A 57,399-nucleotide genomic window follows, 5' to 3' on the forward strand; every position below is an offset into this window, starting at 1 on the left:
GCTACGGCACCGAGGTACACGTAACAACGCTGCACCAACGGTATGAAGATGGCCGAATGGACGTGAAAACCAAAGGGCTGCGTATATTTCGGCTGGTCGATTTTCTGAATCCAGTTCCGGATAAACTGTATGCAGGTGGCCGGGTACAATTGCTCGACCCGGAAGAACCAAGCACATCAGGTACGTTCCTGACACCCCTTCTCGACCGGCTGGGCCGACTCTACGACCTGCTTCAAATCGAGACGGACTATGACCCGACCAAATCGCCCCTGTTTTCGTACAAGATCGCTCACAAGGTCGGCTTGTCCATCGAACAGGAGTATGAACTGTTGACGATGGGAACCGAGGCCGAACGGCAACAATTCCTGATTCGTCACCTCGACAAAGTCATCCCGGTAGTCGCTGATATGGAGCGAACCAAAGATCGTATCAAGATGAACGGGCATTTCAAGAACCTGGATCCGCTGAGCTTTTAACTGCGTACCACGGACTTTAGTCCGTATTTTGGCTACGGCGAAATGCGGACTAAAGTCCGTGGTAGGTAAGCTTTGTTACTCCTTCTCTTCAACTTTGCCCACTTTCTTGACGCGTTTGGGCAGTTGATCGGTGAGGTCCTGTAGGTTTTTGATAGGCGGGCGGGGTTTTTCGGCTTCTCCGATTAGAAATCCGTAGGGCGTTAGTCCGTCGATGGAGTCGAAAATAACTTTCAGGATCGCCGTTAGCGGCAGTGCCAGAATCAGGCCGGGCAAGCCCCAGAGTGTTTCCCAGAGCAATAGCGCCACGATCGCTGCCAGCGGATTGATGCTCACTTTCGAGCCCACGATATAGGGCGTGATGAAGTTGCCTTCCAATGCCTGCACGAACAGGAAAACGCCAATAACTCCCAGGGCTTTCAACGGGTTGTCCTGCGTAACCAGCGTATAGGCTGCGGGTAGCAATGACCCCAGCGAGATACCAAAATAGGGGATCAGCACGAGGCTGGCCCCAAAAAATCCGAAGAAGATAGCGTAGTCAACGCCCAGAATCATCAGGCCTACGGTCATTAACGTACCTGTAACCAGGATCACCAGCACCAGCCCGGCCAGGTAATCTTTCACAACGTCGTAGATTTTGCTCAGTACCAGATCGACTTTGGTGCGGCGGGTATGGCCAAACACTTTGTAAAAAAACGACCGGAAAAAATCGCGGTAGAGCAGGAAGAAGAAGACAAACAGCAGCACAATAAACACGTCGGTGAGGGTACTGGTGGTGGCCAGGAGGGTGGATGTCAGCAGCGTTCCGCCCGTTTCCAGGGCCGTGCTCATGTATTTACCCGCTTCTGTCAACTGCCGCTTCTTATCGATCTTGAAATGCTCATCGGCGTAGATTTGCAGGTTGTTGAAAAGGACGTTCGCCTTCTTGACAAGCTGGGGCAACACTTCGGCAAAGCTGCTGATCTGCGTAGTGACGGCATATAGAATACCCACAATAACGGCCAGCATCAGAATAAGGCAGAGCAAAACGGCTGGAATGCGGGGGACGTGCCATTTTTCGAGGCGCGAGCAAAGGGGGAAAAGGAGAACGGAAAACAGAATGGCAAAGACAAGCGGAATCAGCAATTCTTTAAGTTCATAGAGTGCATACACCATGATCAGCATGGAAGTGAGTGTAGCGGCCAAACGAACCGGAAACGATTGTTGAACTTCGGTAGCGCGATTAATCATATTTATCAATGAACACTTATCAGTGAACGGTTATCTGGTAGTGAGCGGTGCGTTAATTAGTTGGTAGTTTAGCGAAGCGTATCCAGTCGCGCACAGCACCAACCGTGTTGTTAATCTTTTTTTACCCAACTGCATGGCTGGTGCTGTGTGCGACTTTAACTTGTTACCTGAAAATGCTTCCCTGGCTCATTAACGTTTTAATTGGCATAAAGGTCGGATTTTGTTCTTGTGCGCCCGAAATTCGGCGGCTGGGTGCGGCAACTGAGCGACCACGCCAGGAACTCCGGGTACGTTCGCAATACCGCGTTGAGCGGATGGGTACCAAACCGACGTACCGGCTGCCGCCGGTTGTCAATGAAAGTTCGGGGCTGGCCCGCCGAACGGCTACCTCCGTCTGGACACTCAATGACGGTGGCGGACGGCCAACCCTCTACGGTGTTTCGCTGACTGATCCAGGTACGTTGCTCGACTCCATAGCGTTGCCTCAACTTCGGAATATAGACTGGGAAGACCTGGCCCAGCAGGATTCATCCAACCAAAGCCCAGCGCGGCTGTTCATCGCCGATTTGGGCAACAACAGTAACATAAGGCAGGACCTGGTTATCCACGAAGTGAAGGAACGAGCCGTAGCAAACTCGTTCCAGATTAGCTACGCCGACCAGAACGCTTTTCCGCCCGCTAGGCGGAACTTCGATTGCGAAGCCGTTTTCTACCGGACCGACAGCCTGTTTCTGCTCTCGAAAAACAGGTCGGGGCATCTCGTACGCCTGTACGGGTTGCCTGCCAGCGGGGGCAGGCATGTGCTGGCTCCGCTGGATTCTGTCTTCATAAAATCGATGGTAACAGGTGCGGCTCTAAGCCCGGACCGGGATGGCAAACCAGGCAAAACGCTGGCGGTGCTGACCTACGGCAAGGTATTGTTCTTCGATCTGTCGGGACCCGCCGGCACGCGCCTGAATCGGTTTGTCGGTTGCCTGCGATTGCCGCGTGGACAGACGGAGGCCATCACCTTTTTGTCCGATAACGAGTTGCTTATTACCAACGAGCGCGGACGGATGTATCGGGTTGTTCGGCGTTGAAAAATGGCGTAAGTGGTGGGGGCGGGTACGTTATCTTTGTGTTAACTGTTTGATCGGACGCATAACTTGCTGACAATGCCCGCTAACTTTCAGGCCAAAGCATTTTTGTTGCTACACACATGAGTACAGAAAAAGCCCATCGCGTACTGGTGGTTGATGATGATCCAGACATTGTTGAACTCCTGGATTATAACCTCCAGAAAGAAGGCTACGAGGTACGTACTGCCCCCGACGGTCGTAAAGCCATTGAAATTGCCCGGACGTTTCAACCCGAGCTAGTCCTGCTCGACATTATGATGCCACATATGGACGGGATTGAAGCGGGGCGGCAATTGCGCTCCCTGCCCGACCTGCGGCAGACATACATTCTTTACCTCACCGCCCGCTCAGAAGAATATTCGGAAGTAGCGGCGTTCGACGTGGGGGCCGACGATTACATCACCAAACCAATCAAGCCCCGCGCGTTGATGAGCCGCATTAACGCCCTCTTCCGCCGGGAAGCGCAGAAAGCCGACACGGGCGACCTGATCCAGATCGCCGACCTGACCATCAACCGGAAAAACTACTCCGTGAACCGGGGTGATCAGAGTATTATTCTGCCCAAAAAAGAGTTTGAACTCTTTTTTCACCTGGCCCAGACACCCAACAAGGTTTTCAGCCGGGAAGAATTGTTACAGAAGATTTGGGGTGCCGATATTTACGTCCTCGAACGCACCGTCGATGTGCATATCCGCAAACTTCGCGAGAAGATCGGTGAAGGCTATATCCGTACACTGAAAGGTGTTGGGTATATGTTCGAGGTAGCTTAAACGAAGGAGTGAAAGAATGAATGAGTGAACGAGTGATAGGCTTCGCCGCACATACAAGATCGTCATGTGGCTAGGTTTGTCACTCGTTCACTCATTTGCTCTTTCACTCTTTAATCATATGTCTCTTTCTCCCCGGTTTATTGCCCTGATTTTGGCTTCGCTTATTGCGGGACTTACCATGGCGTTTTTGGCGTTTGTGCCGGGCACCAACGGGAACATGCTGTTTGTAGCAGGTACGTCGTCGTTCCTGCTGTCGTTTTTCCTGGTACTCTACACCATTGATATTCTGGTGTACCGCGAGATCACCAAGCTATACGAAGCCATTCGGAAACTGAAAGTGCGCGACTTCTCTATCTCGCGAAAATCCATTCTTAAAACCGGTAATCCGTTTAAAAAACTCAACGACGAAATCTTCGTTTACGTCGCCCGCAAGCAGAAAGAGATTGATGAGTTGAAAAAGATGGAGCAGTTTCGGCGCGAATTTCTGGCCGACGTGTCGCACGAGCTGAAGACGCCCATTTTTGCCGCACAGGGCTTTATTCATACCCTGATCGACGGGGCGGTAGACGATGAGTTTGTGCGGGATAAATTTCTGGCCAAAGCCGCCCGTTCCCTCGATGGGCTCGATGCCCTGGTGCAGGATCTGGTGGCCCTCTCGCAACTGGAAACCGGTGAGCTGAAGATGCACTTCGACCGGGTCGATATTCGCCAGATCATCGACGATATTTTCGAGCAACTGGAAAGCGTTGCCAATGCGCGTCAGACAACGCTTAAAATCAAGACGTTGTACCTTGGCTCTGTTTGGGTAAAGGCTGATAAACAGCGCATTACGCAGGTGATGACCAACCTGATCCAGAATGCGGTAAAGTATGGCAACGACAAGGGGAAAGTGATTGTTATGCTGGAGGAAGACGGGAAAAAGCATATTCAGATCACCGTAAAAGACGATGGCCCCGGTATTCCCCCCGAACACCTGAGCCGGATTTTCGAGCGCTTTTACCGGGTCGAAAAAAGCCGCTCGAAAGAGCAGGGCGGAACCGGCCTTGGCCTCGCCATTGTGAAGCATATTCTGAACGCTCACAAAACAAAGATTACCGTAACCAGCCGCCTCGAAAAAGGCACCGAATTCAGGTTCAAGCTGGATAAGGAACTGTAGGGACCCACCCATAACGTAACGCGGACTTCAGTCCGCATTTGCACACAAAAAATGCAGACTGAAGTCCGCGTTACGTTATGTGTACCTTTGTAGTATGAAACTGAATTTCTCAGACCTCATCCTGTTTGAGGACAACGATTATATAGTCATCAACAAACCGCCTTACGTAGCAGCGTTGGATGAACGTACCCCTGATCGGTCGGGGCAGAGCATCCTACGCCTGGCGAAAGCCTACAGCGACGATGCGCAACTGGCGCATCGGCTCGACAAGGAAACGTCGGGGGCACTGGCCATTGCCAAGAACCCGGAGGCGTATCGGCACCTGGCCATGCAGTTTGAACACCGTGAAGTGACCAAGCGCTACCATGCCGTAACGAATGGAGTGCATAATCTGGAAGGCATTTCGGTGTTTCTGCCCATTGCGCCCAGCCGCGACGGAACCTACGTGAAGATTGACCGGGAGAAAGGCAAAGTGGCCGAAACGATTTTCAACACGCTACGCGCCTACCGAAACACAACGCTGGTCGAATGCATGCCTATTACGGGTCGGATGCACCAGATTCGCGTTCACCTGCAATGCCTGAAAGCGCCCATCGTCAGCGACGCTACCTACGGCGGCAAACCCGTCTACCTCTCGCAGATCAAGCGTGATTTCAACCTGAAAATGGATACCGACGAGCAACCGCTGATTCAGCGCGTAGCCCTGCACGCCCATTCGCTGACCTTCACCCAACTGAACGGCGAACCACTCACCGTTGAAGCGCCCTATCCGAAAGATTTCGGCGCGCTGGTGAAACAACTGGAGAAAAATCTTTAAAACAATGATCAATTAACCGTTATCAATGGTGCTGCCAAGTCGCCAAATTGCTGATTAGCACCACTGATACTTGATAACTGATCATTGATAACTGAAAAATTATGTTCATTCACTCCGTTTATTTCTGGCTGGCGAGCCCTGAATCCGATGCCGACCGGGCTGCACTGAAGGCTGGTCTGGAAACCCTGCGTGGGGTTGAAACCATTCACGACGTGTCGATTGGGACGCCCGCGCCAACGCGCCGCCCCGTTATTGACCACACCTACGACTTCGCCCTTCTGCTGACGTTTGCCGACGAAGCGGCCCACGACGTGTATCAGACGCACGCCATCCACCTGGCCTTCGTGGATACCTGCAAACACCTCTGGTCGCGGGTGCAGATTTATGATGTAGCAACGAAACAGTAAACTGGAAAAGCCATGACCGCACACGCCATTGTTTCAACCTATTACGCGGCGTTCAACGCGAAAGACTGGACGAAGATGCTTTCGCTGTTGAGTGACGATATCCGGCACGACAGCAACCAGGGCGACACCCAGATTGGCAAGGAAGCGTTTACGAAGTTCCTGCACCATATGGACGATTGCTACGACGAAACGCTCACCGATATGGTGATCCTGACCGAGACAACCGGCACGCGCGTGGCCTGTGAGTTTGTCGTAAATGGAACCTACAAAAAGACCGATGGTGATTTGCCTGCTGCCAAAGGTCAAACCTATGTGTTGCCCGCCGGTTCCTTTCTGGAAGTAGCCAATGGCAAGATCACCCGCGTCACAACCTATTACAACCTGCCTCTCTGGGAATCGCTGGTACTGGGATAATGGTACACAGATTGGGCGAATGAAACGGATTCACGCAGATATTGATGGGTACGCGGATTTAAAGGGGTTAAACGGATATACGCCGATTTTTGGACTTAAGCGGATTCGTAGCCTTAAGCAGAGCAAATTTGTTTTGATCTAAAAATCTGCGGGAATCCGTTTCATCCGCCCAATCTGTGTACCTATTTTAACAGCCTATGACGTTCCGGCACTATATCGGCACAGAAATTCGCGCGGCTTTCGATGGGCTGGCGCAACTGCGGATCGCCGTTTTTCGTGAGTTTCCGTATCTGTATGAAGGCTCTCTGGACTACGAGAAGACGTACCTGAATACCTACGCCGAGTCGGCGCGGGCTATGCTGTTTGCCGTGTATGACGGTGACCGGATGGTGGGTGGCACCACCTGTCTGCCGCTGCCCGATGAAACTGCCGAGGTGCGGGCTCCATTTATCCGGCAAGGCTATGATCTGAGTACGGTCTTCTATTTTGGCGAAAGCTTACTGTTACCCGCGTATCGGGGGCACGGCCTGGGCCATCGCTTTTTCGACGAACGGGAAGCGCATGTCCGTACCTTCGAAACGTACCTGACCACGACGTTCTGCGCTGTACAACGTCCGCTTGACCATCCGCTACGCCCTGCCCAATATCGACCGCTCGATGCTTTCTGGCAGCAGCGCGGCTACCACCTCGATCCGGCTTTACAAACCACGTTCAACTGGCCCGACCTGGGCGAAACGGACGATTCCGCGAAAGTGATGCAGTTCTGGACGCGGAAGCTTTAAAAGAGGCTATACCGTCGGCTTATTTCCGTTCAAAAATCACGTATCCGTTTTCTTCGTTTACTACCCGCAGGTTTGGGTTGGCCCGGTAGTCGTTGGCGCTGGTGATTTTGGTGATCAGGTACGTTGGTTTGTCAACGGGACCATTGATCAGGTACGTTTCCTGCTTGGTCAAGGGGTTCACCGGAGGCTGTTTTCGGAAGTAGAACAGTTGAGCGTAACTCTTGTAGCCAATCGGTTCGGCATATGCGTTTTTCCCCTGCTTCGACTCATAAAAACGAACGACTGTTCCCTGAACATATTCCTCGATCTTTGGAACAACGACGCTCAGGTAGAGCCATAAACAAACGGCGGTCGACATGAATAATGCCCAAACGGAGCCGGGAAGGCCGTTTGCGGGTAGGAGCCGTCGCCGTTGTATCACACCGGCCAGCACTACGATAGCCGTGACCAGTACCGCCAGGTACGTTGCCCCGATGATCCACTCCCAGCCACCCCACGTAACATTGGCCTGCAAGTTAGCAACGGCAAACGGGTCGTTGATGTACGGAATAAGTGTGGTCTTGAACTGCCCAACAACGGGCAGCAGCGTGAGCAACGTACCCAGCATCCCACCGATAAACAGCAGACCGACCGTCAGCCAGCGTGGCCAGGTGACACGACCCGTCAGCAGGTCATGCAGGTGGCGGGCGGCCAGATACGAAACCGGGAACCAAGCCATGCTGGAGTAATGCACGATTTTGGTTTTCACAATGGAAAACAGGATCATAACAACCCAAAACAGCACCACCATCCACAGCCGGAAATCGCGCGGGTCACGGTCGGAAATCAGGTAGCGAATGGCGAAGATGGAGAGTGGAAAACAGCCAACGAGCACCACCACGAAATGGTAATAAAATGGCTGTCCGTGACCAGCGTCGGGCGTGCTGAAGAGGCGGATCTGATACGTGATAAACTCTTCCAGAAACCACGGTCCGTTGCGGATGATCTCTAGCCCAAACCAGAGCGACGCTACGCCCAGCGCTACAGCTACGGCCAGTAGTGCGTGCGACAGGCGCAAAACTGGCCTAAACCGGTTTGCGGACCAAACGATAACAAACGTCAGCCCCGCCAGCAACGCACCCACGGGTCCTTTGGTGAGCACGGCAAGCCCGACAAACAAGCCTGCAACCGCTATTTTCTGCACCGCGCCAATCTTGCCATATCGCTGAACGGCTTCGTAGGTATAGCAAACGCCCAGAAAGATGAACAGGTTAAACGTGGGGTCGATAATGCCCGTTTTGAAATACAGATGCGGCGTGAGCGCACCGAGGTAACCCAGCGCCCACAACAACCCGAACTGGGAACCATGCAAGCGTTTTCCGACGAAAAAGAAGGTCAGTAGCGTTACGATGCCAATCAATGCGTTGGGAAGCCGGGCGGCGTATTCGCCCACACCCAGCCAGTTCATGGCTGTGGCCTGGAGCCAGAAAAAGAGCGGCGGTTTTTCCCAGAACGGCTCAAAATTGATCTGCACGCGGGCATAGTTACCCGTCACCAGCATCTCCCGCGCCGACTCGGCGAAATTGATCTCGTCCCAGTCGAACAGATGAACGCGCCCCAGGAACGGCAGGAAGAAAAAGGCACCCAGGGCCAGAATCAGAAGGGGATAGTAGCGCGGAGCAGGCATAGGGGTTTGCTGCCCTCACCCCCGGCCCCTTCCAACGTGGGCGGTCCGCCGCTGCGGGAGGGGCCGGAGGTGAGGGGTTTTATGATTTCAGGGCAAAAATATCTTTCGTGTTGCGGCCAAGGCCGTCATAATCGAGGCCGTAGCCGACAACGAACTGGTTTTCTATTTCGAAGCCTACGTAGGCCAGGTCGACCTTCGTTTTCAGGGCGGCGGGCTTGAACAGCAGCGTGGCGATGGCGATGGAAGCAGGTTCTTTTTCGGCCAGTTGCTGGCATACGTGCGCAATGGTAACGCCCGTATCCACGATGTCTTCCACCACAATCAGGTCGCGGCCGGTGATGGCTTCGGTCAGGCCCAGAATCTCCCTGACTTTGCCTGTCGAGGCAGTTTTTTCGTAAGAGGCCACGCGGATAAACGTAATCTCACAGTCGATGGTCAGGTTCTTAAGCAGGTCGGCGGTGAAGAGAACGGCACCGTTCAGTACACCGACGATCAGGGGGCAGCGACCGGCATAATCGTGGTTAATCTGGTCGGCCAGTTCAGAAATGCGTTCCTGAAGCGTGTCACGGCCAATGAAAGGAACGAACGTTTTATCGAGTACAGTCAGCATGCGATCAAAGGTACGGCAGAAAATGAACGTCTGTTAAACGGATATGTTCGTACATACGTTGTATAGGCGCAACCCGCAGTGACCACCCTCGGTGCTACTGCTAAAGGCTCTGCCAGAGACTATTTACACTATGTTGGTACGCATTCAGTTATTCTTCGTTTCGCTCCTTTTGCTGGCAGCCACCACCGCCAGGGCGCAACTTTATTCATCGGCCGACTTCGATAAAAAATACGACGGACTGTTGCATCATCCGGGCGTGCAGATCGAGTCGGCGGAGGCGATCAATAACATGTATAACTACAAGTTTGCGCTGGCCGACAAGGAATTTCGCTGGTTGCGGCTTCGGTACCCCAGCCACCCAATGCCCTATTTTCTGATGGGTATGGCCGAGTGGTGGAAAATTGTGCCCAACACCGATGTAGAAGACTACGACAACCGCTGCCTGGCCCTGATGGATACGACCGTTACGCTGGCGGAAGAACTGTATGATAAGAGCGAAAACAAGAGCGAGCCTGCCTTTTTTCTGGCGGCAGCTTACTCGTTTAAAGCCCGCATTTATTCGGAACGGAAAAAGTGGACCAAGGCTACATTTGCGGGTAAAAACGCGCTGAAATACTTCGAGCAGTGCAAGGGCAAAGGCGATCTGATGCCCGAACTCATGTTTGGCGATGGCCTGTATAACTACTATGCCAAGTGGATTCCCGAAAACTATGCGTTGCTCAAACCGATTCTGATGTTCTTTCCGAAAGGAAATAAAGAGCAGGGAATCAAGGAGTTGGAGAAGACAGCCAACAATGCGTTCTACACGCGGGTGGAGGCCCGGTATTTCCTGTTGCAGATCTACAGCATGGAAAATCAGTACGACAAGGCCTATGACATGTCAAAATTCATGACCGAGCAATACCCCGACAATCCGTTTTTCGAGCGGTACTATGCCCGGTCGGCGTTTGTGAAAGGCCGACTGAATGAAGCCGAGAGCGCGTCGAAAGATATATTGTCGAAAATTGCGGCGGGTAAAGATGGCTACGAGGGCGTCAGTGGCCGGACAGCGGCGTATATTCTGGCCTACATCAACCAGAATTTTTACCGGAATACGGCGGAAGCCAAGAAGTACTACCAGCAGTCGATCGATTTTGCGCTGGCAACAAACTCAAAGAATGCGGGTTACTACTGGTCGTCGCTACTGGGGTTGGGCCGCATTGCCGATGCGGAGAAAAACTACGATCAGGCCCGGGCGTATTATACCGAAGTTATGAACAGTGCCGAGCATAAATCGGCGCAGTATATTGAGGCCAAAAAGGCAGTAAAAGACGGCAAAGAGTCGCGCCGCGAAGAACGCCGGAAACGCCGTGAATAGGGAAACGTTAGTAGCTTCGCGGCAATTGGCTGTGCCGCCATTCGTAGTCAGTAGTTTCGTGTCATTCGTCGCTGCAATCAATGACCACAAATGACGGTGCAGCCAACTGACGCGAAGCTACTTGACAGTTCATTATGAAAAACCTCCGTATAAACGGCCGAATCTGGCTTGAGGCTACGTCTGAAGGCGAAACGGAGCGATTTCTGGGCATCGGCCGGATGGAATTGCTGGGCCATATTCAACAGACGGGGTCTATCAACAAAGCCGCCAAAGCCATGCGCATGTCGTATAAGCGGGCCTGGGAACTGGTGCAATCCATGAACAAACTGGCCGACACGCCACTGGTTATTACCCAAACGGGTGGCGAAAAAGGTGGCGGTGCCGTAGTTACGCCGGCAGGTGTAAAATACCTCGCCCAGTACCAGGCACTTCAGGTACGTTTCCAGCAATTCCTGACCGACGAACTGGCGAAGTTTTCGGCGGTATAGCCGTCAGGTACGTTACTCAGTCCTGCAACGGAACCTGAGCTTCTGGTCGTATTACCATCAGCTAGTCAACATAACGTGCATGACAAATACGCAGGTGCAGGCGCAAATCTTTCTGGCCGATCAACGAGGCAGCTCAGAAACTGACTTCTTTCGCAGTTATCACACGGTTAATTTCGATTCATATGTGGCTGAAGGCCGGGAGCCATTTGGTGCGTTATGGCTGCTAAACGACGATACGTTGCGGCCCGGTGCCAGCCTGACGATGCAGGCAGAGCAGCCCGTGCAGGTGGTGCTGATGCCCATCATAGGCGGGCTGGAGTATGCCGTTGATGGAGCCACGCACTTTCTGAAGCCGGGGCAGGTGGGAGTATTGTCGCTGGCGTCGGGGATGAACTACAGCGTCATCAACCCATATCCGTCTGAACTGATCAACTGCCTGCAACTCTGGCTGACTATGCCTGAAATTGGTTCGTTCCCTACAGTTAGCCAGATCAACTTCGACCTGTCCACGCCAAATACGTTACAGCCCTTCCTAAGCAACGTACCTGGCCCAGATCCTGCCGGGTTCATCGGCCGATTTGCCGGGCGGGAAGAAGGAACGTACCCAATCGGCCCATTAGCGGAAGGGGAGGTCAAGCGCATGTTCGTTTTCGTATTACAAGGCGCATTTGAAGTCGCCAACCGGCTGCTCCACGAAAAAGACGGCCTTGCCCTGACCTATCAGCAAGAAGCGGTGCTCGAGTTTGAAGCCCTTTCCAATGAGGCAATACTCATAGTGTTAAGCTGCTGATGTGTTAGTGTGTGTTGCCTAAGCCATGCACAGCGTCAGCAACGTACCCAGCGGCAACATGTGCCTTTACCAGAAATACGTATAGTTCAGTCGGGCGAAGAAGGGCGTGCCGGGGGTAAAATGAATTTCGGTGACGGGAGCGGCTTCCCCTTTCAGGCGGCTTTCGGTGGCAAACTGCGTTTCTTTCCAGCGCACGTCGAACAGGTTCTGCACCGACAGCCCCAGCGTGTAGTGCTTCTTGCCATAATTGAGTTGAAGATCGTTCACGAAATACCCGTTCGCTACGATCGAGTTGTCTTCATTGGCTGGTCGGTCGGCCATGTAGCGGTAACGTAGCGAGCCACTCAGGCCCGAATTAGTTTGCAGCGACAAACCACCCGTCGACGTGAAAACGGGAGCCAGTGGCAGGTAGTTCTGGCCTGTTTCAGCGTCAATCGCGCGGGGGCGGGCGGTGTTCAAGTCCAGATCGGCGTAGAGGTGTGGCGTGAGCTGATACCGCGCCGACAGGTCGATGCCTATCCGGCGCGACCGGCCGCTGGGTTCCACAACGCCTTCGTCGCCCACATACACAAACTCCTGCTGGAGCCACAGGTACCAGGCTGCCGCGTTGATCAGCAGCTTTGGAAAAGGCTTCATCATAACGCCCAAATCAGAGCCGTAAGCGGTCGGCAGAATCTCACGTCCCTGCTGCGCCACCACCACCCGGGCGTCGTTGGAATGGAATCCCCGGCCCGTGTTCAGGTAAAATTGCCACATCGGGCTGGCCGTGTAATACAGGTTCAGTTTGGGCGACAGAATGCCCTGCATGGCCTGTCTGGTAATTGGCGCGGCTGTCAGGCGGTCGGTGTATTGGCTTCGGAAAAAATCATAACGTACCCCCGCATTGACCGTGAACCGGCTCGATAGCTGCACCAGTTCGTCGGTATAGAGTGCGGCGTTGAGTTCGTTTACATCGCCGAATTGAATGCGGTTGATCGTTTCGGTTCGGTTTACGGTATGCGATAGCTCCGTCCCATTCGTGATGTCTTGCCGGTACTGGGCGCCCAGCGTAGTGGTCCATTCGCTTTTGCCCAGCGTGGTCTGGGTGGAATAACTGCCGTTGTAGCCAAACAGATTCCGACGTTCCCTTTGCCGTATCTGGTCGCCATTTACGGTGTCTTCCTTGAAAAAAGTGAAGTTGGAATACAACTCGAAGTTATAGTTGCTGTAGAACAACTGTTGCTTGATGACGTGGTTGCGCGGCGTAACCGTTACCAACTGGACATTGGCGTTGGTACGGCCGGTTTCGCCGCCTTCGGTGGGGTCAACCGAGCCGAAAAAGTCGGTTAGCCCCGAAGCCACGGCCCGGTCGGGAATTTGGCCCGAGTGGTTCCATTTGCTCCAGAACGTTGATCCTGTGATGGTTAACTGCGTGTTCGGTGCTACGTGACCGTGGTACTTTCCCGTCAGGTTGAACCGGTTGAACCGCTGCGGATTATCGAAGTACGAATCGGTGTACGAATATTCCGACGCGATATAGGCCGACTGATTGTTGGTCTTCCCCCGGTTGCCCAGCAAGTCCACGCCCGCTACCGCCCGATAGGTGCCGTACTGCCCAACTTCGAGCTTGGCAAATGAGCGGTCAAGTACGGTGCGGGTCCGAAAATCGACCCAGCCAGCCGTTGCCAGATTGCCTTTATCGGTCTGGTAAGGTCCCTTCTTGAAGTCGACGCCTTCGACTAGCTCCGGGATTACGAAATGCAGGTCGGCGTACCCCTGTCCGTGCGCGTGCGACACCATATTGACGGGCATACCGTCTACCGTCAGGCGAATGTCGGTGCCGTGGTCGAGGTCGAAACCGCGCAGGAAAATCTGCTCGGCCTTGCCACCACCCGCATGTTGCCCAATAAACAGGCCCGGAACAAGGCGTAGGATTTCCTGCGAGTTGGTAATCGGCCGGAGCTTGATATCCAGGCTGCTGATCAGTTGCTGGTCGTGCGCCCGGCTGGCCGACACGGTTACTTCCCCGAGTTGAACAGAAGCCACCAGCAAGTGAGTCTGAACAGCCGTAACATGGTCATTCTGAACAACCGCCGTGACACTCTGGGGAGCATAGCCAAGGTGCGACAGTTCGATCCGATACGGGGCGGCGGGCAAGTTGGCAAACCGGTATTGCCCCAGTTCATTCGTCACAGCGGCCCTGCCCATGCCCCACAACCGAACATTGACACCCTTGATCGGCAAGCCCGTTGCATGGTCAGAAACGGTACCGACAAGGCTTCCCTGGTGGGCCAATGCAGACTGGCTAATCAGGAACAAGCCAAAAAGAAGTAATAGATAACGCATAAATCGCCGTGCTGGATACCAAATATACGGGGCTGACCTGTTTTAGAGCTACAAATGGTATGCTGTCCATTTACGCTTCTGACATGGGTGTGGTCAAGTCAGGGTTGCCGCTTCTTTGTTCCGTGGCCAGATACGTCCTCCTGGGAACAGGCCGCAACCGAGCGGCCCGCGCTACGCCGATGCGTAACATTTTTCGCGAATCACCAGGTCGTTATTTTTGCCGGAACATAACGACCGTTATATTTCGTCAGAAATAACGATGGCGTATGAAACAGCTTTTCATGCTGATGTTTTTAACGGGGCAAGTTGCGTTGGCAGGTACGTTGCCCGATAGTACAATTACTCCTAAGGATTCACTCCGTAAAATTCAACTGAACGATCTGGTTGTTACGGCTTCCCGCGTGTCTGAAAGCCTGCTGAAATCGCCGGTGAGCATCGACTTGCTCGATGCCCGGCAGATCAGACTGTCGGCGCAACCGTCGTATTTTGATGCTATCGAAAACATGAAGGGGGTTCAGTTGCTCACCTCCAGCCTGGGCTTCAAGGTTTACAACACCCGTGGATTTGCTAACCCCACCAACGTTCGGTTTGTGCAACTGGTAGATGGCATGGACAACCAGGCACCGCATATTGGCGCACCCATCGCCAATGCACTCGCCCCGTCGGACCTTGATATTCAGCGTGTTGAACTTGTGCCCGGTGCATCGTCGGCGTTATATGGCTTAAACGCGCTTAACGGGCTAGTGCAACTGATTACCAAAGATCCGTTCACCTCGCAGGGGTTGAGTTTCAGCCAGAAAACGGGGGTAAACCACGTGAATGACCCCCTGATTTCGGCTAAAGCTTACAGCGAAACCAGCCTGCGCTACGCCCATGCGTTTGGAACCCGGTTTGCCATAAAAGTGAACCTGACCTACCAGCGCGGGTATGACTGGATCGCCAACGACAGAACAGACCTGAACCCCAACGCCAACACCTCGCTTGGACTAACGGGCGGCGATAATCCGGGTCGTGATCTGGTGAACAACTACGGTGACGAATCGGCCAACCGACGAACGCTGACGCTCGGCAGTAAGAAATACGTGGTGGCGCGTACGGGCTACACCGAGTTTGAAACCGCCGACCTCACGTTGAACAACCTGCGCGGCGACGCGGCTATTTCCTGGCGGCCAAAACCGAACCTGACTATTTCATACAACTACAAAGCCGCTACACTCGACAACGTGTATCAACGAACCAACCGGTTCCGGCTCGACAACTACCGACTCGATCAACACGGACTGACGCTGGCGTCTCCGTCGGTGCATATCCGGGCGTATCGCACCCACGAAAACACGGGCGATTCGTACAACATCCGGTCGATGGCCGAGAACATCGACAAGTCGTTTAAGTCGGATAACCAATGGTTTACTGATTTTACGAACCAGTTTCTGGCCAGTTCGCAGGCGGGGCAGGCTGTACCCAACGCGTTACAAACGGCCCGTACCACTGCCGATCAGGGACGGCCACAACCTGGCTCTGCGGCCTTCAATGACCAGATTGCCAAACTACGCGACATCAACAACTGGGATATCGGCGCGGCGTTGCGGGTGCAGTCGTGGCTCTACCATGCCGAGGGGCAAGTTGAACCGACGCAGGCTGCCTGGGCTGGATTCCGCAAAAAAACGGGGATCAGCCTGCTGGCCGGACTAGACTACCGGCAGTATGTCGTTTTCCCGGATGGCAACTATTTCATCAATCCAGACGGGTCAGACCAGAACCTGATCTATTATAAAACCGGTGGTTTTGTGCAGGCGTCGCGGGCGTTTATCAACGAAAAACTCAAACTGACGGGTTCACTCCGGGTCGATAAAAACCGCTACTTCGACGCCCGCCTGAATCCGCGCATCTCGGCGGTTTACTCGCCCGTTGACCAGCATAATTTTCGGGCGTCGTACCAAACGGGCTATCGGTTTCCGTCGTTGTTCGAGGCATTTTCCAATGTCAATTCGGGAGGGGTGAAGCGGGTGGGTGGCCTGAAAGTGATGTCGCAGGGGATTTTTGAAAGTTCGTACTTGCGCACCTCGATCGATGCGTTTCAGGCCGCGATCAACACCGACGTGAATACCAATAAACTGACGACGAATCAAGCGATCGAGAAGAACAAAGGCTTGCTGAAACCCAATACATATACGTACCTGCAGCCCGAACAGGTAAACAGTATTGAGCTGGGATACAAGGGGTTACTACTCGCCAACCGACTCTATGTCGACGTTGATTTTTACTATAATGTGTACACTAATTTCATCGCCCAGGTAGAAGCCAACGTACCCAGAAGCACCATTGCCGATTCCATTCCCTACTACCTCTCTGACCGGAACAGGCAGGATCGCTACCGTTTATGGACCAACTCGAAGACGCGGGTGTATAACTATGGGTCGAGCATAGGTGTGCGATACTCGGCGGGGCGTAACTGGGTATTCTCGGGCAATGCCTCACTGGCGCGCCTCGACCGTACCGATCAGGGCGATGGGCTGGAGGAGGCGTTCAACACACCGCGATGGATCACCAACGTGGGTATCGGCAATCCGGCGGTGTGGCGAAGCCTGGGGTTTTCGGTCAACTATAAATACCAGAGCTCGTTTCTGTGGCAATCGTCATTGGCGACGGGCACGGTTCCTGCTATCAACACCTTCGACACGCAGATTAGCTATGTCTTGCCTAAACCGAATCTGTCGGTGAAATTTGGCGGCACTAACCTCCTGAATCGGCCGTATACCACATTCACCGCTGGCCCATCCGTCGGCGGGTTTTATTACGTCACGGTGGTGATCAATTAATAGTAATTGATCATGGAATTGGCATCACTTTGCTTTCCTTGAAGGTTGAGAGAATAACCATCGACTGGGTGCTGGCTACTTCTTCGATCTCGTTGATGATTTCGAGCATCAACTTCTGGTACGAGGCAATGTCGTGCGAGATCACTTTCAGCAGAAAATCACCGGAGCCCGTAATGTGGTGACATTCGATGATTTCGGGGATTTCGTCGACGCGGGCGACGAATGAATCGGTAACCATTTTTTTATGGCCCACGAGGTTGACCATCACGAAGGTAGTTACGCCAAGGCCTACTTTTTCACGGTCAAGCTGAGCGTGGTAGCTTTGGATAATGCCCGACGTCTCTAGCTTTTTAACACGTTCGAGGGTTGGAGCGGGGGAGAGACCAATCTCTTTGGAGAGTTGCGCATTGGTGATCTTAGCGTTAGATTGAAGAATATCTAGAACCTTGCGGTCGATCTGGTCGAGTTTCATTAGCGACAGGGTTTGCCTTTAGAGAGTTTCGTTTTTGGTCATGCAAAGCTACAGACACAAACGAATTTATTCTAAAATCATGCCGCTTTTGTGCGTTATTATAAAATAAAAATTTGGTTAATGGCAAATTAACCGCATAATATTGGGAAGAGAATCGTCTAATTTTTTCGTCAAATTATCGCTTTGACAGTTTGTTGCCCGTAATGATACGCTGGCTTTTAGACCGGAAACGCGGATCGCTCTCTTCATCGAATAGGGGCGATTTAGCCGTATGCTTGGTTTTTCGGCCCTGCACCCTGGCCCGCCACATCCGAAACGACGAAGCCTTCATTTCCTGGCGCATCACCTCGATCACCTGCTGTTCACTTAAGCCAAACTGGGTTGTAATGGCATCGAAAGGCGTTCGATCTTCCCAGGCCATCTCAACCACACGGTCGAGGTCAATTTGAGTAAGGATAGGCTGATTTGTGTTCATACCTTAATAAACCACAATCAGGGCCATTGAGTTAAGCAAACACGCAACACCAGCCGCATGTACTACTACACCCCCGACCAAACCACCGATTTGCTAACCCGCTCGTTACGCTACCTCCGCGTTGACCAGACCGACCACGTATTGACACTCACGCTGAATCGGCCGGAGAAGAAAAACGCCCTGAATCCGCCACTCCTTGCCGAACTGGCCTTTGCTTTAAGCTACGCCCGGCATACCGGTGATGTGTGGGTGGTGGTGCTGGCGGCCGCAGGCGACGTGTTTTGTGCGGGCATGGATCTGAAAGCGCTGGCGTCGGGTGATACCGAACCGCTGAACGTACCTGAACCAGCCGGACCGGTGCGGATAGGCGAGCTCATGGCAGGTTTACACAAGCCCTGTATTGTGCAGATTCAGGGGCCGGTGTATGCGGGTGGCTTTTTGCTGGTGGGCGGGGCAGCCTATGCCGTTGCCGCCGACACGGCCACGTTTTCGCTGCCTGAAGTAAAGCGCGGGTTGTTTCCGTTTCAGGTGCTGGCCGTGCTGCTCGATCTGATGCCTGCCCGGAAAGCACTCGATTTGTGTCTGCGCGGAAAGACCCTCAATGCCAGTGAGGCAATGGCCACCGGGTTGCTAACCCATGTGGTGGCTTCAGACGAGGTTGGTAACACAGTTGCCGAACTGGTGCAGGAACTGAAACAGGTATCTCCCACGGCTCTGCGTTTCGGTCTGGCTGCGTACCAATCGCTGAAAAATACGCCCCCAGATCAGCAGCAGGCCTTTTTACACGACCAGTTCACCCAAATTCAGCAGACCGCCGATGCGCGGGAAGGCATGGCGGCTTTCCTCGAAAAACGTTCGCCAAACTGGCAGAATCAATAGCCATCGGGAGACTATTTTTGTGGTTTGCCTGTTGTCTTTTTATGCAGAATATCATCCAGCTTTTACCCGATTCGATTGCCAACCAGATTGCGGCTGGTGAGGTCGTGCAACGCCCGGCTTCGGTGGTGAAAGAATTACTGGAGAATGCCGTCGATGCGGGTGCCAAATCGGTGCAACTCGTGGTGCGCGACGCCGGCCGAACGCTGGTACAAGTGATCGACGATGGAAAAGGCATGACCGAAACCGACGCCCGGATGAGTTTCGAGCGCCACGCCACCTCCAAAATTCGTACCTCCGACGATCTGTTCAAGATTCGGACGATGGGTTTTCGGGGCGAGGCGCTGGCGTCGATCGCGGCCGTGGCACAGGTGGAAATGCGCACCCGCCGCGCCGACGATGAACTGGGTACGTTGGTGCGTATCGAAGGGTCAGACATAAAAGCGCAGGAAGCCGTGTCGTGTTTGCCGGGCACCAACCTGCTGGTAAAGAATCTGTTCTTCAACGTACCTGCCCGGCGCAACTTCCTGAAGTCGAATTCGGTAGAAATGCGCCACATCATCGATGAGTTTCAGCGGGTGGCGCTGGCAAACCCGGAAGTGGGCTTTTCCCTGTTTCACAATGATCAGGAGGTGTTCAATCTGGTGGCTGGAAAACTGAGCCGCCGCATTGTCGACATGTTCGGCAAGGGCTACCGCGAGCAACTGGCTTCCTGCGACGAAGAAACGCCTTATGTGTCGGTGCACGGCTACATCGGCAAACCGGAGTCGGCCAAGAAGACGCGGAATGAGCAGTATTTCTTTGTCAACAACCGGTATATCAAACATAACTACCTGCACCATGCGGTAGTCGGGGCCTACGAAGGAACAATCCCGGACGGTCACCATCCATTCTACGTGCTGTTTATCGAGATCGACCCGTCACATATCGATATCAACATTCACCCGACTAAAACCGAGATCAAGTTCGACGACGAACGGTCGATTTACGCCATCGTGATGGCGGCCGTTCGGAAGGCAATCGGGGTGTATAACCTGTCGCCTTCGCTTGATTTTGAGCTGGACGTTAATTTTCTGGATGGTCGCGGAAGTGGCGGAGGTAGCGACGCCATCGGTAAGCATTTTGCTCCCGGTGCTCGAACGGCGTCGGGTGGGGGAGATGCCCCGCTACCCAATGCGCGGCCTATTTCACCCGCATGGAGTAAAACGCCCGGACAGCCGTCGGCCGATCGGGGTGCCGACAATCGGCCACCCGTTCCGGCGCACCACGAAGCCCCTAAAAAGGTGACGCACCAAAACTGGCAGGCCCTTTTTGAGGCTAGAAAAACGGAAACCCCGACGAGTACCAAACCCGTTGGCGATGAAGTGAGCTGGCTCGATACTGTACCGGGTCAACCCAGGGTTGCGAGTACACAACCAGCAGAACAACCTGCAACGGCCAGCGATGCGGCATCTTCGGAGTCTCCGGGTACGTTGCCCTCGGTGCAGCCTAGCGAAACTACATTCCAATCGTTCGTCGACGCGCCCGTTACGATGGGGAGCCGCGCCAACCGGATTGCCGACACGACCGAACGACTTTCTGATGAAGTAGAGACGGCCGTCATTCAGGTGAAAAACCGGTATTTATTAACAACGGTGAAGTCGGGCCTGCTACTGATTGATCAGCGGGCCGCTTATGAGCGAATTCTGTACGATCAGTTTCACACGGCGTTGACCAAGCGTAATGGTGCCTCGCAGCAATTGCTGTTTCCTAAAACGGTTTCCGTTTCGGCCGTCGATTATCAGTTGGCGCTCGATTTACGCACGGAGCTGGAAAGTGTGGGTTTTCAGTTCGACGAACTGGGTGCACACACCTTTGTGATTCGGGGCGTGCCCGCCCAAACGGCCGACGAGCGCGAAGAAGAATTATTTGCCAACCTGCTGGCGCAACTTCGCGAGGACACGGGTCGTATGAAGTTAGACCGGTCAGAGGCGCTAGCCCGGTCGCTGGCGCGGCGGTCGTCGGCACGGCATCAGAAACCGCTGAGCCAGACAGAACGGCGCGCTTTAGTCGATCAGTTATTTGCGTCGGCGAATCCCAGTTATACGCCCGGTGGCGAATCAATCACGTCGTTATTATCCCTCGATAAACTGTCGGGGCTTTTAAAGGGTTAAGTTACTAACCTCGTTTGTGACTATATCGGTTGTCTTCGTCCTATCGTTACAAACCGCTAAACTCGCAGCCGATCAACCATTAGTCTAATGTTTAACATTACGCCTACAGTCCGTTTGTTGCTGATTATCAATGTTGGTGTGTTTTTTGTGACATCCACGTTGAGCGCGGCAGTTGTTGACCGTTTTGCGCTGCATTCCGTTTTATCCGATCAGTTTAGCCCAATTCAGGTGATTACTCATCTGTTCATGCATGCCGGATTTGGGCACTTGTTCAGCAACATGCTGGGGCTGATCATATTTGGGCCTATGCTGGAGAATGTATGGGGGCCGCGGCGTTTTTTTACGTTTTACCTGCTTACAGGGCTAGGCGCTGCCGCGTTGTATCTCGGTGTCAACTACTACGAAACGGCGGCGCTGGTCGACGGATTCAATGCATATCGGGTAAATCCGAGCAACGGCGAGTTTTTGGGGTTCATCAATCAATACGCTCCCTCAATATATGATCCGTTGGAGCCTTTTATTCAGAAGTTTGACGCCGACAAGGCAAATCCAGCGTATATTGAGCAGGGTGTACGTTATTTGGCCGGGTACGTCAGCGAGCACGTTGACACGCCTATGGTGGGCGCGTCCGGGGCAATTTTTGGGGTAATAATGGCGTTTGGCCTATTGTTCCCGAATACGGAACTCTATCTGCTATTTATACCCTTTCCTATCAAAGCGAAGTACTTAGTAGGTGCCTATGCGATCTGGGAAGTATATTCTGGTATCTATAGAGCGCAGTCTGATAACGTAGCTCACTTTGCCCACATCGGCGGAATGCTTTTTGCGTATATCATTATTAAGTATTGGGAGTCTCAACGGAAAACATTTTACTAAAAAAAGAAGTAAGACAGTAGACGCGGGCTATTAACCATATAGACTTCCAACTTCTTATTTCATTTGTCTCACATCGATTAATCAGGTGTACAATGAGCGGACTACTAGACGATTTTAAGTCCGAATTCAACAAGCCTAACAACACGTTGGTGCAGTTGATTTTGATCAATACAGTCATTTTCCTGACTGTCATTCTTGTGTTGGTAGTCACGCGGCTATCTGGCCAACCGGCTGCCTATCAGTGGGTACTCGATCAACTGATGATGCCGTGGTCGCCGATGGCGCTCATCAAAAAGCCGTGGACTGTTCTGACCTATGCCTTCACTCACGCCGACCCGTTCCATATTCTCTGGAATATGATCTTTCTGTACTGGTTCGGTCGGCTGATCGAAGAGTATCTGGGTAGCCGCCGGTTGGTAGGGTTATACATTTTGGGTGCTTTGGGCGGTGGCCTATGCTACTTTGCCAGTTACAATCTGATTCCTTATTTCAGTACGCAGGTTGGTGGCCAAGCGTTGCTGGGCGCTTCGGGCGCGGCGCTTTCGGTGGCCGTAGGGGCCGCTACCTTGCTGCCAAACTACACGTTTCATCTGCTGTTTATCGGGCCGGTGCGGATCAAATACATCGTATTGTTCTTCGTCGTACTTTCCTTCTTCAACTCAGTGGGTAGCAATGCCGGTGGTAATCTGGCTCATCTGGGCGGCGCACTAATCGGCTTTAGCTACATCAAATTATTGCAGGCTGGCAGTGATTTAGGTCGACCCATCTACTGGCTGATGGACCGTTGGAGCGGGCTGTTCCGGGCCAAGCCGCCCGTTAAGGTATCGCAAAGGCAACGAAGCGCGCAGGCAACTGCCAGTGCGTATGTGTCGGTAGGCAGTTCAAGCACTACGCCGTCAATGCCCGACCAGGACGAAGTCGACGCCATTCTGGATAAGATCGGTCGTTCCGGTTACGAAAGTCTCACTCGCGAAGAAAAGCAAAAGCTATTCCGAGCCAGCCAGAAGGGATAACTAGACGTCTAAAGTCCCAGTTTCACTCATCAACTCGCCGCCGCGCTGATTTTATATCGGCGCGGCGCTTTTTTTGGTCAAGCCTTTCGGCAATGGCGGCTTTGCTGGGCTTACTGGCCTTGCGGGGCTTTTGCACCTCGAACGCCTTTGCAATGAGCCTGTCAAATTTTTTGATGACTTTTTCCTTATTTGCTAGCTGGGTACGTTCCGTCTGGTGTGTCAATACCAGTTCGCCTTCGTTCGTGAGTTTGTTGGCTAGTTTGTCGGTTAGCTGGGTACGTTGCTCGTCGGTTAGCAGGGCGGAGTCACGCACCGAAAAGCGGAGTTCAGCTTTGGTGGCTACTTTATTCACATTTTGTCCACCGGCACCACCGCTACGGGCAAACTGAAACGTGAGTTCTGAATGTAGAGACGTAGGGTTCATTTGCTCTGTTTACCGCGTTAAATTACTGTTAATGAAAAGAATAATTATGTAAGAAAGTCGTTCATTGTGTAAAATTGCTTAGGTTTAAATCCGACTTTCAAACTACTAACTACTTGTTATAATGAAGATCCGTTTTATTGCCGCTGTACTTGTTGCCACCTGTATCTCAGTTGGTGCATTTGCACAGACAGAAAAGCCTCGTCTGACTAAAGAGGAGCGTGTTGCCCGCAGGGAAGAGGTGAAGGCAAAGTTAGCCGCAATGACTCCCGAAGAGCGTAAAGCGTTCAAAGAAACGCAACGCGAGAAGATGAAAGAGAAAATGGCCAACATGACTCCTGATCAGCGCGAAAAAGTGAAGGAGCGGCTTCAGGCTCAGCGTGAGCGGCATCAGGCTAAAAAGAACGGCTAATCAACCAGGCCAGTAGTAAGAGCAACAGCGCCCGGCCAGTAGGCTGGGCGTTGCTGGTTTAACCATCTTCTATGGGAAATCGTATACATTTATTGTGTCTGCTATTCGTTTTGCTGAGTGTTAGAAGCTGGTCTGCCTGCTTTCCAGCCGATTCTATCCAACCCAGTGCGCCCGTTTCGGGTTCGGCAGCCAGGGCAGAAATTAACGTGCGGGTAAACTACACCAGTAGGGCAGTTTTCTCGGGCCGGGAATTTGGCGTTCGCGAGTGGATGAGTACACCAAGTATCACATACTACGCAAAGTCTGGCTTTTATGCTGATGTATCCGGCTACTATTTCAGTCAGAGTATACCTCACTATGAACTAACGGCTTTGTCGGCGGGCTATCTGGGTATTGTAAGCGACCGCGTTACAGTATCAGGTGAACTTGGCCGGACGTTTTTGAGCCAGGCCAGCCAGCAAAATCTGTTGCCCTATAGTGGTAACCTGTCGATGAGTTACCTGGTTAACCCGGTTTTCTCGGCCAATGCTGATTACTACCTGATGTTTGGCAATGCAACAGCTCATCGGGCCCGGTTGTCAGTATCTGCATTTGTCTCCAAAAAGATTGCCAGTTCAGCCGTTGGTCTCAGACGGATTAGTTGTATTCCAGCTTTGACCGTCATTTTTGGCACAGAAACATCAGCTTACAACGTGTATCAGCCTGCTGTTACCGCCACTACTGCACTGACGGCAGCCACCACGGCGGCCGAACGTCGGTTACTGCGTATTCAGCAACGACTGCAGGCCAAGAAGAAGGGTGCCGTTATCACAACAACGGAGGCTTCTACCGACAAATTCGGGCTGATGGCTATAGATCTGACCGTGCCGCTACGGGCCACCTTCACCGGCTTTCGGCTTGGCTTGACCAACCACCTTGTGAAGCCATTCAAAGTGTATGCCGATGAGGACCTCCCAACCAACCCGATCTATTACGCCGATGTCAGCCTAACTTGGGTGATTAAGTGACTGGTTAATTGGTTGATTAGGTAATTGCTAACGCGCACCTGCTCAGCCAGGTAATAACCTGTCAACCAATTACTTAAACTTTATCAGCCCTTCGGTCGGCTCTTATTTCGGGTAGTGCGTCTGGATCAATCAGGCCGATGCTGGCGGCGTGTTCAGCGGCAGCTACGGTGTCGGCAACCAGCAACATAGGTACGTTATAATCAGCCGCTGCCCGAATCAGTTGCCGTACGTCTTCGTCGCGGTGAGCTTCGGGCGATACATCGCGAATGTAAACGGCTTTGATCCGCCCCGGATTGGCCCGAATTACGTCGGCATAGATTTCCGGGTCTTGCTGGCCACTATCGCCGAGCAGTACGAACGGTAAATCCGGGTTTACCGCCAATATTTTATCGATCATCTTCCGCTTATGCACGTGATGGCTTTGAGACGAGAACAGGTCTGCGTTCAATTCCAGATTCCGTAATAACAGCGGTCCTTTCGGGATACCCTGAATCCGAAAAAAGTCGATCAACAGATCGTAGATATTCCAGGGGCTGCTGGAAACAAAGTAAAGCGGATTGAACAACGTCGTGACTGCTCCGCTCTGCAAGGCGCGGTAGAAAGCCGATACACCCGCAAAAGGCAAACGCGTGAACGCATTTTCCAGGAAGGTTAACTTCAACGTTTGCCAGATATTCGTGGCCCCGGTAACGAGTACCGTGTCGTCAATGTCGGAAACAATACCAAACTGACTGTAGGCAGGAGCGATCATTAACTGGCCATCTTTAACAACTTCCCGTGTTCCAGAGCCCGACGGCCCATCATAGCCTATAGGCTGCTCAACGCCTTCCAGCACGTACCTGACCGGAAACCAGGCGCGGCCTGCCGGCAACTCGATGGTGGGATCGATTGTGATGTCGAAATAACCAGCTTCATTGGTCACGGTCCGAAATACCTGCCCAAATGTCTCGATCCGAACGGTGATGCCGCCCACTTCAGTCGTTAAAAAACGACTGACAGTTGCCGAAAGGTTGTCCCAAAATGGAGCCCGGTCGACGGGCGAAATCAATTCATTCTGACGAAGGACACGACCTGTTAGCCAGACAGCCCGGGGCGATCCAAAGCCCCGAAAATAAATGATTCGATATGGTTTCATGCGTAAATAGACTGTCAACAAAAAATTCCCGCCTTGCGAGCGGGAATACATATGTAGCGGTATGTCAAATCAGTGGTCCCACCCAAGGGGGTCTGTCATCGCCAGCCATAATAGGTAGCGGACATTATAGATCATTCGTTTTGCAGCCTGAATCATACTAGTCTGTGTGATGGTGGTAAAAGTAAGGTAGTGTGTTCGGAGTAAGTCAATTAAAACAACCTGCGGTCAAAAAACTTTGTGAACGGTCTTTTCGCCCTGCCTAACTGATACTACGAGAACTATCTACTCTTGAATAAGTACGTATACGATCAAAGGTTCATATAAATGATCGTACGGACTAACTACGCAATACCACCAAAAACAGATTTACCAGGTTCAGGTTATTCTTTCCACCGCCATTCGTTGGCAATTTCTAAAGGCGTACGAAGACCCTGCGCAATGAGGTAGTCGCGGGTTTTGGTATCATCAAACCGGCGGGCGGGTAAATCCTCTGTGTCGGCCAGGGCATAAAGCACCATCGCACTGTACCGTACGGTGTTTTTCAACTGGTCTTTGTTGACCAGGTTCATACGGTCGCAGTTGGCGTGGTAACAGTCGAGTACTTCGCGGGCGAGGTTGCCATTCATCCCGACAATGGGCACGCCTTCGATCATAAACGGCTGATGGTCAGAGTGTAATCCAGCCCGGTTCTCCTGTGTATTGGTGAAGCCAGCGTCTGTCTGCTGAATGACATCGCCGATTGATTTCAGTAGCGGCATCATATCGTCGCGGCCGAAAGCATTGATGCCAACCGGGTTGTTGGTCATGTCGAGGTTCATCATGTAACGTACCTGATCCAACTGCCCCGACCGCTTATACGACTCGGTCATAGCCCTTGACCCAAGCAGTCCCTGTTCTTCGCCCATAAATAAAACGAACTCAACGGTGCGGCGAGGTTTCAGTTTCAACGCTTTAAATGTGCGGGCGATGTCCATCACCGAAAACGACCCGATGCCGTTGTCAATAGCGCCCGTTGCCAGGTCCCACGAATCGAGATGACCGCCAATGACTATTTTTTCGTTGGGCAGTTTCGAGCCGGGCAGCGTGGCTATCACATTCCGGGCTTTGATCTTCTTGCTGAAGTTGGTCATGTCGATCATAGCATGCAGGTGATCGCTCTGCTCCTCGGCCATCCACTTGCGGAGCGCCACGCCACTTTCATAGGCGATGCAGACAGATGGAATTGGAATGAGCTTTCCAGTAACTGAGGCAGTACCTGTCAGCAACACGTTGCCGGGAACAAGGTTGACCATGATAACGCCGGAAGCACCATGCTGAATGGCCAACGCCGTTTTTTCGGACCGGTGCAGGTTTCGGGCTCCCTTGGTTGGGCTGGACAACCCAATGTTGACCAGCACGATTTTGCCTTTGATTTGATCTTTCATGGCGGCATAGTCACCCTCCAGTCCGTTGCCAACGTCAATGATCTCGCCACGAACGTGCGCATCGACTGGTGAATGCGCCAGAGACACCACATTGACTTGTCGAAAATTATCGGACTTATTGGGTACGATCGTCAATGTACACGTATCTCGCATCCATGATTCAACCTCGAAGCTTTCGTACCGGACATCCTTGAAGCCATACTGACGAAGCAAGTTGAATGCGTATTCTTCAGCTTTAGCCCCGTTGGGGCTACCTGTTAGTCGATGGCCAATCCGTTGCGAAGCGTCGGCGAGCGTCTCATATGCCCGGCTATGTTGAAGAACTTCCTGGTTGATACGACCAAAGACTTTATCCAGTGAAGGCCGTAATGGTTCGGTAAATGCGGTGACGGTCAGGGTGCCGACCGATACAAGAAAGAACGTAAAGAGTTGTCTCATTAAGACAGATGACTAGCTAGTTATGAGTTAAAGATACGAAATTAGGGTCGCTATTTCTCGACGTATTAAGGGCTGGATAGTCTCATTTGCAGGACTTTATTTTGAGGTATCGTACCTACGAACAAAGCTCCGAAAGGGATTGTTCTTCGAGTGGCGGGCCGGGCGTACCTTTGCCCTGCGATCACCAGTTGCCAAATCAGGTGGCCACTCTTGCACTTTATGAAATCATTCGATATTCCCGCCTACTACCGCAGCACCATCATCACGCCATTAAAAGAATACCGGCGGCGGAAAGATAAGCTGAAACGTGACTTCACCCCCACATCACTCGATTTTGGGCCGGTCCGTTTTTTGGTGGCCCGGCATTTCGGATTTTGCTACGGTGTCGAGAATGCGATCGAGATTGCCTACCGGGCCATTGCCGAAAACCCGGATAAGCGTATTTTTCTGCTGAGCGAAATGATTCATAACCCGGATGTAAATGCCGATTTACAAAGCCGGGGCGTTCGGTTTCTGCTCGATACGCTGGGTCGTCCACTAATCCCATTCAGCGAATTGACCCCCGCCGATGTGGTCATCATCCCGGCTTTCGGCACTACGCTGGAAACCCAGCGCGAACTGACCGCCATTGGGCTCGACGTGACCACCTACGATACCACCTGCCCGTTTGTGGAGAAGGTGTGGAATAAAGCCAGCCAGATCGGGCAAAAAGCCTACACGGTTGTGGTGCATGGTAAGCCAACACATGAAGAAACCCGCGCTACTTTCTCGCATAGTAAAGAGGGCGCGCCAACCGTGGTGATCAATGACATGAAGCAGGCGCAACGGCTGGCCCTGTACATGACCGGCGAGAAGCCCGCCGCCAATTTTTTTATTGAATTTGCCGGTCAATATTCCGTTGGTTTCGACCCCGCCCGCGACCTTCGCCGGATTGGCGTTGTTAACCAGACAACCATGCTGGCTTCTGATACCCAAGGGATTGCCGATTACCTGAAGCAGGTGATGATTACCCATTACGGACTGGAAGAAGGCTCGGCGATGGTAGAAGAACACTTCGCCAATACCCGCGACACCCTCTGCTACGCCACCAACGATAACCAGGACGCGACCTATGCGCTGCTAACGTACCCAGCCGATTTTGCCATTGTAGCGGGCGGCTACAATTCGTCGAATACGCAGCATATCGTCGAGCTTTGCGAGGAGAAACTGCCAACTTACTTTATTGAATCAGACCGGAAGATTCTGTCGGATACGCTCATCAGCCATTACGATCTACATACGAAGCAGGAACTCATAACTGAAAACTACCTGCCCGCCAGCCGCCCCGTCACCATTCTGCTTACTTGTGGCGCCTCCTGCCCCGATGCCGTTGTCGAAGGTATCCTGACCCGCATTGTAACCGCCTTCCGCGATGCAAAATCGGTGGAGGAGGTGATGGTGGACTTTCTTTAATTAAACCCGCCCTTATACACCAGCGTGCTGCCTGTGCTTTCGTTATGGAGGCGGTCTACCGAGGTGATTACGTACGTGTATTTCTTCTTCGGGTCGGCAGTGCGGTCTACCAGACGGGTGCCTTCTTCCGGGCGGCAGATGGTCAGGATACGGCGTGCGTCGGTGGTGCGCGGAAGCCGTACGCCTTCGGTTCGGTAGATGACGTAGTAACGTACCCGGTCGAGCTCAGTAGCCTGGGCGGGTTCCTGCCAGAACAACTCAACGCCGTCGACAGCCGGGGCCGCTTTTACGTTCTCCGGTTGGCCCGGCGGTGTGGCATCGAGCCAGGGCATGGTTGGAATCAGGGCCTGATACTGGTAAAAATTCTGACGGAGCGAATCCCGGCTACTGGCCATGTTGGTTTTCAGTGATTTGGCACTGAAAAACACACTCCCCGTCACGTCTGGATATTGGCGGTTATGCCGCATTTGATCGGCGAGCTGGCTGGCCTCAGCCCAACCGGCATCTGTTTTTGTGTTTTTACCCAATCGGTAAGCGCCCTGCCCAATGTAGAGGTGGTGATTTCCCCGGTTCTTCACCCACCAGTCCACCAGCGTTTTGTAGTTGGCACGGTCGAAACGAGTCGAGAAATAGATCTGCGGCACCATATAATCAACCCAATCTTCGCGCGCCCAGCGGCGAATATCGGCGTACAAATCATAGTAAGCCTGTCCGCCAAAGGTAACTGAGCCTTCGGGATCGGCTTTCTGGTTTTTCCAGATGCCGAACGGGCTGATACCAAACTTTACCCAAGGCTTTACCGAATGAATCGAATCGCCAATCTGGCGGATCAGTTTGTCGATATTCTGCCGCCGCCAGTCATCCAGCGACAGGCCGTCGGGGTTATTTGCCTGAAACGTGGCACCATCGGCAAACGATTGCCCGACCGCCCCGAAGGGGTAAAAATAGTCGTCGAAGTGAATGCCGTCTACATCGTAGTTCCTGACAATATTGGCTACCGTGCCAGCTACATACGCCCGCACTTCGGGCATGCCGAGGTTAAACAGCTTTCGGCCACCGTAGTCGACCATCCAGCCGGGTCGCTGATAGCTAATATTGGTGGGGGCAACACTGGCCGTTTTACTGAAGGTTGCCCGGTCGAGGTTGAGCCAGGCGTGGAACTCCAGGTTGCGGGTGCGGGCCTCACGAATCATGAATTCCATTGGGTCGTAGAATGGATCGGGAGCCAGGCCCTGCTGCCCCGTTAGCCACTCTGACCACGGTTCGGCACTTTTGGCATAAAACGCATCGGCAGCGGCACGTACCTGGACCACCACCGCGTTGAGCCCGGTTTGTTGGCTCATGTCGAGCAATTCGATAAACTCACGTTGCTGGTCAACTACAGCCAGACCTTTTTTGCTGGGCCAGTCGATGTTGTCGACAGTGGCAATCCAGACGGCTCGAAATTCTCGCTTCAGTGGGGTTTCCGTACCCGGTTCGAGCGGTGGTTCAAGTAGTAGTGTATCGAAAACAGGAGCAGGTCGGGGGGCAATTTTGGTAACGGCGAGTGTAGTTGGCGTGGGCGGCGAAACAACCGTTGGTGCTGCAGGCGTGCTAACTACAACGCGTGCCGACTCGCCCGGCTTGGGAGCCCGGTGGCAGCGTAGTAGACTAAAAACAAGTACCAGCACCAGCCCGGTGACATAAACGATACGCATAATAACAGGAAGACAGTCGATTCTACGGCGAAGATACAAGAAGACGAAACGTTATACTGGACAAAAATGAAATTAATTGATTATCAACGAATTATGGATACATTTCTGTAAACGTATTCTCTGTTTAATCATAATTTAGCCGTAACCTTCTCGTAACATTGAGGTAACACTATCCCGGTAGTTTTGCGGCGTCAAATCCTACAACGGATAAACGCCAATATGAAACACGTACTACTTATCTGCTCACTATTTTTTTTATCAGTGAGCGCCTTTTCCCAAACGGGTATCCTGCGTGGTATCATTCGCGACGGGAAAACCAACGAAGCCGTTATCGGAGCCACCGTGCAGATAATGGGCCTCGCTACGCCGATGGGCGGCAGCACCGACATCAACGGACAGTTTGAGTTGAGCAAAGTGCCTGCTGGTACACACACCGTTCAGATCAGCTACGTTTCGTACGCAACCAAGTCGATTCCAAACGTTCGCATCGAATCAGGTAACGCTACCGTACTGGAAACAGATTTAGTTGAAGACAGCAAATCGCTCCAGGAAGTAGTGGTAAAAGCCGGCCGGACCACCAACACCGAAATCGCCGTGGTGACCGAGATCAAGCAGATCAAGGCAATGGCGGTGGGTGTATCAGCCCAGCAGATTCAGAAAGCGCAGGACCGCGACGCCGCCGCTGCCATTCGTCGCGTACCGGGCGTTAGTATCGTCGATAACCGGTTTGTGCTCATCCGGGGAATGGGTGCCCGGTATAACTCGGTGCTGATCAATGATGTAATCACGCCATCGACGGAGGTTGATACGCGTTCGTTCTCGTTCGACCTGGTTCCCAGTAACATCATCGATAGGATGATCGTCTACAAAACGGGTCTGGCTGAGCTTCCCGGTGATTTTGCCGGTGGCGCCATCAAGATTTACACGAAGCGTCGCCCCGAACAGAATTTCCTCGATGCTGGGGTAACAATCGGTTATCGTGGCAATACAACCGGGCAATCCGTACAGACGCATGAGCGCGGCGGGCTAAACTGGCTTGGCTTGTGGGATCGGGATCAGCAACTGCCAAGTAGCTTTCCCACCAACTCAGGTACGTTCAATAACCTGAGTTCGCTGCAACGCGCTGCCTACGCCCAACTGCTACCCAACAACTGGGCCTTGCAGCAAACTACCGTATCGCCCGACATTCGTTTTGCCCTAAATACGGGTCGCCGGTTTGATATTGGCAACATGCGCATGAGCAACCTGACAAGCATCAACTACGCGATGACGAATCAGTTTGCCAACGTAGATCAACGCTTATATGGCAACTCGCCCGTTGCTAACTCGGCCGCTCAGCAATACAATGATGCCATGTACAGCCGGGGCACTCGTCTAGGTATCCTGAATAATTTGTCGGCCCGGATTTCGCCCCTGTTTAATCTGGAGTGGAAAACGCTGTTCAATCAACTGAGTACTACGGAAACCACCGTTCGGGAAGGGCAGAACCTGAATGATAACAATGATGTGCGCGCTTACTCTGAGCGGTTCGAAAACAGGAGCATTCTGACTACACAACTGGCTGGTGAACACATCGTTAATGAACTGACGAAAATAAACTGGATTGGCAGCTTTGGATATACCGGCCGTTGGGAACCAGACTGGCGTCGTGCCCGCTCAACCCGCGCTAGTGGCACAACTGGTCCATTTACCATTGTGACTCCGCAAGATCCTACCGCCACGGAAACGGGCCATTTCTATTCACGGCTTAAAGAATTGGTTTACTCAGGCGTTGCCAATTATGAGCACACGTTTGGCAACCCAACCGATCGCGAGCCCAACCGGATTAAGGCGGGCGTTTATTACGAACAGAAAAACCGTGATTACAATGCTCGCTTCTACGGGTACGTTCCTGTAGGCGAAAACTCGCTCACCGCTCGTAATAGCGACATTGGTTCGGCGTTCAGTCCGGCCAACGTGAACGGGTCGAGCGGCCTGACCCTGCGCGATGGCACCCGTGATGTGGACTCGTACCGGGGCCTGAACAGCTATTACGCCGGGTACGTCAGCGGTGACGTTTACCTGGGAGCCCGCACGAATCTGACCGTAGGTTTCCGGGGCGAATACAACGATCAAAGCCTGCGTGCAACCATCGTCGGTGTTGATCAGCGGCTTGTTTCCAACCGGATTTTCAGCCCGTTGCCATCCCTCAATCTAACTTATAAGATTTCAGACCGGACTAACTTCCGTCTTGCTTACTCGGCCACGATCAACCGACCTGAGTTCCGGGAGATTGCGCCATTCGAATATTACGATTTCAGCCTGCTAGCTACTATCCGCGGAAACACGACGCTGACAACGGCCACGATCCAGAACCTGGATGCCAAGTGGGAATTCTACCCATCGGCGGGCGAACTGATCTCCGTAACGGGTTTCTACAAGCACTTCCGCAACCCCATTGAATCGTTGCTGCTGTTGAATCCAAACGTGCTTTCATACACGTTCATGAACGCCCAGTCGGCTCAGAACTACGGCGTTGAAATAGAAGTTCGTAAGGGATTCCAGGAATCGGCCAGTGAGTTTTTGAAAAATCTGACTGTGGTTGGTAACCTGTCGCTGATTAAGAGCCAGGTTAACGTGGGCGATGTCATTACAGCGCCGGATTTAGGTGGCGAAATTCAACAGTATCGTGGCCTGACGTCGAACGCCCGCCCGCTGGCAGGTCAGTCGCCTTACCTGCTTAACCTGGGCGTGTATTATGCAGCGCCAAAGTCGGGCTGGCAGGGAAACATCCTTTACAACGTATTTGGTCAGCGAATTTTTGCGGTGGGTAACGTAGACGTACCCACCATTTACGAAATGCCCCGCCACGTTGTAGACCTCAATCTAACGAAGACATTCAACAACCGGATTGAACTGCGGCTGGGTATCCAGGATATTCTGAATCAACCGTTCCAGTTAGCCGAAGACTTTAACCGCGACGGCAAGATTGGTACAGATGTAACGTCGCAAACAGCCAGCGCCGATCAGCTTCGCCGTTCATTTCGCCGGGGCAGTTATTACACGGTATCGGCTATTTACACCTTTGGTCGCCGGGTTATTGTGCCCTAACGACCAAGATTTTACAGTTAACTTAATTCATCCCTCATGCAACTAGTAAACAAACTGGCTTACACGCTGTTAGTCGTCTTCGGACTTGGCACCGCGTTTACCGCCTGTAAAAACGATGATCAGCCAGCACCTGTGCTGTCTATCACTAACGTTAGCCCTACGTCGGCACCTGTCAACAGCACGGTTGTCATTACGGGTACCCAATTCAACGCTACTCCAGCTAGCAACACGGTTACGTTTGGTGGTAACGCCGTTGCAGAAATTGTATCAGCTTCGTCTACTCAACTCGTTGTTCGGGTACCGGCCGCTGCACAGACTGGCTCTATCGCCGTAGCAACGGGTGGACAAAAGGTGACGAGCACCCAGACATTCTCTATAGGCCCCCGGCCTGTTATCGAGAAAACGGGCAACATTACCGCTAATGAAACCTGGAGTCCTGATAATATCTATCTGCTTCGTGGCTTTACCTACGTTAAATCAGGCGTAACGCTGACTATCCTGCCCGGTACCGTTATCAAGGGAACAGCCGGTGATCAGGACCCACTTGGTTTAAATAAGGGAGGAACCCTGATCATTGAGGCCGGTGCGAAAATTGCTGCTGCCGGAACGGCTACTAACCCGATCGTCTTCACGTCGAGCAAGCCTGCCGGGCAGCGGGGTTACGGTAACTGGGGTGGCGTTGTGCTTATTGGTAAAGCCCCAATAAACCAGCCAGCCGCTACTGCCTTTGAAGGCGGAATTTCAGGCCAAACGGGTACCTACACCGATGTAAATGATAATTCAGGTACGTTGCAGTATGTGCGTATCGAGTTCCCAGGTATCGCCCTGTCGGCTGGCAGCGAAATTAACGGCCTGACACTGTACGGTGTAGGTGCTGGCACTACAATCGATCACATTCAGGTGTCGTACTCAGGTGACGATTCGTATGAATGGTTTGGCGGTACGGTTAATATGAAGTACCTGGTTGCGCTGCGTGGTTTCGATGATGATTGGGATACTGACTGGGGTTATTCGGGTAAAGTACAGTATGGTGTTGCTCTGCGCGACCCAAACGTAGCTGACCAATCGTCGTCTAACGGCTTTGAATCTGACAACTTCGCTGGTACTGGCTTGCCTGCTACTGGCCCCAATGCCGGCTTGCCGTTGACCTCGCCAGTATTTGCCAACATGAGCAACTTTGTCTTCCCAGGAACGCCGTCATCTGCGAACACTACGGGTGGTAGTGGTCCGTATCAGTCGGGCATGCACCTGCGCCGCAACACGAATATCAGTATCTTCAACTCGGTGTTAGCCGGGTATCCTGAAGGTCTGCGCCTTGACAATGGGGCTACTACAGCAACCGGAACGGCTGCTAACCTGGCCGCAGGTACGTTACAATTACGTGGTATCGTACTGGCAAACGATGAAATTCCAAGCTCAACTACGGTTGTTCGTGGTGCTAACGGCCTGTCAAACGCTGATGCAATTGCGTTCTTCAACACGGCTGCCTACGCCAACAAAGTGATTCCATCGTCGGACGTAGCGACGTTGCTCCTCAATGCGAACAACTTTAACCTGACTGCGCCAAACTTCCTGCCAGGAACTGGCTCACCACTGTTGACAGGTGCTGTTTGGGATGGCAAAGGTGCCGATGCCTTCTTCACGAAAGAAACATTCCGTGGTGCGTTTGGCACAACAAACTGGACACAGGGCTGGGTGAACTGGGACCCACAGAACACGAACTATAACTAACGTTGATGAGGCAAGCCTCTCAGCTAACACTTTTTTTAATTCATATTGGTGTCGCAATAAAGGCCGGGAGCATTGCTTCCGGCCTTTTTTTAGGGCTGTTGATTAGCTCGGTTTCACCGGACTGTGTCCGGTGCAAGTGGATGCTTCGCACAGGATGCTCCTTCAGGTTGATTGACGGCTTTTGAGGTCAAATTGGCGAAGCATCTACTTGCACCGGACATAGTCGGTGAGACCGAGCTATTGGCCTTGTTTTCGACAGCGATCACTGCAATAAATGACGTTATCCCAGTCGCGCTCCCACTTTTTGCGCCACACAAAGGGCCGCTGACAAACGGGGCAGACCTTGCTGGGAAAATCTGATTTCTTGCGCATCTTCATCCATACCTAACACGCAGTTGCAGTGCTTGGTTTTAAGGGATTTTGACCGAAACGCAACGTGAAAGAGCAGTTGAGAGGCTATTTTTACAGGATGAACAATGAAGGAGCGATTGCCCGTATTGGCATTATCAACGTATCGGATCGGGCGAGTGCAGGTGTATACGAGGATATCCCCGGCAAAGCGGTAGTAGCCCTGCTCACGGAGTGGCTTACATCGCCCTGGGAGCCTGTTTACCGGGTAATTCCCGATGAACAGGACCAACTTGAAGCGGCGATGATTGATATGGCCGACAACGGAGGGTGCTGCCTGATCGTAACAACGGGGGGCACCGGCCCGGCACTACGCGACGTGACGCCCGAAGCAACGGAAGCCGTTTGCCAGAAAATGATGCCGGGGTTTGGCGAACTGATGCGCCAGGAAAGTCTGAAATACGTACCCACAGCGATACTGTCTCGCCAAACGGCGGGGATTCGTAACCAGACATTGATTCTGAACTTACCGGGTAAACCCAAGGCTATTGGTCAGTGCCTCGGCATTGTTTTTCCGGCTATTCCATACTGCATCGATCTTATTAATGGTCCATTTCTGACCACTAACGAAAAAGTCATGCCCATTTTCAGGCCAAAGTCCTGAAAACGGGCATGATTTGCTAAAAGACACTACTTGTGCGCACGAACTGAATCAACGCGAGAGGCACCGCCTCGCCGAAGCGAGTCGGGCCGGGGCCGCCGGTCACGCCGCCGACCAATCGTGTCGATCGGTGAAGAGGCGGTACGGCTCCGTGGTTGCGTCGGGCGCGTTGTCGGAACAGGCTGTTGCTGAACAGTTAAGTCAGCGTTAGGCAATAATGTCAGGCCTAAGAAAAGCAGGAGCGTATGCATTAACTGAATTGGTAATAACTGGTAAACGAATCGATTGACAACAACATATGAATGTTAAATGATTCGTTTACCAGTAACATACTCATTAATAGGTAGTCGAATTCGGACGGGTGGTTGTGCTACCAGTGCCGGTTGTTGTGCTCCGATTCCGATTTGTTGAATTGGTGCCCCGGTTTGTGTCCGACTGATCCATAGTTGTACGGTCAGTAGAACGGGTCCGGTTTGAGTTCTGCGTCTGTCCATTGCGCATGGTACGATCCGATTGCGTCGAATAAGTACCATTTGTGGTGGTGCTCTGTGTCGTACCACTCTGTGACGTACCGTTACGCATTTGCCCGCTTTGTGTTGATCCTTGTGGGTAACCTGTAGTTGTACCGTTTGTGGTAGTTCCCGGTTGCGTTTGATACGTACCTGTGGTAGTCGGGTTAGTCGAGTTATTATACGTACCGTTGGTTGTAGGCGTTCCAGTTGTACTTGGTGTACCAGTCTGAGGCGTGCCTGCCGGATTCGACGGAACGGTGCTTGGCATCGTTGTTGGCGTAGACGGTGAAGCAGGCGTTGTCTGCGCGTTTGCGTTGAGGGTAAGGCCAGCTATAAGCAGCGCACCCAGGATTGTGATCTTCTTCATGACGTTAAGTTGTTTATGTCTATCGAACTAGTCGATTGATAGGTACATAACACTTACGTTTCTTAAGTTGTTAGAAATCACTGAGGAAAAGATCAAGAAAATGTAAAAATTAATGTGTTACCATATATGAAGTTGGTAACATCAGACTCGCTTAAGCAGCGCATCGAAAAGAATTTCGGCCGGGTGCTGAGCCAGGCGGCCCGTACCGTCTTTAATCTGGTGGCGGCAGGACGTACCTGGAGCCGCCAGCAGTGTATCGGCATCGGCCGCACGCACGGCTGGAAAGAGTACCAGTTCGCCAATCTGCATGGATACGTCGTAGTGCTCGGCTTCGTAACCGAATGAGCCAGCCATTCCACAACAGCCTGACGGAATCAGTTCGACGCTGTAATTGGCCGGTAACGATAGCGCATCCACGGACCGGCTAATCAATGAGAGCGCTTTCTGGTGGCAGTGACCATGTAGCTTCACGTGGCGCGTGTCGGCGGTGAACTGACTGGCCAGGATTCGTCCAGCATCGGCTTCGCGGGCTATCCATTCTTCCAGCAGGTACGTATGACTGGCAATCCGGCGGGCATCTATTTTCAGTTCATCGGGAACCAGATCAGGGTATTCATCGCGGAAGGTGAGGATCGCAGACGGCTCCAGTCCAACCAGCGGGTTTTCGGCTGAAACGTAGTCACGTAACGCCAGCACATTACGAATCGCCAATGCCTTCGCCTCCCGCACAAACCCTTTCGACAGGTACGTCCGGCCGCTCTCGGCTGTCTCCGGGATCGAAACGGCATACCCCAGCGCCTGCATCAACTTCACCGCCTTCTCGCCAACCGACCCATCGTTGAATTGAGTGAATTCATCAATGAAAAGGTTTACAGCGGTCCGCCGCGCGGTTTCCCGTTTCCCGTTTTCTGTTGCTCCGCTATGAGCTAACACGTTCCCCAGCGGAGCACTAGTAAACGGCAAACGGTCAACAGAAAACTCTTGCAGGTGCGGCATGGTCCGGTCGGGGTGGAAACCGACCAGACGGTTGGCGATGCGGCGGAGGGCGGGTGTGTTGTAAATGCCATTGTAGGCCCAGGGGACGTAGCTGGCAAGCTTCATCAACCGCGTGAAATTACCAACCAGACTGGCCCGGAGTGGTATACCTTTCTCATCGTATAGCTGCTGTGTGAATTCAGCTTTCATCCGGGTCATGTCTACGCTGCTGGGGCATTCCGCTTTGCAGGCTTTGCACGACAGGCAGAGATCGAGCACGTCTTTCACCTCGGCGGCTGCTACTTCATTGCCGGTATAAAAATGCCGGAGCATGTTGGCGCGGGCGCGGGTCGTGTCGTGTTCGCGGCGGGTAGCCATATAACTGGGGCACATGGTGCCGCCCGAAAAATGCGTTTTCCGGCAATCGCCCGAACCCGAGCATTTTTCGGTTGCTTCGAGTAGCCCGCCTGCCTCGCTGAAATCGAAGATGGTTTTGGGCTGAGGAATTACCACGTCGGCTTGGTAGCGAAGGTGCTCGTTCATGGGTGGGCTATCGATCACCTTTCCGGGGTTAAACAGGCCTTGCGGGTCCCAAAGGGTCTTTACTTCTTTGCAAAGCTGGTAATTTTCGGGGCCAAGCATATAGGCAATAAATTCGCCGCGCAGCCGACCGTCGCCATGTTCGCCAGAGAGCGAACCGCCATATTTCTTCACCAACTGGGCTGTATCGCGCAGTAGTGCCCGGAATGTCTCGCGGCCCGGTGTCGTTTTCAGGTTGATCAGCGGCAACACGTGCAACTCACCCGCACCCGCGTGTGCTGAGTACTCGAGATCAAGACCGTGATTTTCTTTGGCCATAACCGTCAGCTCGTCGATGTAATCGGGTAGGTCGGTGGGGGCAACGGCGCAATCTTCAATTACGTTGGCGGGCTTTTCGTCGCCAGGTACGTTATACATGATGCTCAACCCGGCTTTGCGTAGAGCCCACGGCTTCTTGGTATCGTCGCCAAACAGCACCGGATACGCGTAGCCCAGCCCTTTGGCCCGGAGCGCCTCAACAAACTGTGCTGTCTGGTCGACCACCTCCTGCTCAGTTTCGGCAAAAAACTCGACCATCAACACCGCTTTGGGGTCGCCCGAAACGGGATGGTCTTCTACAAACGTCCGATTTTTTGCCTGCTCGATGTTGGTTTTTGTCAGTTGAAGAATGTAGTCATCCACCAGTTCGGAGGCATAGCAGCGATGCTCCAGGGCAACCAGATTCGCTTCCAGCGACTGGCGCAATGTTTCGAAGTGGGCGCAAACCAGACCAACGTACCTGGGCGGCAACGGAAGCAGATTCAACGTCGCTTCGGTAATGAAACACAGCGTTCCTTCCGACCCGGCAATGAGGTGGGCGAGGTTAATGTCCCGCGTCCGGGTGAGGGACGCCACCAGCGCATCCAGCGCGTAGCCGGTGTTGCGGCGGCTTACGGCGGGGTTCGGGTAACCATCCCGGATTTGCTGGCAGATGGTAGGATCGTTCAGCCAGTTATGAAATTTCTGATAAATCTGCTGTTCGAGTGGACTAACCACGTTTTCGCCCCGGCACTTCGCTTCAAAGTCGGCCTGGGTCAACTGACCAAATGTTACCTCCGAACCGTCGGCAAGTACGGCCCGCACGGCCAGCAGATGATCGCGGGTGGTGCCCCAGACGATCGAGTGGAGACCACAGGAGTTATTACCGATCATACCGCCGATCATGGCGCGGCTGGCCGTTGACGTTTCGGGGCCAAACATCAGGCCATGTGCTTTCAGTACCCCATTCAGGTCATCGCGGATGACACCCGGCTGTACACGTACCCAGCGCTCGGCCGGGTTGATTTCCAGTACTTTATCGAAATAAGTTCCGATATCGGCCACAATGCCGGTACCAACCACCTGCCCGGCCAGCGATGTGCCGGCGGCGCGGGGAATCAGGCCAAGCGGAGCGTTGGGGCGGGTGTTGGTTTTGGCGAATCGGATCAGCCGTTTAATGTCTTCGATAGTGCGCGGTATGGCCACGGCCACCGGCATTTCCTGATACACAGACGCATCGGTGGCATAGACCGTCAACTGTGCCTTGTGTTCGGGCGACTCATTGAAATACAATTCGCCATCGAACGACTGACTCAGGGCGGCAAAAGGCAATTTGGGCGCAATCTTGAACATAATCCGATAACTATTGGCAGGCTACAAAGGTACAAGCCTATAAAGTCTTGACGATGATAAAGCACACTGGCGCAGTTTTTTGGACAGGATTTACAGGATGAACAGGATTTGCTTTTTCTTCAGAGCAAAGAGAAAATCCTGTTCATCCTGTAAATCCTGTCCAAAAACTGTGCGTCGCTATAAATCCTGTCAGAAAACACAGATACTAGTCTACGATGAGTGGTCGCTCACGATCAGCCAGCGGCCTTTTTTCTTTTCCCAGAGCAGCGTGAAATGACCACCGGCATCGCCAACTGCTGGACGAGTCAGGTGCCATTTTCCGATAACGTAGGCTACATTTTTAGCCGGAAACTCAAGCTTTAGTATCGTAAACGCTAACGTACCCATGCTTTCCCGGTCGGGGTAGCGTTTTTTGTAGTTCGCCAGCGTGGCATCATATCCGTAGGTAATCCCTGCTTTGCCTACGAACGTCAGCGAGTCGGAAGGCCAGTAACCGTCCATGAAGTTAGCTACCCGCCCGGCGTTCCAATCGTCGGTCTGGCGTTTCAGGGTGCTCAGAATAGCCTGGCGATCGGCCGCCGTCTGACCGTAAACAAAAGAGGTGCCGGTTGTAACAAGCACAGACAGAACAAGCAGAAAGCGGAGGGGTCTCATTTTTTTGGCGAACTTTACAGGATGAAATGGCTACGTAATTTTTACCGGGAATATAAGCCTTATGTGTTCTCCGACGGGTGGTATTACGTGTTTATCCTCGTATTCATTGCCTTAATGTTCCTTTTTTTCGCCTGATGAATGGCTACTACTGATCTGCTTGTTATTATCAATCCGTTGTCGGGTACGTTGCCGCCCGACCAAAGGGAGAGCCTGCGGGCATTCATCGCTGCCGAAGCCGACAGGCAGGCTTACCAGGCGGAAATTGTCACGACAGCCTACGCGGGTCATGCTACCGAACTGGCCGCTCAGGCGGCGCAACAGGGCATTCGTCGGGTGCTGGTAGTGGGCGGCGATGGCACCATCAACGAAACCGCCCGTGCCCTTCGAAAAACCTCAACGGCACTGGGTATTGTTCCGATGGGGTCAGGCAATGGGCTGGCGCGTCATCTTGGCCTACCCATGAATCCGCAGAAGGCAGTACAGCGTGCGCTGGCCGGCAAGCCCGTTTTGATCGACAGCGGCGAGTTGAATGACCACCCGTTTTTCTGCACGGCGGGCCTCGGTTTTGAAGCCTATGTGGCCCATGAATTCGCCAAACAGCCGGTTCGGGGGTTACAGACGTATATCAAAACGGCTTATCAGGCGTTCTGGAGCTACCGGTCGGCTGAGTACACAATTGATGAAAAAAAGGCTGGTCCGCTTTTTTCGCTGACGGCGGCCAACGCCGGGCAGTTTGGTAATAATGCCTGGATTGCCCCGACTGCCAATATTGCCGATGGCAAACTGGATTTGTGCCAGTTAAAGCCGTTTCCGGCGCACATGGCAAGTGTACTGGGTTGGCAGTTGTTTCGTAAATCATTAAACCGGTCGGCCTACTGGTCGGGGCGGCGGTTACAGGAGGCCAGTATTCAAAGCAACGCGCCACTACTGGCCCATGCTGATGGCGAACCGCTGACACTTGCCGGAAACAGTTGTACAATTCGGGTGCTGCCCGCCAGTTTATTGATTTTGATGTGACGCTTATGAGCAAGAAAAACTACACGGGCATCGTCTATTCAACGAACCCCGACCACGAATACGAAACCAGCAATGAACCCGCCGCCGAAACGTTGCCACCACAGCAACAGCAGCTAAAAGTGTGGCTCGACCGGCGAAGTGGCGGCAAAGTAGTGACGGCCGTGCGCGGCTTTGTGGGCACCGATGCTGATCTGGCCGATCTGGGGAAACAGCTCAAGAATGCCTGCGGAACAGGCGGCACGGTCAAAGATGGCGAAATCCAGATTCAGGGCGACCACCGCGACAAAATCCTGACGTACCTGACCGGCAAGAAATACGCCGCCAAGAAAGCAGGGGGGTAATCAATTAACAATGATAATTGGTCATTGATCATTGTTAATTGATACATGTGCTTCCAGCACTGAGTTGGCTTTGCCGGTGAAGGTACCGCTGACGGGAGATGTCAGTTCAGCGCGGGCTGAAGAGGCCAGGGAGACGTGATTATTGACAACAACGGTATTCTCGGTCGGGTCGAAGCCGCGCCAGCCTGCGCCGGGTAGGTATACTTCGGCCCAGGCGTGAAGCTGATGCTCCTGCTGTGCGGACCCAAACAGATACCCGCTCACAAATCGGGCGGCTATGCCGAGGCTGCGACAGGCCGCCATGAACAGGGTGCTATAGTCGCGGCACGAACCACGCTGATCCAGTAATGTCTGCTCGGGGGGATATGGTGCGCCCTCTTCCCGAACCGCGTACGTGAATTGCCGGATGGCGTTGTTCAGCGCAATCAGAAACGGAACAGTTTGCCAGCCCACACCTGCCGCCAGTTGGCGGGCCCAGTTTTCAATGGCGGGCGTAACACCTTCGCGGGTCAGGTACGTTTCCAGAAGAGGACGTACCTCGGCCGGGTATTTCAGCGGCACCCGCTGGGCTTCGAACGGAAAAAGAACAAAGTCAAGCGAGTTGAATGGTTCGGAGTCAACCTCAATCTCTGCCGTAATATGCAGGTGGCTGGTTGGACCACTGAAATATACAAGTTGCTGAACGTTACCCTCTACATCGACATTACGAACCACCTTCGATGGCATCGGGTCAATGGTGAGTTCGTAGTGTTGTAGCCGCTGGTAAGGATACGTGCGCGGATACAGATAGAGCATGTGCGGTTGCAGTACTACCGGATGGTCGTACGTGTATAACAACTGATGCCGGACAGAAAGGCGCATACAATGAACGGGTGTCAGTTAACAATGAACCGCTGCGACATATCGTAGCGTACCGTAAGAACTGTTACACAAAATGATTGCCAATTGGTCATCGACCATTGATAATTGGGTTAGCCACTTTTTCGAAGATGGGGTCCATCCAGTAAGTGGGCAGGCGGCGCACCGAGTTGTTGAGCAAGGCGCTCCACTGATGCGAGATCTCATCCATATCGTCTTTCTCCAACCGGTGCTCGGTCATGTGGAAACTGTCTTTGGTATAGATCACCACGTCGAGCGGATAGTCGACATCATTGGCGCTGACCCGAGTGGCATCGAAGGCCAGAAAGCCGATTTTCAAGGCTTCCTGTAGTGTAGCCTCATAATTCAGGTTTCTGAACAACAGGGGCTTGCCATAGCCCGAGTTACCGATAATCTTGAAAAGAGAACCAGAATCGACTTCAACCCAGTTGCCTTCGGGATACAACAGAAACAATTTGTGTTCTTCGTCGTCTTCGAGTTGACCACCCACAATGGCGTTGAGGTTGAAGTTCATCCCCGCCGCCTGAATCGACTCTTTGTCTTCAGCCGCTACCCGCTTCACCTGTTCGCCAAAGGCATTGACGGCCTTATATAACTTATTGAAAGTCTGGTCCTGTTCGGCAAGCACTTCGCGAAAATACGTGATGGCCTTGTCGCGTACTGACCGCAGACCGGAGGTCATAATAAACAGCGAATGATTCTTGACCTCGTGGACGGTGATCTTTCGGTTGGTGGATACTTCGGTGCCCGATGTCAGGCGCGTATCGGCGATAGCAACCAAACCTGATTTTACTTTAATTCCTAAGCAGTACGTCATTATAGCCGCGAGGTGGATGTGTCATGGGCAAATATAAACCGTTTTCCCATTGTGCCTTTCCAGAGTGGTGGGATTATCTAATCCCTCTTTGTCTGTAGAAGTTATCTACAGAATAAAGCGTTAATCGGCCAACATGTTTTATTTTTTCTAATTCGGCAGGTCAGAATTAGTAGCCGGACGTGATCGAAGGGCGAATAAATCGAAGCGGCGGTGGCCCAATTCTTTCTCCATATCGCTTAGTTCAATCTGCAAAGCGTTGATCGAAATTGAGATTTCGACCACCGAAACCACCAGCGCCGATATCTGCAACACCAGTGCCAGTCCAAACAGGTAACTCGCCACCAGTTGTTTGTCCCAATAGATCAGCGCCATAGAAATAGCACTCACCAGCAGGCTCAATACGGCCAGAATCTGGATGTTACGAATAAGCCGCAACCGACGGTGCAAATTCCTGATCTGATCAACGTACACTATCTCGGGATTAGTCCTGAATTTATCGTGCAGGTCGCGGATGAGGCTGGCGATGGCCAGAAAGCGATTGGTGAACGCAATCATCAGTAATGAGACTGTCGAAAAAAGCAGAGCCGGGGTACTGATGGTGAGTTCCATAGACGGTAGTCAATGGCTAATAACCACCGACTACCTGTCGAAACGTCGTAACTTGCGGCCTTTGTTCAAAATGCGTCCTTTTATATGTCTGAGAAACGTAGCCCAGCGTTAATTTTTATTTTTATCACGGTTCTCGTTGATTGCATCGGCATTGGCCTGATTGTACCCGTAGTGCCCCGGTTGATCGAAGATCTCACCGGCGAGGGACTAAGCGCGGCAGCCCAGTATGGTGGCTGGCTTACATTTGCCTATGCGGCCATGCAATTTTTGTTTGCTCCGGTTATGGGTGGTTTGAGCGATCAGTACGGTCGCAGGCCGGTGTTGCTGGTGGCTCTTTTCGGGCTTGGTCTGGATTTTCTGGTTTGTGCTTACGCCCCCACAATCACCTGGCTATTTGTTGTGCGGGTATTTGCGGGCATCTGTGGGGCTAGCTTCACTACGGCCAGTGCCTACATTGCCGACATCAGTACGCCCGAAAAACGGGCGCAGAACTTTGGGCTCGTTGGTGCTGCCTTCGGGCTTGGGTTCATTATTGGGCCAAGCATGGGCGGGTTGCTGAGCAGCTATGGCACACGGGCTCCGTTTCTGGCGGCGGCGGCCTTATCGCTGCTCAACTGTCTATACGGCTTTTTCGTCCTGCCCGAATCGCTTTCTCAGGAAAATCGCCGCCCGTTCAACTGGCGCAGGGCCAACGCAATCGGGTCATTCAAGGCCTTGAGGCGGTACCCATCGCTGGTGGGGCTAATTGCCGCACTGGCCTTCCTCTACATTGCCGGGCAGGTGATGCAGTCGGTTTGGGGTTACTTCACGATGCTTCGTTACGGCTGGGATACCAAGCTTGTTGGCATTTCGCTGGCACTGGTGGGACTGGCCGTGGCCATTGTACAGGGTGGCTTAATCCGGCTTATCATTCCCAAAATAGGCCAGAAACGAGCCGTTTTCCTGGGAATGATTGTCTACGTAATTTCTTTCATCGGCTTCACATTCGCCTATGAGGGCTGGATGGCGCTGGCTTTAATTGCTCCCTACGCCTTTGCTGGTATTACCGGCCCCGCCATCCAGGGCATTATTTCGGGGCAGGTGCCACCGAATGAGCAGGGCGAACTACAGGGGGCTTTAACCAGCCTGATGAGCCTGACAGCCATCTTCAGCCCCGTGCTGATGACAAACCTGTTTGCCTATTTTACCAAACCCACGGCACCCATCTATTTTCCGGGAGCCCCCTACATGGCTGGTGCTATTTTCACGCTCGTCGCCATTTTTATTACCGTTGGCGCCCTGAAAAATTATGTGCAACCGAAGGAAGTAGTTAAGGAAGATATAGTAGGTTGATTGGTTGACTGGGGATTGGGTAACTGGTAACGTGTTTAGGTTTGGTGAAGTCAACCCATCCCCAATCCCCCAATCACTCATACAATTCGGGTCTGAGTTTCATACTAAGTAGGACGATTCGATCTACCAGACCAGGGAAGAAACGGCTCAGGGTAGCGTTCAGCTTTCCCATGCCTGTCAGCACCGTGTTGGTGCGGCGGCGTAAAATATGACGGGCAATGGCCTGAGCTACTTGCTGTTGTGACATTTGCCAACGGGGCGGACGGTGAGCCAGCGGTACCGGTTCGCCATTGGCCGCCACTACGCGCTTCTCGGGGTCGTTGGCCGTAAAGCCAAGGTGAATGACCCCAACATGCAAGCCTGTTTTATGCCACTCCAGCCGCAGTGTATGCGCCAGGTTGCTCATGGCAGCCTTACCGGCACAATAGGCCGAGCCGCTGGGAATGCCGTTTAGCGCCGAGATAGAGGAAATAAATGTAACACAGCCTTTAGCGTCGAGCAAATGCGGCAAAGCAGCTTTTAAGGGGTAAACGGTGCCGTAAATGTTGCTGTCGCAAACCGCCCGGAACACATCAACGTCGAGGTCATTGAAATACGCCCGCATGGATATGCTGGCGTTTGTGACCAGTATGTCAAGCTGCCCGAACGCCGCCACCGTATCGTCGATGAGTTGCTGGCAGGCGGCGTAGTTTGTCACATCGGCCACACAGGCTTCGGCAACGTACCCGGCTTCCTGAAAGGAGCATAGCGTCTGGGCAAGCTGATCAGGACGAAGCCCATTGAGCATGACGGCTGCTCCCTGACGGGCCAGTTCACGGGCCGTTTCGCGACCAATGCCCGACTCCGAGCCTGTGATCAACGCTACTTTTCCCGCAAAAGGCCCCGTAACCGGTGGCTGCGCACGCCGTCTGGTTGGGCTTACGGGCTGGTGGTTATATGGAGAGTTCAATAAGAAGGGTTTTTCACTAGACGTATCCATGCGTGGTGAACCAGTCGTAAGCTTCCTGAATGGCTTCCCTGATGGGAGTCTGCGGTAAGTTAAGTTCGTTAATTGCCTTTTGCGACGAAAAGTAATGACCGTCATTGGCGATCATAGTCATGGGCAGGGTCACCCGAGCCGCCTTGCCCGTTTGTGTCGCCCACCAGTCTATCAACTGACCGTAGAGCCGGGTAAGTCCCGGTGAAAGCGCAAAGCGTGGCGGCCGTACGCCCGCGATGGTAGCCATTAGGCTGAATGCGTCGTGGTAGGTCAGGTTTTCGTTTCCCAGAATGTACGATTGACCTATACGGCCCATCGTTAGCGCATTGACGGTGCCAATGGCCGCATCACGCACGTGGATGAAGTTCTTGCCACCCACCGTGTAGCCGGGTAATTGCCGCTTCGCTACAGCCAGCAACATGGCGCCAGAGGTGGGCTTGCTGTCGAGTGAGCCAAGCATAAATGATGGATGGACGAGCACAGCAGGTACGTTGTCTGTATGAGCCGCCTGCCTCACCAGTTCCGTCGCTGCCACTTTGCTGTCCATGTAATCGATGCCGTAGTGTTTGCCAGAATAAGGGTGTTTCTCATCGCCGGGTTGTTCTTTTGAGCCAAAGCCGAATACATTGGCCGAACCAACATAGACCAGCCTGCGCACGCCATGTGTTTGAACTGCTTGAAGTATGTGCTCAGTACCGGTCTTGTTCACCGTCCAAACCGCCGGGTTACGCGCCGGATTGACCTGAGCCAAAGCCGCCGCATGAATCACGCCCGCACAACCTTCAGTCGCGTTCATAACATCGCTGGCGTTGCAGATATCGCCCTCGACGAGTTCTATGGGCATGTCGGGCAACGTGGATCGGTTACTGCCGGGACGTACCAGCGCCCTGACTACGTAGCGACGAGCCAGTAACTCGCGGGCAATGTGGCTTCCCAGAAACCCGTTAGCGCCCGTTAAAAGAATTGTATTGGCCAATCAGTTGATAGCTAGCTACTGGAATAAATACGTGAAAGGGGATATATTAGATTAAAAGGAACCAATCTCGGCGCCTCGGCTGACTTCTTAAATCGAGTTTCCCCGCAGAAAATCGGCTGTCAACATGCGGCGTTTGCCTTCGGCCTGTAGCTCGTCTACGGAGAGCCACTCATCGGCAGCGCGCACCAGCAGTTTCGTTTTATGGTCGGTATAAGCCTGGCCTGGCTCGGCATCGAAGGGACTTTCATTGGCGACGGATGCGGCGTAGATTTTGTAAAACTTACCGTTCAGCATCGTCCAGGCAGTAGGGTAGGGTGATAAGCCCCGGATGAAGTTTCGCACCTGAGCGGCTGGCTGATTCCAGTTGATTTCGGTAGTCTCCCGATGTAGTTTAGGTGCCGGTTTCAGGTCTGTGGCCTCGGGCTGGGGCGTTCGTGGGTACGTTCCCGCCTCAATAGCCTGTACCGTTCGCAACACCAGATCGGCCCCGTGTTCCATCAGGCGGTCGTGCAACGTACCTGCCGTATCATCAGGGTGAATTGGCTCTGTTTCCTGAAAGATCATCTGGCCCGTATCGATTTCTTTTTCGATAAAAAAGGTGGTCGCACCCGTCTCTGTCTCACCGTTGATAATGGCCCAGTTGATTGGTGCCGCGCCCCGGTACTGCGGTAGCTTCGAGGCATGAAGATTGAACGTACCTACGCGCGGCATAGCCCAGACGGCTTCCGGTAACATCCTGAAGGCCACCACAACCTGTAGGTCAGCATTGTAATTGGCTAGCTCAGCCAAAAACGCCGGGTCGCGCAGTTTTTCGGGTTGCAGAACAGGTAATCCAGCTTCCAGCGCAGCTTTCTTCACCGGCGACGGAACCAACTGCAACCCACGACCCGACGGCCGGTCGGGTGCGGTAATGACCGCCACTACCTGGCAACCCCCACTGAGCAGGCGTTGGAGGCTGGCCACTGCAAAATCGGGGGTACCCATGAACACAATGCGTAATCCGTTGGTCATATAGTTTGTTTTGAACTGCGTTGAGGTTTAGTAATCATTTATTCATTCTTACGTTTTTTATAAACCGGGATGGGTATATTGACAAAGGCAGTTCCGAAGTCGTACATTTGTCTAAACGCCATCTCAACCCGATGCGACAACAACGCGCACACATCATTAAAGGTTGGTTCTTCTGACAGGCTGCAAAACAAACAAACTTGTTGCAGAACGGTCGGTGGGCCGTTCTTTTTTTTGTCTACGACGAAAGTCTATAACGGATATTTTTACTAGTTGACTCTACCGGCTAGCTCAGTCAGTCAGGCGGGCAGAGGCAACTGTCTACTTACAAGACACCAGCATATTATGTCTAAAATTAACTATTACACAGAAGAGGGCCTGAATCGGCTCAAAGCCGAATTGAACGACCTGAAAACCAAAGGTCGTACTGCCATTGCCCACCAGATTGCCGAAGCCCGCGACAAAGGCGACCTCAGCGAAAATGCCGAGTACGATGCGGCCAAAGATGCGCAGGGGCTACACGAACTTAAAATCTCGAAGCTCGAAGAGGTTGTGGCCAATGCCCGTCTGCTCGATGAATCGTCGATTGATACGTCGATTGTATCGGTATTGTCGAATGTGAAGATCAAAAACAAAAAAACCGGCGCGGAGGTCACCTACACGCTGGTATCGGAAGAAGAAGCTGATCTGAAGCAATTCCGTATTTCGGTAGGCTCGCCCATCGGTAAAGGGCTGCTAGGCAAGAAGGTAGGCGAATCAGCCGAGATCACAGTTCCCGCCGGAAAGATCGAGTTTGAAGTAATCGAAATCAGCCGGTAAAAACGGTCATAGGTATAAAAGGTCATAAGTCGCGCTGCTCAGGTACGTTCCTAAGCAGCGCGACTTATGACCTTTTATACCTATGACCGTTTTTCATACACCACAAAATCAAAGGCGGCTTCGTGGCGGTCGTCGGCAGGGTGCGGGTTGCGGCTGACTTCGCGCCACTCTGCCTTATCAAACTCAGGAAAAGCCGCGTTGCCTTCGTAGGTACGTTGTATTTCGGTGAGGTAAATGCGGTTTGCTACGGGTAAGGCAAGCGCATAGATTTCGGCTCCGCCGATCACAAACAGTTCCGGTTGGTCGTGATTAGCTTCGGCCTCTTCAGCGGCCTGTAACGCAGCGTTAAGCGTATTAACCACAATCACGCCGTCGGCCCGGAAATCAGGATTGCGGGTAATTACAATGTTGGTTCGTTTTGGCAGGGGCTTTCCCAGCGCATCCAGCGACTTTCGCCCCATAATAATGGCATGGCCGCTGGTTTTTTGTTTGAAATAGGCGAAGTCATCGGGTAGGTGCCAGGGGAGGTCTGGACGTCCGTCGGCTCTGTCGCGGCCAATGATCCGGTTTTGTGCCATTGCGGCAATCAGGCTAATCGTCATAGGAGGTAACTATCGAGCCGTAAAAGTACGGCTACTGGTCAGTTGAACCACAACGTAGCATAGGTACGTGCCCCGTAATCAGCCACTTTCTAAAAATTGGTATTAGCCTGAAAATTGGTGCGTTGCGCTGTCCAATTCCCTCTTGTAATTATATACATTTGTGATTCGATACAACGTTTTTATACTGTATTCTAACTTATTTCTCCTATGAACAGACGCGACGCCCTGTTGCGGGTGGCTACAATGGTTGGTGCGACGATGACGCTACCAGGCCTTGGCTCATCCGCGTTGGCTGATACGCTTGAGGCTTCGGCGGCCAAACGGATTGCAACGGGCAAGCCCGTTCTTTTTACGGCCGATCAGGATGCCCTGGTGGCCGATTTGGCCGATGTAATCATCCCCACTACGAGTACACCCGGTGCTAAGGCAGCGAAGGTAAATGAGATCATAGATGTTGTACTGAAAGACTGCTACAAGCCAGCCGACCAGCAACGGTTCATCGACGGTCTGACCATGACGCAGAAGATGAGTCAGGATAGCTATGGCAAGTCATTTTCACAACTTGATAACAAGCAGAAAATCGAGTTGATGAAAAAGCTGGAAGCTGATGCCAGTCAGCAAAAAACAAATGCCGCCCGCGCCGTAGCCGGGCAGCAGGATGTGCAGATTCCGGTGGAGAAGCGAAATGTAACCCCCTTCTTCGCTATGCTGAAAGAACTGACACTGATGGGGTACTTCACGTCAGAAATCGGTGCTACGCAGGCACTCGAGTATGTGGCTATTCCAGGTCGGTATGATGGCTGTGTCCCCCTGAAACCAGGGCAGAAGGCTTGGGCAATCTAAAAAGAGTTTACTGTTTACTGTTTGCTGTTTACAGTTGCGCTGATCAAGTGCTACTGACTCCAAAGCGAAGCAACAGAAAACGGTAAACGGCAAACTGCAAACTTTAAGAAGATGAATCTCAATATCGACGCCCAGAAAGACATGACCTACGACGCAATCGTGGTTGGGTCGGGCATATCAGGTGGCTGGGCGGCAAAAGAACTAACCCAGAAAGGTCTACGCGTGCTGATGCTGGAACGCGGCCGCGACATTAAGCACGTTGAAGGCTACACAACGGCTACCAACAATCCCTGGGATTTCCCGCACCGCGGGCGGGTAACCAACCTGGCCGCCGAAGAGTACTGGGCGGGTCAGCGTACGGGGTACACCAACAACGAAGAGTGGCGTCACCATTTCGAAAATGATTCGCTGAATCCATACATCGAAAAACGTCCGATGGACTGGATTCGTGGGTATCATGTGGGTGGACGCTCGCTGATGTGGGGGCGGCAGAGCTACCGCCATAATGAGGAAGACTTCATGGCCAATCTCAAAGAAGGCGTTGGTGTCGACTGGCCCATCCGGTACAAAGATCTGGCTCCCTGGTATACCTATGTGGAAGGTTTCGCAGGTGTAAGCGGCTCTAAAGATGGCCTCAGCGTATTGCCGGATGGTAACTATCAGCCAGCAATGCAGATGAACTGCGTAGAGAAGGAGGTGAAAGCCCGGGTTGAAAAGGCATTTGGGAAGCGGACGATTACGATGGGTCGTACGGCCCACCTGACCGATCCTAAGGCTGTTCATACCAACCTTGGTCGTGCGGCCTGCCAGTATCGGAATCAGTGTATGCGTGGTTGCCCATTCGGGGCGTATTTCAGCACCCAGTCATCTACGCTGCCAGCCGCTATGGCCACTGGCCGGTTAACGCTCCGCCCCGACTCGATTGTTTCTGAAGTGCTATATGATGAGAAAAAAGGCCGGGCTACGGGCGTTCGCATCATCGATCAGAATACGAAAGCCGTTCGTGAGTATTATGCGAAGATCATCTTTGTGAATGCATCTGCCTTTGGCAGCACCTCTATTCTGATGAACTCAAAATCGAGCCGGTTCCCCAACGGAATGGGTAACGATTCAGATCAGCTTGGCCGTAACATTATGGATCACCACCTCGGTGTAGGCGCCAACGGTGACTTCGAGGGCATGGAAGATCAGTATTACTATGGTCGGCGGGCAAACGGAATCTACATTCCGCGTTACCGCAACTGGGACGGCGACAAGCGCGATTACCTGCGTGGCTTTGGTTATCAGGGAGCGGCCAGCCGGTCGGGCTGGAACCGGGGTACTGGTACAGATGGGTTTGGTGCTGACTTCAAAGAAGACCTCACCAAGCCTGGTCCATGGACGATAGGCATTGGTGGCTTTGGCGAAGTGTTACCCGACCCTAACAACCGCATGACGCTGTCGCCGGATAAGAAAGACCGTTGGGGGTTGCCGCTGATCGTATTCGACGCCGCTTACGGCGAGAACGAGAAAAAGATGCGGAAAGATATGATGAACGACGCCGTAGAGATGCTGGAGGCCGCCGGTCTGAAAAACGTGAAGGGTTACAACGACGAATCTAAAAACCTGGGTATCGGGATACACGAAATGGGGACAGCCCGGATGGGTCGTGACCCAAAAACGTCGGTCCTGAACGCTAACAACCAGATTCACGCGGTGAAAAACGTATTTGTTACAGATGGTGCCGCTATGACTTCAGCGTCCTGCGTGAACCCATCGTTAACGTATATGGCGCTCACAGCACGGGCTGCTGATTTCGCTGTTAAGGAGCTGAAGAAACAGAATCTGTAGATAAATAACGCCAATATGCCATTGATACCCAGACTTTCATACGGTCTGGGTATTATTTTTTTTAACGGAATTGACTTATTATCAAACGGTTACGTGTAAGCTTCTAGTAAACTTATAGGCATGTTTGATTGACCTTAAGCTAAATTAATTAATTTAATAGACGAATTGGTGAATAGACTATTGTTTTTGTATTATGTCAAGATTAACTTTGAAAGAACAAATTTTACCATCGTAGCTAAAGTTGGCATAAGTTTTGAATAGAAGATGTTAGTAGCTTCTAGTTAAGTGACCAACCCATAATACCTGTAAGAGAGATGAGAACGATTCGGTTGTACATGATTTTGCAATGGGTATTGTTTCTGCCCATACTATTGCCACTTTGCATGGTGTTCGGTGCCCTTCGTGGAGCAGTTCTCATGGCTGAGCGGGTAATCGATCAAATGAGTATTGACATTAGTTACAAGCCAACAAGCACGTCAGTACAGACGGAAGCCTGATTGGGTTGCTATCAATAGCGCGTATATAGAAAGGCGCTGACAAGACTGCTATGCCTTGTCAGCGCCTTCATGCTTCAGTGGCGATCAGTCTTATCGTAAAAGAGGGACGTACCTGACTCAGGTACGTCCCTCTTTTACGATAAGACTGATCGCTCGGCAAACCAATTAAAAGATGAAATCCAGATTTTTGTCTTTGAATTCCTCATTGTCAAGCTCCAGGAACTCCTCCCAGAATGGGTCAACAGGAAGGCCGGCGCGCAGGATGAGCGGTTCTTTCTTTACTGGATGAATAAAGTACAGACGACGGGCGTGAAGGTATATCTTCTTATCGGGTACCTCGCGGTCATAACCATATTTGGCATCCCCCCGGATAGGACAGCCCATTGCCGCCAACTGAACCCGGATCTGGTGTGGACGACCTGTCAACGGTTCAACTTCCAGTAAATAATGCTCATTGATCTTGCCCAGGAGCCGATAGGATAGCTCGGCCCGCTGTGAGCCGGGCACTTCAGTATCGTAGGCCGTAACCTGATTTTTTGCTTCGTCTTTGATCAGGTAATGCACCAGCTTTCCTTTCTTTTCAGCGGGGTGCTGGCGAACAACGGCCCAATACGTTTTTTGAATCTGACGCTTCCGAAACAGTTCCGTCATCCGCTCAACCGCCTTCGAGGTACGTCCGAAAACAACCAGTCCACTTACGGGGCGATCGAGGCGATGAACAGGGTTAAGAAACACATCACCAGGTTTATTGTAGTGTTCTTTAATATACTCTTTAAGGAGTTCAGTAAGCGATATATCGCCGGTGCGATCGCTCTGCACGAGCACGCCAGGCTCTTTATTGACGATCAGGAGGTGGTTATCTTCGTAAACCACCGAATAGGGTACGCGCTTCTTCATACGATAAACCGATAAGGTCTTGGAGTCCTTATCGGTTTTAAATCAACTCAGTACGCTTCCGATTCGTTCGGGAAATCATTGGCTTTCACATCATCAACGTAATGCGTGATGGCTTCCAGCATGGCGGTGTGCAGGTCGGCATAGCGACGCAGGAATCTTGGTTTGAACTCCTTGTTGATACCCAGCATATCATGAATAACCAGAATCTGGCCGTCGGCGTCTGGCCCGGCACCGATGCCAATAGTTGGGATCGCGAGTTGTTCCGATACCTGTTTGGTCAGTGCTGCGGGGATTTTTTCCAGGACCGTGGCAAAGCAGCCAATGTCCTGGAGCATCAGCGCATCGTCGATCAATTGCTGTGCTTCGGTTTCTTCTTTAGCCCGGACGGCATAGGTGCCAAACTTATAAATTGACTGGGGAGTGAGGCCCAGATGCCCCATAACGGGTACGCCTGCGCTCAGAATGCGGGTTATTGATTCACGAATTTCGTGGCCACCTTCCATTTTTACGGCGTGTGCTCCCGACTCTTTCATAATCCGAATGGCCGACCGCAGGGCTTCTGATGAATTCCCCTGGTAAGAGCCGAAAGGCAGATCAACCACGACCAGCGCCCGTTTGACAGCCCGTACTACTGAGCCGGCATGATAAATCATCTGATCAAGTGTGATGGGCAGTGTTGTCTCGTGCCCAGCCATCACGTTGGAGGCCGAATCGCCAACCAGAATGACTTCTACACCAGCCGCATCGACAACCCGTGCCATAGAGTAATCGTATGCCGTGAGGGCTGAAATTTTTTCGCCCCGGCTTTTCAACTCCTGAAGAGTGTGGGTCGTGACGCGTTTGATATCGGGATTGTGAACGGACATTTTCTAGTTTACTGTTTTCCGTTTACAGTCTTCAGTTGCGCCGCTTATTCGTTACGCCCGCTAAAGAGTGGAGCAACTAAAAACAGTAAACGGAAAACAGTAAACTTGTTTACCTGGGTGCCAGCCAGGATTCGGGGTTCATTTTGGCAAACTCTTTCCAGATCTGAAATTGCAACTCGGCATTACCCCGGCTGTCTGTACCCACGGTGCCAATGTTTTCGCGCGCTTTCACACGTTCACCCACTTTTACCGTCACGTCTTTAAGCTTGGCGTAGATCGTGTAATAATCACCATGCTGAATGGCCACCACGTTTTGGCTACCCATAACGTATTCAACATTCATGACAATGCCATCATAGATCGCTCGTACTGGCTCGCCCGCATTAGTTTGAATATCAATGCCCGGATTGGACACTTTTAGTCCTTTGAGCACCGGGTGAGGATGAACCCCAAACCGCTCGGAGACGAAGCCGCGCTGAACAGGCCATGGCAACCGGGCACGCGAAGCCGCAAACGACGAGCCAAGAGCCAGTTCTTCGCGGTTGAGGTTGCTGGGGGTACGTGTATTGTCTGATTTAGCGACGCCCAGATCAGGAGCGGGAATAACAACAACGGGTGGCGGCGCAGGCTTGCCCTCTTCTTTGGCCTTGGCAACGGCGTCGGCGCGGCGACGTTCTGCTTCACGACGTTCAGCGGCTAGTCGGGCGGCTTCTACTTTGGCGAGTCGCTCACGTTCGGCCCGCTCGCGGGCGGCGCGCTCGGCCCGTTCGCGGGCTTCACGAGCAATGATCGTGGTGATCATGTTTTCCAGCCGATTGATGTTCTTTTTGCTCTCGGCAAGTTCGGTTCGTAGCTCACTTTCGCGCTGGCTTAACTGCTGAACAACCTTGTTCTTATCCTGCTTCAGGTCTTCAAGCTTCTCTGATTCCCGAACTTTGGTGCCCAATACAACTGTTTGCTGCCGACGTTTCTGTTCAGTTGCTGTTCGCTTACCCGTCAACTCCGTCTGTACCGTTTCCATTTCCCGTTTTTGGGTCTGGCGTGCCTTGGCATACTGCTTCAGATAACGAAACCGGGCAACTAGTTGGTTGAAGTTTTCGGACGAAAACAAAAAACCCAGTGGATTCAACTGCTGACGGCGTTTGTCGGCGGCGTAAATCATCTGGGCATATTCAGCACGGAGTTTATCGAGGTCCCGGTTCAGGGCCTGACTTGCTTTGCGAAGGTCTGAAATTTCTACTTCACTCAATTTGATTTCGTCAGACAGTAAGTTGATCTGCCTTGATTGGGCGTCGATCTGAGCGGTCAGCGCTTTGAGTTGTCCAATGGATACTTGCTTTTCCGACGATGTCTTCTTCAGCACTTCACGCAGTTCATTCAATTGCTCGATGTTCTTCTTTTTTTCGCGCTCCAACGCCTGCCGGTCCCGTTTCTGAGCAAGCAGTGGGAGAGCGGTCAGTAAAGTGATGATGAGCAAGAGAAATAG

At 52.6% G+C, this 57,399-nt stretch carries 53 protein-coding genes (2 of these 53 only partly in view); 29 read left to right on the top strand and 24 right to left on the bottom strand.

Going from position 1 to position 57,399, the window contains the following annotated elements; genetic code table 11:
• Positions 1–476, top strand: partial view of an LON peptidase substrate-binding domain-containing protein gene (locus ACFE8Q_RS22245; RefSeq protein ID WP_375447651.1) — the 3' portion only. Its footprint begins 163 nt before the window's first position; the window shows 476 of its 639 coding nt (coding positions 164–639); its start codon lies off the left edge, out of view; it ends in the stop codon at positions 474–476.
• Positions 477–551: 75 nt separating this feature from the next.
• On the opposite strand, the gene ACFE8Q_RS22250 is transcribed toward ACFE8Q_RS22245, so the two are convergent.
• On the bottom strand, positions 552–1,703 hold the full coding sequence (locus ACFE8Q_RS22250) for an AI-2E family transporter (RefSeq protein ID WP_375447652.1): 1,152 nt from the start codon (positions 1,701–1,703) through the stop codon (positions 552–554).
• Between the two features lie 173 nt (positions 1,704–1,876).
• Between ACFE8Q_RS22250 and ACFE8Q_RS22255 the strand changes: the two genes are divergently transcribed.
• From ACFE8Q_RS22255 to ACFE8Q_RS22285, 7 genes are all read left to right on the top strand, one after another.
• Complete coding sequence (locus ACFE8Q_RS22255) at positions 1,877–2,782, top strand: hypothetical protein (RefSeq protein WP_375447653.1); 906 nt, start codon at positions 1,877–1,879, stop codon at positions 2,780–2,782.
• 119 nt (positions 2,783–2,901) lie between these two features.
• Entirely contained in the window at positions 2,902–3,591 is a 690-nt protein-coding gene (locus tag ACFE8Q_RS22260) for a response regulator transcription factor (protein ID WP_375447654.1), read from the top strand.
• Positions 3,592–3,709: 118 nt separating this feature from the next.
• Positions 3,710–4,747, top strand: a complete 1,038-nt coding sequence (locus ACFE8Q_RS22265) for a sensor histidine kinase (protein ID WP_375447655.1) — start codon at positions 3,710–3,712, stop codon at positions 4,745–4,747.
• 94 nt (positions 4,748–4,841) lie between these two features.
• A complete protein-coding gene (locus tag ACFE8Q_RS22270) occupies positions 4,842–5,564 on the top strand; it encodes an RluA family pseudouridine synthase (RefSeq protein ID WP_375447656.1) in 723 nt (240 codons plus the stop codon).
• A 101-nt stretch (positions 5,565–5,665) separates the two neighbouring features.
• Positions 5,666–5,971, top strand: coding sequence for a Dabb family protein (locus ACFE8Q_RS22275; RefSeq protein WP_375447657.1), 306 nt, complete (start codon positions 5,666–5,668; stop codon positions 5,969–5,971).
• Between the two features lie 12 nt (positions 5,972–5,983).
• Positions 5,984–6,385, top strand: a complete 402-nt coding sequence (locus ACFE8Q_RS22280; protein WP_375447658.1) for a ketosteroid isomerase-related protein — start codon at positions 5,984–5,986, stop codon at positions 6,383–6,385.
• A gap of 197 nt (positions 6,386–6,582) precedes the next feature.
• Positions 6,583–7,167, top strand: coding sequence for a GNAT family N-acetyltransferase (locus ACFE8Q_RS22285; protein WP_375447659.1), 585 nt, complete (start codon positions 6,583–6,585; stop codon positions 7,165–7,167).
• Positions 7,168–7,186: 19 nt separating this feature from the next.
• Here ACFE8Q_RS22285 and ACFE8Q_RS22290 read toward each other — a convergent pair whose 3' ends face one another.
• Positions 7,187–8,833 (bottom strand): ArnT family glycosyltransferase, encoded by a 1,647-nt coding sequence (locus tag ACFE8Q_RS22290; RefSeq protein WP_375447660.1) that lies wholly within the window; start codon positions 8,831–8,833, stop codon positions 7,187–7,189.
• A 79-nt stretch (positions 8,834–8,912) separates the two neighbouring features.
• Positions 8,913–9,443, bottom strand: coding sequence for a hypoxanthine phosphoribosyltransferase (gene hpt / locus ACFE8Q_RS22295; protein WP_375447661.1), 531 nt, complete (start codon positions 9,441–9,443; stop codon positions 8,913–8,915).
• A 130-nt stretch (positions 9,444–9,573) separates the two neighbouring features.
• Here hpt and ACFE8Q_RS22300 point away from each other — a divergent pair, with 130 nt between their 5' ends.
• The 3 genes from ACFE8Q_RS22300 to ACFE8Q_RS22310 all read left to right on the top strand — a co-directional run bounded on the left by ACFE8Q_RS22300 (position 9,574) and on the right by ACFE8Q_RS22310 (position 12,078).
• Entirely contained in the window at positions 9,574–10,800 is a 1,227-nt protein-coding gene (locus ACFE8Q_RS22300; protein WP_375447662.1) for a tetratricopeptide repeat protein, read from the top strand.
• 134 nt (positions 10,801–10,934) lie between these two features.
• Positions 10,935–11,288 (top strand): winged helix-turn-helix domain-containing protein, encoded by a 354-nt coding sequence (locus ACFE8Q_RS22305; protein ID WP_375447663.1) that lies wholly within the window; start codon positions 10,935–10,937, stop codon positions 11,286–11,288.
• 79 nt (positions 11,289–11,367) lie between these two features.
• Complete coding sequence (locus ACFE8Q_RS22310; protein WP_375447664.1) at positions 11,368–12,078, top strand: pirin; 711 nt, start codon at positions 11,368–11,370, stop codon at positions 12,076–12,078.
• 66 nt (positions 12,079–12,144) lie between these two features.
• On the opposite strand, the gene ACFE8Q_RS22315 is transcribed toward ACFE8Q_RS22310, so the two are convergent.
• Positions 12,145–14,403, bottom strand: a complete 2,259-nt coding sequence (locus ACFE8Q_RS22315; protein ID WP_375447665.1) for a TonB-dependent receptor — start codon at positions 14,401–14,403, stop codon at positions 12,145–12,147.
• 266 nt (positions 14,404–14,669) lie between these two features.
• Between ACFE8Q_RS22315 and ACFE8Q_RS22320 the strand changes: the two genes are divergently transcribed.
• Complete coding sequence (locus tag ACFE8Q_RS22320; protein WP_375447666.1) at positions 14,670–17,222, top strand: TonB-dependent receptor; 2,553 nt, start codon at positions 14,670–14,672, stop codon at positions 17,220–17,222.
• A 10-nt stretch (positions 17,223–17,232) separates the two neighbouring features.
• Here ACFE8Q_RS22320 and ACFE8Q_RS22325 read toward each other — a convergent pair whose 3' ends face one another.
• Positions 17,233–17,694: an Lrp/AsnC family transcriptional regulator gene (locus ACFE8Q_RS22325; RefSeq protein ID WP_370725185.1), complete on the bottom strand. Its 462-nt coding sequence runs from the start codon at positions 17,692–17,694 to the stop codon at positions 17,233–17,235.
• 175 nt (positions 17,695–17,869) lie between these two features.
• Positions 17,870–18,169, bottom strand: a complete 300-nt coding sequence (locus ACFE8Q_RS22330; protein WP_375447667.1) for a TIGR03643 family protein — start codon at positions 18,167–18,169, stop codon at positions 17,870–17,872.
• Positions 18,170–18,226: 57 nt separating this feature from the next.
• On the opposite strand from ACFE8Q_RS22330, the gene ACFE8Q_RS22335 reads away from it, so the two are divergent.
• The 4 genes from ACFE8Q_RS22335 (at position 18,227) to ACFE8Q_RS22350 (ending at position 23,087) form a co-directional block, all read left to right on the top strand.
• Positions 18,227–19,048 (top strand): enoyl-CoA hydratase-related protein, encoded by an 822-nt coding sequence (locus tag ACFE8Q_RS22335; protein ID WP_375447668.1) that lies wholly within the window; start codon positions 18,227–18,229, stop codon positions 19,046–19,048.
• A gap of 41 nt (positions 19,049–19,089) precedes the next feature.
• Positions 19,090–21,198 (top strand): DNA mismatch repair endonuclease MutL, encoded by a 2,109-nt coding sequence (gene mutL / locus ACFE8Q_RS22340; RefSeq protein ID WP_375447669.1) that lies wholly within the window; start codon positions 19,090–19,092, stop codon positions 21,196–21,198.
• An 87-nt stretch (positions 21,199–21,285) separates the two neighbouring features.
• Positions 21,286–22,074 carry a rhomboid family intramembrane serine protease gene (locus ACFE8Q_RS22345; RefSeq protein ID WP_375447670.1) on the top strand — a complete coding sequence of 263 codons (789 nt, stop codon included), beginning with the start codon at positions 21,286–21,288 and terminating at the stop codon, positions 22,072–22,074.
• Between the two features lie 92 nt (positions 22,075–22,166).
• The gene (locus ACFE8Q_RS22350; protein ID WP_375447671.1) at positions 22,167–23,087 is read left to right on the top strand and encodes a rhomboid family intramembrane serine protease; all 921 of its coding nucleotides are present in this window, start codon (positions 22,167–22,169) and stop codon (positions 23,085–23,087) included.
• 22 nt (positions 23,088–23,109) lie between these two features.
• Here the strand turns inward: ACFE8Q_RS22350 and arfB are convergent, their stop codons facing one another.
• Entirely contained in the window at positions 23,110–23,511 is a 402-nt protein-coding gene (gene arfB / locus ACFE8Q_RS22355; protein ID WP_375447672.1) for an alternative ribosome rescue aminoacyl-tRNA hydrolase ArfB, read from the bottom strand.
• 121 nt (positions 23,512–23,632) lie between these two features.
• Here arfB and ACFE8Q_RS22360 point away from each other — a divergent pair, with 121 nt between their 5' ends.
• Together ACFE8Q_RS22360 and ACFE8Q_RS22365 are read left to right on the top strand one after the other, a co-directional pair.
• Positions 23,633–23,920 carry a hypothetical protein gene (locus tag ACFE8Q_RS22360; protein WP_375447673.1) on the top strand — a complete coding sequence of 96 codons (288 nt, stop codon included), beginning with the start codon at positions 23,633–23,635 and terminating at the stop codon, positions 23,918–23,920.
• A gap of 71 nt (positions 23,921–23,991) precedes the next feature.
• The gene (locus ACFE8Q_RS22365; RefSeq protein ID WP_375447674.1) at positions 23,992–24,927 is read left to right on the top strand and encodes a hypothetical protein; all 936 of its coding nucleotides are present in this window, start codon (positions 23,992–23,994) and stop codon (positions 24,925–24,927) included.
• A gap of 73 nt (positions 24,928–25,000) precedes the next feature.
• On the opposite strand, the gene ACFE8Q_RS22370 is transcribed toward ACFE8Q_RS22365, so the two are convergent.
• Both ACFE8Q_RS22370 and ACFE8Q_RS22375 read right to left on the bottom strand, forming a co-directional pair.
• Positions 25,001–26,062, bottom strand: coding sequence for an App1 family protein (locus tag ACFE8Q_RS22370; RefSeq protein ID WP_375447675.1), 1,062 nt, complete (start codon positions 26,060–26,062; stop codon positions 25,001–25,003).
• Between the two features lie 380 nt (positions 26,063–26,442).
• On the bottom strand, positions 26,443–27,924 hold the full coding sequence (locus ACFE8Q_RS22375; protein ID WP_375447676.1) for a M20/M25/M40 family metallo-hydrolase: 1,482 nt from the start codon (positions 27,922–27,924) through the stop codon (positions 26,443–26,445).
• Positions 27,925–28,143: 219 nt separating this feature from the next.
• On the opposite strand from ACFE8Q_RS22375, the gene ACFE8Q_RS22380 reads away from it, so the two are divergent.
• The gene (locus ACFE8Q_RS22380; protein WP_375447677.1) at positions 28,144–29,376 is read left to right on the top strand and encodes a 4-hydroxy-3-methylbut-2-enyl diphosphate reductase; all 1,233 of its coding nucleotides are present in this window, start codon (positions 28,144–28,146) and stop codon (positions 29,374–29,376) included.
• Here the strand turns inward: ACFE8Q_RS22380 and ACFE8Q_RS22385 are convergent.
• Positions 29,373–31,073 (bottom strand): family 10 glycosylhydrolase, encoded by a 1,701-nt coding sequence (locus ACFE8Q_RS22385; protein ID WP_375447678.1) that lies wholly within the window; start codon positions 31,071–31,073, stop codon positions 29,373–29,375. The two genes, ACFE8Q_RS22380 and ACFE8Q_RS22385, sit on opposite strands and share 4 nt — an antisense overlap.
• A 219-nt stretch (positions 31,074–31,292) precedes the next feature.
• On the opposite strand from ACFE8Q_RS22385, the gene ACFE8Q_RS22390 reads away from it, so the two are divergent.
• Both ACFE8Q_RS22390 and ACFE8Q_RS22395 read left to right on the top strand, forming a co-directional pair.
• Positions 31,293–34,163, top strand: a complete 2,871-nt coding sequence (locus ACFE8Q_RS22390; RefSeq protein WP_375447679.1) for a carboxypeptidase-like regulatory domain-containing protein — start codon at positions 31,293–31,295, stop codon at positions 34,161–34,163.
• Between the two features lie 36 nt (positions 34,164–34,199).
• On the top strand, positions 34,200–35,894 hold the full coding sequence (locus ACFE8Q_RS22395) for an IPT/TIG domain-containing protein (protein ID WP_375447680.1): 1,695 nt from the start codon (positions 34,200–34,202) through the stop codon (positions 35,892–35,894).
• A gap of 237 nt (positions 35,895–36,131) precedes the next feature.
• On the opposite strand, the gene ACFE8Q_RS22400 is transcribed toward ACFE8Q_RS22395, so the two are convergent.
• A complete protein-coding gene (locus ACFE8Q_RS22400) occupies positions 36,132–36,272 on the bottom strand; it encodes a DUF2256 domain-containing protein (RefSeq protein WP_375447681.1) in 141 nt (46 codons plus the stop codon).
• Between the two features lie 109 nt (positions 36,273–36,381).
• Between ACFE8Q_RS22400 and mog the strand changes: the two genes are divergently transcribed.
• Together mog and ACFE8Q_RS22410 are read left to right on the top strand one after the other, a co-directional pair.
• Positions 36,382–36,906, top strand: coding sequence for a molybdopterin adenylyltransferase (mog, locus tag ACFE8Q_RS22405; RefSeq protein ID WP_375447794.1), 525 nt, complete (start codon positions 36,382–36,384; stop codon positions 36,904–36,906).
• A 13-nt stretch (positions 36,907–36,919) separates the two neighbouring features.
• Entirely contained in the window at positions 36,920–37,114 is a 195-nt protein-coding gene (locus ACFE8Q_RS22410; protein ID WP_375447682.1) for a hypothetical protein, read from the top strand.
• Between the two features lie 125 nt (positions 37,115–37,239).
• Here ACFE8Q_RS22410 and ACFE8Q_RS22415 read toward each other — a convergent pair whose 3' ends face one another.
• The 3 genes from ACFE8Q_RS22415 to ACFE8Q_RS22425 all read right to left on the bottom strand — a co-directional run bounded on the left by ACFE8Q_RS22415 (position 37,240) and on the right by ACFE8Q_RS22425 (position 41,601).
• Entirely contained in the window at positions 37,240–37,782 is a 543-nt protein-coding gene (locus ACFE8Q_RS22415; protein WP_375447683.1) for a hypothetical protein, read from the bottom strand.
• Positions 37,783–37,923: 141 nt separating this feature from the next.
• A complete protein-coding gene (locus ACFE8Q_RS22420; RefSeq protein ID WP_375447684.1) occupies positions 37,924–40,947 on the bottom strand; it encodes an FAD-binding and (Fe-S)-binding domain-containing protein in 3,024 nt (1,007 codons plus the stop codon).
• Positions 40,948–41,157: 210 nt separating this feature from the next.
• Entirely contained in the window at positions 41,158–41,601 is a 444-nt protein-coding gene (locus ACFE8Q_RS22425) for a YybH family protein (RefSeq protein ID WP_375447685.1), read from the bottom strand.
• A 138-nt stretch (positions 41,602–41,739) separates the two neighbouring features.
• Here ACFE8Q_RS22425 and ACFE8Q_RS22430 point away from each other — a divergent pair, with 138 nt between their 5' ends.
• Both ACFE8Q_RS22430 and ACFE8Q_RS22435 read left to right on the top strand, forming a co-directional pair.
• On the top strand, positions 41,740–42,618 hold the full coding sequence (locus tag ACFE8Q_RS22430) for a diacylglycerol/lipid kinase family protein (RefSeq protein ID WP_375447686.1): 879 nt from the start codon (positions 41,740–41,742) through the stop codon (positions 42,616–42,618).
• A 5-nt stretch (positions 42,619–42,623) separates the two neighbouring features.
• Entirely contained in the window at positions 42,624–42,959 is a 336-nt protein-coding gene (locus tag ACFE8Q_RS22435) for a translation initiation factor (protein ID WP_375447687.1), read from the top strand.
• A 21-nt stretch (positions 42,960–42,980) separates the two neighbouring features.
• On the opposite strand, the gene ACFE8Q_RS22440 is transcribed toward ACFE8Q_RS22435, so the two are convergent.
• The 3 genes from ACFE8Q_RS22440 to ACFE8Q_RS22450 form a co-directional block, all read right to left on the bottom strand.
• Complete coding sequence (locus ACFE8Q_RS22440; protein WP_375447688.1) at positions 42,981–43,820, bottom strand: transglutaminase domain-containing protein; 840 nt, start codon at positions 43,818–43,820, stop codon at positions 42,981–42,983.
• Positions 43,821–43,908: 88 nt separating this feature from the next.
• Positions 43,909–44,655, bottom strand: a complete 747-nt coding sequence (locus ACFE8Q_RS22445; protein WP_375447689.1) for a peptidase — start codon at positions 44,653–44,655, stop codon at positions 43,909–43,911.
• Positions 44,656–44,802: 147 nt separating this feature from the next.
• Positions 44,803–45,264, bottom strand: a complete 462-nt coding sequence (locus ACFE8Q_RS22450) for a DUF2721 domain-containing protein (protein WP_375447690.1) — start codon at positions 45,262–45,264, stop codon at positions 44,803–44,805.
• 84 nt (positions 45,265–45,348) lie between these two features.
• Between ACFE8Q_RS22450 and ACFE8Q_RS22455 the strand changes: the two genes are divergently transcribed.
• Positions 45,349–46,596, top strand: a complete 1,248-nt coding sequence (locus ACFE8Q_RS22455) for a TCR/Tet family MFS transporter (protein WP_375447691.1) — start codon at positions 45,349–45,351, stop codon at positions 46,594–46,596.
• 73 nt (positions 46,597–46,669) lie between these two features.
• Here ACFE8Q_RS22455 and ACFE8Q_RS22460 read toward each other — a convergent pair whose 3' ends face one another.
• The 3 genes from ACFE8Q_RS22460 to fmt form a co-directional block, all read right to left on the bottom strand.
• A complete protein-coding gene (locus ACFE8Q_RS22460) occupies positions 46,670–47,575 on the bottom strand; it encodes an SDR family oxidoreductase (RefSeq protein ID WP_375447692.1) in 906 nt (301 codons plus the stop codon).
• Positions 47,562–48,551 carry an NAD-dependent epimerase/dehydratase family protein gene (locus tag ACFE8Q_RS22465; RefSeq protein WP_375447693.1) on the bottom strand — a complete coding sequence of 330 codons (990 nt, stop codon included), beginning with the start codon at positions 48,549–48,551 and terminating at the stop codon, positions 47,562–47,564. Before ACFE8Q_RS22465 ends, ACFE8Q_RS22460 begins: the two co-directional genes overlap by 14 nt.
• A gap of 87 nt (positions 48,552–48,638) precedes the next feature.
• On the bottom strand, positions 48,639–49,562 hold the full coding sequence (gene fmt, locus ACFE8Q_RS22470) for a methionyl-tRNA formyltransferase (protein ID WP_375447694.1): 924 nt from the start codon (positions 49,560–49,562) through the stop codon (positions 48,639–48,641).
• Positions 49,563–49,904: 342 nt separating this feature from the next.
• On the opposite strand from fmt, the gene greA reads away from it, so the two are divergent.
• Complete coding sequence (gene greA / locus ACFE8Q_RS22475) at positions 49,905–50,378, top strand: transcription elongation factor GreA (protein ID WP_375447695.1); 474 nt, start codon at positions 49,905–49,907, stop codon at positions 50,376–50,378.
• An 80-nt stretch (positions 50,379–50,458) separates the two neighbouring features.
• On the opposite strand, the gene ACFE8Q_RS22480 is transcribed toward greA, so the two are convergent.
• Positions 50,459–50,980, bottom strand: coding sequence for a dihydrofolate reductase (locus ACFE8Q_RS22480; RefSeq protein ID WP_375447696.1), 522 nt, complete (start codon positions 50,978–50,980; stop codon positions 50,459–50,461).
• Positions 50,981–51,187: 207 nt separating this feature from the next.
• On the opposite strand from ACFE8Q_RS22480, the gene ACFE8Q_RS22485 reads away from it, so the two are divergent.
• Both ACFE8Q_RS22485 and ACFE8Q_RS22490 read left to right on the top strand, forming a co-directional pair.
• A complete protein-coding gene (locus ACFE8Q_RS22485; RefSeq protein WP_375447697.1) occupies positions 51,188–51,823 on the top strand; it encodes a gluconate 2-dehydrogenase subunit 3 family protein in 636 nt (211 codons plus the stop codon).
• Positions 51,824–51,934: 111 nt separating this feature from the next.
• Entirely contained in the window at positions 51,935–53,653 is a 1,719-nt protein-coding gene (locus ACFE8Q_RS22490; protein WP_375447698.1) for a GMC oxidoreductase, read from the top strand.
• A 662-nt stretch (positions 53,654–54,315) separates the two neighbouring features.
• Here the strand turns inward: ACFE8Q_RS22490 and ACFE8Q_RS22495 are convergent.
• From ACFE8Q_RS22495 to ACFE8Q_RS22505, 3 genes are all read right to left on the bottom strand, one after another.
• Positions 54,316–55,047, bottom strand: coding sequence for an RluA family pseudouridine synthase (locus tag ACFE8Q_RS22495; RefSeq protein WP_375447699.1), 732 nt, complete (start codon positions 55,045–55,047; stop codon positions 54,316–54,318).
• A 47-nt stretch (positions 55,048–55,094) separates the two neighbouring features.
• Positions 55,095–55,913, bottom strand: a complete 819-nt coding sequence (panB, locus tag ACFE8Q_RS22500) for a 3-methyl-2-oxobutanoate hydroxymethyltransferase (protein ID WP_375447700.1) — start codon at positions 55,911–55,913, stop codon at positions 55,095–55,097.
• 109 nt (positions 55,914–56,022) lie between these two features.
• On the bottom strand, positions 56,023–57,399 hold the 3' portion of the coding sequence (locus ACFE8Q_RS22505; protein WP_375447701.1) for a murein hydrolase activator EnvC family protein. Its footprint extends 6 nt past the window's final position; only the last 1,377 of its 1,383 coding nucleotides appear in the window; its start codon lies off the right edge, out of view; the stop codon is at positions 56,023–56,025.

The organism is uncultured Fibrella sp., from assembly GCF_964250085.1.
Classification (GTDB): Bacteria; Bacteroidota; Bacteroidia; order Cytophagales; family Spirosomataceae; genus Fibrella.

Coding starts and splice junctions, on each gene's coding strand:
- ACFE8Q_RS22250 (WP_375447652.1), bottom strand. CDS start 1,703: ATGATTAATCGCGCTACCGAAGTTCAACAATCGTTTCCGGTTCGTTTG.
- ACFE8Q_RS22255 (WP_375447653.1), top strand. CDS start 1,877: ATGCTTCCCTGGCTCATTAACGTTTTAATTGGCATAAAGGTCGGATTT.
- ACFE8Q_RS22260 (WP_375447654.1), top strand. CDS start 2,902: ATGAGTACAGAAAAAGCCCATCGCGTACTGGTGGTTGATGATGATCCA.
- ACFE8Q_RS22265 (WP_375447655.1), top strand. CDS start 3,710: ATGTCTCTTTCTCCCCGGTTTATTGCCCTGATTTTGGCTTCGCTTATT.
- ACFE8Q_RS22270 (WP_375447656.1), top strand. CDS start 4,842: ATGAAACTGAATTTCTCAGACCTCATCCTGTTTGAGGACAACGATTAT.
- ACFE8Q_RS22275 (WP_375447657.1), top strand. CDS start 5,666: ATGTTCATTCACTCCGTTTATTTCTGGCTGGCGAGCCCTGAATCCGAT.
- ACFE8Q_RS22280 (WP_375447658.1), top strand. CDS start 5,984: ATGACCGCACACGCCATTGTTTCAACCTATTACGCGGCGTTCAACGCG.
- ACFE8Q_RS22285 (WP_375447659.1), top strand. CDS start 6,583: ATGACGTTCCGGCACTATATCGGCACAGAAATTCGCGCGGCTTTCGAT.
- ACFE8Q_RS22290 (WP_375447660.1), bottom strand. CDS start 8,833: ATGCCTGCTCCGCGCTACTATCCCCTTCTGATTCTGGCCCTGGGTGCC.
- hpt (WP_375447661.1), bottom strand. CDS start 9,443: ATGCTGACTGTACTCGATAAAACGTTCGTTCCTTTCATTGGCCGTGAC.
- ACFE8Q_RS22300 (WP_375447662.1), top strand. CDS start 9,574: ATGTTGGTACGCATTCAGTTATTCTTCGTTTCGCTCCTTTTGCTGGCA.
- ACFE8Q_RS22305 (WP_375447663.1), top strand. CDS start 10,935: ATGAAAAACCTCCGTATAAACGGCCGAATCTGGCTTGAGGCTACGTCT.
- ACFE8Q_RS22310 (WP_375447664.1), top strand. CDS start 11,368: ATGACAAATACGCAGGTGCAGGCGCAAATCTTTCTGGCCGATCAACGA.
- ACFE8Q_RS22315 (WP_375447665.1), bottom strand. CDS start 14,403: ATGCGTTATCTATTACTTCTTTTTGGCTTGTTCCTGATTAGCCAGTCT.
- ACFE8Q_RS22320 (WP_375447666.1), top strand. CDS start 14,670: ATGAAACAGCTTTTCATGCTGATGTTTTTAACGGGGCAAGTTGCGTTG.
- ACFE8Q_RS22325 (WP_370725185.1), bottom strand. CDS start 17,694: ATGAAACTCGACCAGATCGACCGCAAGGTTCTAGATATTCTTCAATCT.
- ACFE8Q_RS22330 (WP_375447667.1), bottom strand. CDS start 18,169: ATGAACACAAATCAGCCTATCCTTACTCAAATTGACCTCGACCGTGTG.
- ACFE8Q_RS22335 (WP_375447668.1), top strand. CDS start 18,227: ATGTACTACTACACCCCCGACCAAACCACCGATTTGCTAACCCGCTCG.
- mutL (WP_375447669.1), top strand. CDS start 19,090: ATGCAGAATATCATCCAGCTTTTACCCGATTCGATTGCCAACCAGATT.
- ACFE8Q_RS22345 (WP_375447670.1), top strand. CDS start 21,286: ATGTTTAACATTACGCCTACAGTCCGTTTGTTGCTGATTATCAATGTT.
- ACFE8Q_RS22350 (WP_375447671.1), top strand. CDS start 22,167: ATGAGCGGACTACTAGACGATTTTAAGTCCGAATTCAACAAGCCTAAC.
- arfB (WP_375447672.1), bottom strand. CDS start 23,511: ATGAACCCTACGTCTCTACATTCAGAACTCACGTTTCAGTTTGCCCGT.
- ACFE8Q_RS22360 (WP_375447673.1), top strand. CDS start 23,633: ATGAAGATCCGTTTTATTGCCGCTGTACTTGTTGCCACCTGTATCTCA.
- ACFE8Q_RS22365 (WP_375447674.1), top strand. CDS start 23,992: ATGGGAAATCGTATACATTTATTGTGTCTGCTATTCGTTTTGCTGAGT.
- ACFE8Q_RS22370 (WP_375447675.1), bottom strand. CDS start 26,062: ATGAAACCATATCGAATCATTTATTTTCGGGGCTTTGGATCGCCCCGG.
- ACFE8Q_RS22375 (WP_375447676.1), bottom strand. CDS start 27,924: ATGAGACAACTCTTTACGTTCTTTCTTGTATCGGTCGGCACCCTGACC.
- ACFE8Q_RS22380 (WP_375447677.1), top strand. CDS start 28,144: ATGAAATCATTCGATATTCCCGCCTACTACCGCAGCACCATCATCACG.
- ACFE8Q_RS22385 (WP_375447678.1), bottom strand. CDS start 31,073: ATGCGTATCGTTTATGTCACCGGGCTGGTGCTGGTACTTGTTTTTAGT.
- ACFE8Q_RS22390 (WP_375447679.1), top strand. CDS start 31,293: ATGAAACACGTACTACTTATCTGCTCACTATTTTTTTTATCAGTGAGC.
- ACFE8Q_RS22395 (WP_375447680.1), top strand. CDS start 34,200: ATGCAACTAGTAAACAAACTGGCTTACACGCTGTTAGTCGTCTTCGGA.
- ACFE8Q_RS22400 (WP_375447681.1), bottom strand. CDS start 36,272: ATGAAGATGCGCAAGAAATCAGATTTTCCCAGCAAGGTCTGCCCCGTT.
- ACFE8Q_RS22415 (WP_375447683.1), bottom strand. CDS start 37,782: ATGAAGAAGATCACAATCCTGGGTGCGCTGCTTATAGCTGGCCTTACC.
- ACFE8Q_RS22420 (WP_375447684.1), bottom strand. CDS start 40,947: ATGTTCAAGATTGCGCCCAAATTGCCTTTTGCCGCCCTGAGTCAGTCG.
- ACFE8Q_RS22425 (WP_375447685.1), bottom strand. CDS start 41,601: ATGAGACCCCTCCGCTTTCTGCTTGTTCTGTCTGTGCTTGTTACAACC.
- ACFE8Q_RS22430 (WP_375447686.1), top strand. CDS start 41,740: ATGGCTACTACTGATCTGCTTGTTATTATCAATCCGTTGTCGGGTACG.
- ACFE8Q_RS22435 (WP_375447687.1), top strand. CDS start 42,624: ATGAGCAAGAAAAACTACACGGGCATCGTCTATTCAACGAACCCCGAC.
- ACFE8Q_RS22440 (WP_375447688.1), bottom strand. CDS start 43,820: ATGCGCCTTTCTGTCCGGCATCAGTTGTTATACACGTACGACCATCCG.
- ACFE8Q_RS22445 (WP_375447689.1), bottom strand. CDS start 44,655: ATGACGTACTGCTTAGGAATTAAAGTAAAATCAGGTTTGGTTGCTATC.
- ACFE8Q_RS22450 (WP_375447690.1), bottom strand. CDS start 45,264: ATGGAACTCACCATCAGTACCCCGGCTCTGCTTTTTTCGACAGTCTCA.
- ACFE8Q_RS22455 (WP_375447691.1), top strand. CDS start 45,349: ATGTCTGAGAAACGTAGCCCAGCGTTAATTTTTATTTTTATCACGGTT.
- ACFE8Q_RS22460 (WP_375447692.1), bottom strand. CDS start 47,575: ATGGATACGTCTAGTGAAAAACCCTTCTTATTGAACTCTCCATATAAC.
- fmt (WP_375447694.1), bottom strand. CDS start 49,562: ATGACCAACGGATTACGCATTGTGTTCATGGGTACCCCCGATTTTGCA.
- greA (WP_375447695.1), top strand. CDS start 49,905: ATGTCTAAAATTAACTATTACACAGAAGAGGGCCTGAATCGGCTCAAA.
- ACFE8Q_RS22480 (WP_375447696.1), bottom strand. CDS start 50,980: ATGACGATTAGCCTGATTGCCGCAATGGCACAAAACCGGATCATTGGC.
- ACFE8Q_RS22485 (WP_375447697.1), top strand. CDS start 51,188: ATGAACAGACGCGACGCCCTGTTGCGGGTGGCTACAATGGTTGGTGCG.
- ACFE8Q_RS22490 (WP_375447698.1), top strand. CDS start 51,935: ATGAATCTCAATATCGACGCCCAGAAAGACATGACCTACGACGCAATC.
- ACFE8Q_RS22495 (WP_375447699.1), bottom strand. CDS start 55,047: ATGAAGAAGCGCGTACCCTATTCGGTGGTTTACGAAGATAACCACCTC.
- panB (WP_375447700.1), bottom strand. CDS start 55,913: ATGTCCGTTCACAATCCCGATATCAAACGCGTCACGACCCACACTCTT.